This is a genomic window from Micromonospora sp. NPDC049366 (genome assembly GCF_044466625.1).
In the GTDB taxonomy this organism is placed as follows: domain Bacteria; phylum Actinomycetota; class Actinomycetes; order Mycobacteriales; family Micromonosporaceae; genus Micromonospora.
The window spans coordinates 161,561-217,319 of sequence record NZ_JBITMV010000015.1; the positions used below are offsets into that span (position 1 = coordinate 161,561).

Genomic DNA, 55,759 nt, shown 5'->3' on the forward strand with positions numbered 1-55,759 from the left:
GGGGGCGCGCGGGGGGGGGGGGCGGGGGGCGGGGGGGGGGGGGGCGGCCGGGGGGGGGGGGGGGCCCCCCCCCCGGCCCCGCCGGCCCCCGCACCGGCCGATCGGCTACCGTGCCGGGCATGGACCGCGCCGCCGACCGGCTGGAGCTGGTCGCCGACCCGGTACGGCGCACCGGACGCATGCTGCTCGCCGACGGCGTCGAACAGTCGTACGTCGACGTCGCCGATCCGTGTCACCTGCACTTCGACTACGTACGCCGGATGGCGTCGGTGGCGGACGCCGCGGCGCCGACGGGCGCGGCGCTGTCCGTGCTGCACCTCGGCGGTGGCGCGCTGACCCTGCCCCGCTACCTGGCCGCGACCCGGCCCGGCTCGGCGCAGCTGGTCGTGGAGCGCGACGAGGCGGTGGTGGAGCTGGTCACCGGTGGGTTGCCGCCGCTCGCCCCGGAGATCCACGTCGAGATCGCCGACGCGCGCGACGCGGTCGTCGCCGCCCCACCGGACTCGTACGACCTGGTGCTCGCCGACATCTACCGGGCGGCCCGGATGCCCCGGCACGTCCGCACGGTGGAGTTCGTGGCGGCGGCGGCCCGTACGCTGCGCCCGGACGGCATCTACCTGGTGAATCTGACCGACCTGCCGCCCCTGGTGTCCACCCGGGTGCAGGTCGCCACCCTGCGTGCCGTCTTCGCCGACGTCTGCCTGGTCGCCGACCGCCGGATGCTGCGCGGCCGGCGGTACGGCAACGTGGTGCTCGCGGCCGCGACCCGCCCCGGCCGGTTGCCGGTCGCCCGGATCACCACCGTCGCCCTGCGCGACCCGATCCCCGGCGTCGTGCTGCACGGGCCGGCCCTGGAACGGTTCATGGCCGGCGCCCGGCCCGCCACGGACGCCGACTAGGGTCGGTATCGGACATCGCCGCCTTTTCGGGTTTTTCCCGTCCGGATCGGGGTAGGCGCGGCGGATGTGTGACGCCGACGACCGGAGGACCGCCCGGCGGGCCCTGATCGTCATCGGCCTGTTGCTGGCCGCCACGATCGGCCTGGCGCTGGTGTACGCGACCCGCCGGGTCCTGATCTGGATCCTGATCGCGGCGTTCTTCGCGGTGGCCCTGAAGCCGCTGGTGGACCTGCTGCAGCGGCGGCTGGTCCGGCGCCGGGCCTTGGCCACGCTGCTCGTCTTCGTGGGCACCTTCGTGGTGCTGACCGCGCTGGCCGCGGTGATCGTCGTACCGCTGGTGGACGAGGTGATCAAGTTCGTCGACCACGCCCCGCAGCTGCTGCGGGAGACGAAGGCCGGGCGCGGTCCGATCGGCCGGCTGATGGAGCGCTTCGGGCTGCGGGAGTACCTGGTCAGCCACTCCGGCCAGCTGGCCCGGTATGGGGAGCGGCTGCGGCAGCCGGCGTTCGGGGTGCTGCGCGGCCTGGTGGAGACGGTCGCCGGGCTGGTCACGGTGATCGTGCTGGCGTACCTCATGGTGTTGGAGTCCCCGCGGATCACCGGGACGGTGCTCGCGGCGGCGGGCGAGCGCCGGGCGCGGCGGTGGCGGCGCATCGGCCACGAGATCTCCCGCACCGTCACCGGCTACCTGACCGGCAACGTGCTGATCAGCCTGATCTGCGGCCTGCTGACGTTCCTGGTGCTCCTGGTGACGGGTGTGCCGTTCGCCGCGGTGATCGCCCTGCTGGTGGCGATCGCCGACCTGATCCCGCTGGTCGGGGCCACCCTCGGCGCGGTCATCGCGGCCGTGGCCGGCTTCGTCCACTCCCCCACCGCGGGCATCGTGGTGCTGGTCTTCTTCGTGGTCTACCAGCAGTTCGAGAACCACGTGCTGCAGCCGATCGTCCTGTCCCGGGCGGTGCGGCTGAACCCGCTGACCGTGCTGGTGAGCCTGCTGCTCGCCGCGCAGCTGGCCGGCCTGGTCGGCGCGCTGCTGGCCATCCCCGCGGCGAGCATCGTGCAGATCCTGCTGCGCGAGTACGCCCCGCTGCGCCGCCCGCCCTCCCCCGGCTGACCGGCCAGCCGGCCGTCACCGGGTGCGGACGGGCATCTCCGGGGCGGTGCTCTCCAGCGGCACCGCGTTCGCCGGCACCAGGCCGAGCTGGACCGCCGGGCGGGTGAGGGCGGCGTCGAGCACCCAGTCCGCGCTCACCCGCGTCCGGTTGCCGGGCATGGCGAGCAGGTGGTAGCCGCGGGTGACCGCCTTGGCCGGCAGCCCGGCGAGGTTGACCTTGAGCGGGTTCGCGGCCGCGTCCTTGCCGCCGAGGTCGACGACCCAGCCCAGGTCGTGGTGCTTGTAGGTGCGGCGGCGCCCCTTGCCGTACGAGGCCGCGATGTTGTGGGCGACCAGCTTGCCCTGGCGCTGCGCGTGCTGGGCGGTCATCGCGCAGACCTGCCCCGGGTGGATCACGTCGGGCACCGCGGCCGCGTCGCCGCAGGCGTACACCTCGGGGAAGCCGGGGACGTTCAGGTACTCGTCGACCACCAGTCGGCCCCGCTCGGTGCGCAGGCCCAGCTCGGCGACGAACGGGTCCGGGCGCACGCCGACGCACCAGACCAGCGAGCAGGTCGGCACGTACTCGCCGTCGGTGAGCTTCACCCCGTCCGCGGTCGCCTCGGCCACCGAGGTACCCATCCGGACGTCGACGCCGCGCCGGTCCAGCACCCGGTGGGCGGTGTCGGACATCCGCTTGTCCAGCTCGGGCAGCACGCGGGGGGCCACGTCGAGCAGCATCCACTTGGGCCGCACGGTGAGCCGGGGCCGCTGGGCGTGCAGCGCGTCGGTGAACAGTTGGCCGTGCGCGGCCACCTCCGTGCCGGTGTAGCCGGCGCCGACCACGACGAAGGTGGCCCGGGCCTGCTGCTCGGCCGGATCCTCGGCCTGCTCGGCCAGCTCGATCTGCCGCACGATGTGGTCGTGCAGGTAGAGCGCCTCGGGCAGCCCACGGAAGCCGTGCGCGTACTCGGTCACGCCGGGGATGGGCAGGAGCTTGTTGACGCTGCCGACGGCCAGGACCAGCCGGTCGTACGCGATCCGGTTGCGGTCCCCCTCCGCCTGCGTGAAGCCCACCCAGCGGTTCTGCAGGTCCACCTCGTCGGCCTCACCGATCACCACGCGGACCCCGCGCAGGGTCCCGGTGAGCGGCACCGCGATGCGTTTCGGCTCGACCACCCCGGCCGCGACCTCCGGCAGCAGGGGCAGGTAGAGGAAGTAGTCGGTCGAGTTCAACACCACGATCTCGGCGCGGTTGCCGGCCAGCCGGCTCAACGTCTTCGCCGCGTGGTAACCGGCGAATCCGGCCCCCACGATCACCACACGAGGTTTCGTCATTGCGGACCCGTTCCCGTCCACACGCGGGACAAACGTGCGCCTGAGCCGGGGCGTCCTGCCGACCCGGATCACCAGCCTGCCCGGTAGGCTTCCGCCCCCCGGCAGTTGAGCGGAGCCCCCGCCCGGCGTGGCGGCGGCGGCCTCAGTTCGACGCGGTGATCGCCCATCGCTCGTGGTCGCGCCACGCCCCGTTGATGAACAGGTAGTCCGGCGAGAAGCCCTCCAGCCGGAAGCCGAGCTTGCGGGCCACCCGCCGCGACGGCTCGTTGCCCGGTTGGATGTTCGCTTCCAGCCGGTGCAGGCCGAGCACGGTGAACGCGTGCTCGATCGCCAGCCGGATGCCCTCCGAGGCGTGGCCGGTCCCGCTGTACGGCAGGAACGCGGCGTAGCCCAGGTAGCCGCCGCGCAGCGCGCCCAGCACGATCCCGCTGATGGTGGCGTAGCCGGCGATCGCGCCGCTGGCCCGGTCGCAGATGAGGTAGCCGGAGCCGTCCCGCCGACGGATCTTGCTCAGGTACGCGGCGAAGGCCTCGGGGGTGTCCGGGGCGGCGAGCCACGGGTGGTGCAGGTCGCGGCTGCGCGCGGCGGCGGCGAGGAACTCCGTCTCGTCGGTCGGGCGGGGTCGACGGATCGCGGCCAGTTCGCCGCTACGCAGGTATCGCACGGCGGACCACTCTCACCGGTGGCACGCGCGTTGTCAACGCGGTTGTCGGGCCGTCAGCCCTGGCCGAGCCACCGGCCGAGCCGGCGCAGGTTCCCGGTCGGGCCGCCGTCCGCCTCGGCGGCCGCGGTGCGGGCCGGCGCGTCGGCGTCCGCGTCGGGCAGGTCGGTGCTGGGCACCGCGAGCACGACGCCCCGCTCGCGGAGCTCCCGGATGGCGTCGCGGCACGCGAACAGGTCTCGGCGTCCGGGCGGCGGTGTCCGCACCACGACGCCGTGGAAGATGTCCTGCCCCTCGTCGGCGACCACCCGCGCGACCGCGCCGACCTGCGTGCCGTCGTCGAGGTAGACCGGCACCCGGTCGGCGAGCGCCAGGTACGAGATCTTCGCCCCGAGTCCGTCCACGACGTCAACGCTAGTCAGGAACCGTCGGCGTCGGGGCGGATCCGCCGATCCGCCCGGGCGGGCCACGATCGTCGGCCGGCCCGTCGCGTCCGCCGTGTCGGCCGCCCGGCTCAGAGCGGGCCGGGGTGCGGCTGGTCGAGCGGCATCGGCACCTGGAGGTACGTCGTGCCGCGCAGGTCCAGCCGGGCCCAGCCGGGCGAGCGGACGAGCCGCAGCATGACCGCCTCGCAGTTCGGGCAGCGCCCGATCAGCCCCGGGGCGTGCGAGTAGACGTGCAGCGCCGCCATCGGGCCGTCCGCGCCGCAGTGCTCGCACCGGCCGGTGGCCGCGCTGAGGTCGACGGCGAACAGCTCCCGCAGCGGGCCGTCGAGCATGTTGCCGTCCAGGTAGGACATGTCAGTCATGGTGTCTCCTCGGCGGTCAGCCGGTCGGACCGAACCGTTCGGTCTTCACCCGCCGAGGCTGGTGGCCCAGCCCGACGAGCAGGTCGGCCACGGTTTCGACGAACCCGGTGGGGCCGCAGACGTAGTTGAGCGGCTCCAGGTCGGCCGGCCAGCCGTGGGTGTTGACGTCGGCCAGCCCGATGCGGTGCGGCTCTCCCCGCCAACCCTCCGGGGCCTGCCGGGTGTAGAGGTAGGCCACGTCCAGGCCCGGGTCGTCGCGGCCGCGCCGGCGCAGCTCCTCGGCGTAGATCACGTCGTCGGGGGTGCGGACGGAGTAGAGCAGCCGGAACGGGGTCATGCTGCCGGCTGCCCGGCGGGCCCGCACGATCGCCATCAGCGGCACGATGCCCGAGCCCCCGCCGACCAGCAGCACGGGGGCGGTCTCCTGCGGACGCCAGACGAACCAGCCGCCGATCGGGCCACGGATCTCCACGGGGTCACCGACGGCGTACGTGTCGATGAGGTAAGGCGACACCTCGCCGTCGGCCACCCGCTGGACGGTCACCTCGACGCGCGGCCCACCGGGGCCGTCCACCACGGGCCCGGCGAGCGAGTACGAGCGGGCGGCCTGGTAGCCGTCGGGCGCGGTGAGCCGGATGTCCACGTGCTGGCCGGGCAGGTGCCCGGGCCAGTCCGACACCTCCAGCACCAGGGTCTGCGCCGTCGGGGTCTCCACCCGGCGCTCGATCAGCCGGGCGACGCGCCACGTCAGCGGCGCCCGGGCGGGTGCCGTCGCCACGCGCTCAGTCACCCTGGTACCGCTGCTCACGCCACGGGTCGCCGTAGTCGTGGTAGCCCGCGGTCTCCCAGAAGCCCTGCCGGTCGCTGGTCATCAGCCGCAGGCCGCGCACCCACTTGGCCGACTTCCAGAAGTAGAGGTGGGGCACCAGCAGCCGGGCCGGGCCGCCGTGTTCGGGCGGCAGGTCGCCGCCCTCGAAGGTGTGCGCCACCCAGGCCCGCCCGCCGCGCAGGTCGTCCAGCGGGAGGTTGGTGGTGTAGCCGCCGTACGAGTGGGCGAGCACGTAGCCGGCGTCGGTCTCGATGCCCTCCAGCAGGGTGTCCAGCGAGACGCCCTGCCAGTTGGTGCCCAGCTTCGACCAGCGCGTCACACAGTGGATGTCGACGTGCGGCGTCTCCTGCGGCAGGGCCATCAGCTCCGACCACGACCACCGGTACTCCGCGCCGGTCTCGGTGGTGATGACGAACTCCCAGGTGTCCAGCGGGACCCGGGGCGTCGGGCCGGCGGAGAGCACCGGGAAGTCCTGGGTCAGGTACTGCCCCGGCGGCAGCGACGGCTCGGACGACCGGGGCCGACCCTGGAAGCCTGGCGACACGATTCCCACCCGTCAGTCGTACCACCTCGAGACGTGAGACGGGATCATTCCCACGTACGTGGTGGTGGCCGGGCGTGGCGCCGTCGCGTGCCGGCGGGGCCGGCACGCGACACGGTGGCGGTCACCGCCGCTCGGTGACGACCTCGCGCTCCTCGGGGACGGCGTTGCGGGTGGCGCGCAGGCTGGTGAGCGTGACGACCACGAGGATGCCGATGATGACGCCGAGCGACGCCAGGGTCGGGATCTCCGGGACGCCTTTCCAGATGCCGTGCGCCCAGTGCAGGCCGAGCTTGACGCCGATGAAGGCGAGGATGATCGCCAGGCCGTAGCTGAGGTGGACCAGCCGGCTGAGCGCGGCGTGCAGGACGAAGTAGAGGGCGCGCAGGCCGAGCAGGGCGAACGCGTTCGTGGCGAAGACCAGGTACGGGTCCTCGGTGATGCCGTAGACGGCCGGCACCGAGTCGACCGCGAAGACCACGTCGGTGGCGAGGACGGCCACGACCACGAGCGCGAACGGGGTGAGCGTGCGGCGGCCGGCCTCCCGGATCGTCATCCGCGTGCCGTGGTAGTCGTCGGTGACCGGCATGAACCGGCGCAGCAGCCGCACTGAGCGCATCGTGTTGATGTCGACCTCCTGCTGGTGACCCGAGAGGGCGTCACGCAGCAGCTTCACGGCGGTGGCGATGAGGATGACGGCGAAGAGCAGGAACGCGAAGTCGAGCGTCTCCAGGGCCGCCGCGCCGAGCGCGATGAACACGGCCCGCAGCACGAGCGCGCCGGCGATGCCGTAGAGCAGGACCCGCTGGGCGTACGCCGCCGGCACCGCGAACGCGGCCAGCAGCAGCATGAAGACGAAGAGGTTGTCGACGGAGAGCGACTTCTCGACCAGGTAACCGGTCAGGTACTGCACGCCGAGCTCGGACCCGTAGCGGTTCCACACCCAGGCCCCGAAGGCCAGCGGCAGGGCGATGTAGAACGCGGACCAGCCGAGCGCCTCGCGCAGCGACACCTCGTGCGGGCGTCGGGTGACGAGGAAATCCAGCACCAGCAGCGCGATCACGCCGGCGATCGTCACGCCCCACAGGGTGGGGGTGCCGACCGTCGTCAGCTCCGCCGCCGACAGGTACGACAACTCGGTCATGGGACCTCCTCGAACACCGTGTCATGTTCGAGGTCTCCTTCACCCACTTTCGTGGGCAACCACCCGAGGCGTGCCCGGCACGCCGTACTGACCGGAATGGTTCGTGGGAAGTACTCCCCTCGCAGCGACAAGGTTAGGTCAGGCTCGATCGGCGCGCCAGGCGGGGGCGGCCGGCGCGTCGATGGTTGCCCAGGTCAACAACGGTGCGGATGGCGCGACGGGCGGCCGGGACCGCGCCCGCACGGGCCACGGACGTCGGTCAGCCGCGGCGCAGCGTCGCCCCCGGGGCCATCGCCGGTTCCACCATCTCCCGGTAGTCCCGGGGCAGTTGGGTCACGACGTCGTCGAACTCGCCGCCGCTGACGGCCTCGCGCAACGTGGTGAAGACCGCGCGGGCCGCGTCCCGGGCGGCTGGTTCCGTCACCCCGGCGCGCTGGGCGACCCGGGCGACGAACTCGGCGGCCCCGAACCGCTGCGCCGATTCGTCACCGGGGGCCGGTTTCACCACGACCTGCAGCGGCCTGGGCAGCTGAGCGGCCAGGTCCAGCATCTCGCCACCGGTCAGCCGCTCGGCCAGCGTCTGCAGAACAGCCCGGGTCAGCGCGACCCCCTGCTCCGGGGACGTCCGCGTCCGTTGGGTCACCTGGTCGACGAAGGTGTCGTAGTTCATCCCGTGCTCCTCCGGCTGCGTCGGAGCCTGCGCGTACCCGGGGCGTCCCGGTGGAAACGGGCGGCGGCCGGTCCACGTGGCGCGGCATTTCCTTCGCCGTGGCGGGCGTGACCGGCCGGTAGTGGGGTAACCGCCGCCGGTCGTGACCGGATTCGATGCCGCGAGGAGCCGACACCATGGCGAGCTACGCCGACGTCCTGCAGTACCTGTCGAGCCTGGACTACCCGGCCGGCAAGGACGACGTGATCCGGGAGGCCGAACGGGAGGGCGCCCCGCCGGACGTGCTGCGCGCGTTGCGGAAGCTGCCGCCGGTGGACTACGCGAACGGCACCGAGGTGGCCCGCTCCGCGGGCATCGACGCCGCACCTGAGCTCAGCCCGTCACAGCGCGCCGCGCAGGCCCGTGAGCGGCGCCCCCGGGTGTCACAGCACCTACGCGGCATCTGAGCGGTGACGCCCGGGCCCGAGGGCGGGGCCGACGGCGCGGAACCCGACGAGCACGCGCAGCGGCGGGCGGCGGCCCGGGAGGCGGCGAGCCGCCCACCGGACGGGCACACGCCGGCGGTCGTCCAGATCGCGGTCGTCGCGGTGGTGGGCGTCGTCGTCGCGACCGTCTTCGGGTTCCTCGTCTCGCCGCCGCACGCCCCGCTCGTCGGGTGGGACGTCGCGGCGGTGACCTGGCTGGCCATCGTGTGGCGCAAGATCTGGCCGCTCGACGCGATCCGGACCGCCCGGTTGGCCGTGTACGAGGACCCCAACCGCGCGATCCGCGACGTGGTGCTGATCGTCGCCTGCCTGGCCAGCCTGGTCGCCGTTCTCCTGGTGATCGGCAGCGCCGACAACGTGCCGAGAGGCCCGATGCGGGACCTGTACGGCGGGTGGGGCGTGCTCAACGTGCTGCTGTCGTGGGTGGTGGTGCACACCGTGTTCGCGGCCCGCTACGCCCGCGTCTACTACACCGGACCGGACGGCGGGGTGGACTTCCACCAGCCGGACCCACCGTGCTACGTGGACTTCGCGTACCTGGCGTTCACCGTCGGGGCCACCTTCCAGGTGGCGGACACCGACCTCACCAGCGGGGAGATGCGCCGGACGGTGCTGTCACACGCGATGGTGTCGTACCTGTTCGGCGCGTTCGTCATCGCGGCGACGGTGAACCTGGTGGCCGGGCTGACCTGAGTCGGTGGCCGGGCGGGCGCCCCGGGACGCGAACCGCGACCGGGGCGCCGCACCGACACCGACCTGGTGGTCGGCACGGCCCGAACCGGGCCTCGACCACCAGGCGGTTGTACGCCCGAACCGGGCGGGCATCACTGCCGCGATCATCGTACATCGCGACATCATCCGAACGGTCAGGAAGCACGAGACTGTAAGCCAGTACACGTCCGACCGATCGGATTCTCACCGCAGCGTGTTCACCTCATCACCTCGGCGTAACGTTTCTCCAGATCCACCCGCGCGAGCGCGCCGACCAGCCAGGCGAGCCGCTCCGACTCGCCGCTGCCGGCCAGCCCGGCCAGGTCACCGGCGGACCGTCCGAGCCCGAGCCGCCGCGCGGCGGTCAGCGCCCGCCGGTCCGCGACCGGCGCCACCTCCCGCCACAGAGCCTGCGCCTCCCGCAGGAACAACTCGACCGCCTGCCCGTCCACGCCGGGCAGTTCGTTGAGCAGTTGCCGCTCCTGGGACGGGTCGTAGTGCGCCTTCGCGCGCAACCGGCGCAGGTCGCCCCGGTACTGGTCGACGACGGTCCGGGCGAGGTCGCCCAGCGTGCTGGCCAGCGCGTCCACGTCGCCGCGCTGACCCGACTCGCGCAACACGCGTGCCCGCGTCTCGTGCAGCGAGCGGGCCAGCCGCGCGGCGCTGTCCCAGCCCTGCTCCCGCAGCGCCCGGGCGCTGTCCACGGCGCGCCGGAAGTCGCCCCGGCGGGCCAGCAGAACCGACAGGTAGAGCACCTGGAACAGGCTCGACGGGTTGTTGGTGACCGGGAAGCCGTACTGTTCGGCGAAGCCTCGCCCGCTGCCGGCGAGCCGGCGTACCAGGCGCTTCTTGTCCTCGATGCTGGAGATCGCAGTAGTCGGCATGCCCGCGACTACCCGTGCCACCAGCGGTCACACCGCCGACCGGCGGGCGGCGCGGCGTGGCCCGGGCCCGGCCGCGCTATCCGCGCAGCCCGCCCGTCCGGTCACGGGCCTTCAGCCGGGTGGTGGGCAGCGCCGGGGCGGGCAGCGGCGGCGCGGCATCGTCGGCGACGACGCCGAACCGACGACCGGCCATCCAGTCCTCCCGGGCGGCGGCCACCTCGTCGTGCGAGCGGCCCACGAAGTTCCACCACATGACCAGCGGCTCCTCGAACGGCGCGCCGCCGAGCAGCAGCAGCCGGCTTCCCGGACCGCCGCTGAGGGTGAGCCGGCCGCGTCCGGTGCCGAGGTAGAGCAACGCGCCGGGCTCGACCGTCACCCCGTCGACGGCGGCGGAACCGGACATGGCCAGCAGCCCGTACTCGAAGTCGGGACGCAACGGCAGGTCGACCGGCTCCGGGCCGCCCAGTTCCAGCTGCGCGCCGACCAGCGGCGTGTGTACCACCGCCGGCGACCGCTCGCCGCCGATCTCGCCGACCAGCAGCGTGACGTCCAGCTGGCCGTCGCGCCAGCGGGGCAGGTCGGCGTGGTGGGCGAAGTCGGCGGCGCCGGCGCGCGCCGGGTCCGGCAGCGCCACCCAGAGCTGAACGCCGTGCATCAGCGGCGGGTGCGGCTGCGGAGACCGCTCCGAGTGGGCGATGCCGTGCCCGGAGGTCATCACGTTGAGCTGGCCGGGTCGGATCGGCTGAACGTTGCCCAGGCTGTCCCGGTGCAGGATCTCCCCGTCCAGCAGCCAGGTCACCGTCTGCAGGCCGGTGTGCGGGTGGGGCGGCACCTCCATGCCGGGACGCTCGGCCACGTCGTCGGGCCCGAAGTGGTCCACGAAGCACCAGGCGCCGACCATCCGGCGGGTGCGCTGCGGCAGCAGCCGCCGCACCGTCGTGTACCGCCCCAGCGGCACGTCGTGACCGGGCAACAGCACGCTGCCGGATTCCTCGGCGGCCATCCCGGCCGGCAGGGTCTGCGCCGGCATCGACTCGGTACGCTCCACGGCCCGACTGTACGTTCCCACCCTCCCCCGGGCGGAGCGTTCCGCACGTGGTTGTGCCCCGCGACACCGGTCACCGGGCGCGGGTGACCGAGGGATCCCGCCGGACACGGACGGGTCGGCGCCCGCCGGAGTGCAGCTCCGACGGGCGCCGACCGTCAAACATCCGGGCCGGGCCCGGGATGGTGCCGTGTCAGTGCGACGAGCCCATTCCCAGCCGCTGGCGACGACGCCAGGCCAGGGTCAGCAGCAGCAGCACCGCACCCGCGCCGACCAGGCCGCCACCGAGCTTCATCGGGGTGCCGATGCTGTCACCGGTGACGGGCAGCGGCGGCTGGGGCCGGTCCAGGACCCGCAGCTGGGTCTCCGCCGTCCGGTCCGACTCGCGGCCGGTCGCGACGAAGGTCAGCAGCCCGGTGACGGACGGCTTGTAGCTGCGGCTGAACTCACCGGCGCCGTTGGTACGCGCCGTGAAGCGCAGCGGCGCCGCCGCCTGGAACGCCACCGGTGCCATGGCGACGGTGCTGCCGTCGCTGCGGCGGGCGGTGCCCGCCGCCGGCGCGGCCAGCGGCTGGACCGAGACGACGATGTCGACCGTCTCGTTGGGACCGAAGCCCCGGCCGCGCAGGGTGACCGTCTCGCCGAGCGTGATGCTCGGCCGGCTCACGGTCAGGGACGGGAGTACGGGCGTGTACGGCGGTGGCTGGGGCGTGTCCGTGACGCTCGGCGACGGCTGCGGCTGTGCCGCCCCCGCTGCGGTCGGCACGGCCACCACGGCCAGGCCGACCGTGAGCGCCATGATGATGCGGGATAGCCGCATGATTGGTTCCCTCCTACTGGTCACAGCTTGGTGCGGTTTCAACTTGGGTGGTCCACGGGGTGGCCGTGGGGGTTAGCCAAAGCTCGGCCTGTCCGGTCCCGGTCTTCTTTCCGGTGAGGACGGTGACCTCCAACGTCCGGCTCGCGCCGGGCCCGATCTCGACGTTCGCCGTGGCGACCTGTCGATTGCGTTCGGTGCCACTGCCCAGCGCCGTCTCCGCCCCGTCGAGCCGGGCGTCGACCACCGTCCCGCCGGTCGGGCTGAACACCGACACCAAGGTGCGGGCGGTGTACGGGTCTCCCGCCTGGGCGAGGCCGACGACCGACTTGCTGAGCCCGGACGTCGGCGCCGTCGAGTGCAGGGTCACCCGCAACCGGAGCTCGCGGCGGCCGTCGGGCCGGCACTCGCCGACCGTCAGCGTCGCCGCCGGCCGCAGGTAGTAGCCGAGCTTCGCGCCGCTGCCGTCGTTGAGGAAGACGCCGACCGTCGGCACGGTGTCCTGTTCCGGAAGCGCACCGGCCATTCGGCTGTCGCCGAGCGTCCGCTGTTCCTCCGGTCGGGCACTCCAGAACAATATCCGTCGTTCCTCCACAGCACGGGCGAATACGGACAACAACACCCTTGAGTCGACATTCTTCTTAAACAGGGTGTCGAAGACCGACGCCGCCGACGCCGCGAAGAACGCGTCCTGCTCACGGGTGTCGAGACGTTGGTAGGTCTCGTTGAGCAGCGTCCGCACCGCCGTGTCGCTGGCGAGCCGCACGCCACCGGGCACCTGCACCGGGCCGGTGGCCTTGAGCAGGTAGGACAGCACCACCGGATCGACCGCCAGCACGCCGTCGACCTTGGTGCCGGTCTTGCGGCGGAACATCTCGCGGTACAACGACGCGGCGGTCGGGAAGTGCGGGGTCAGGTTCACGTCGGCGGGGTAGATCCCCGGCAGGTCGGTCCAGAGCGCCCGGACCTCCTTCGGCAGCGACAGGGGCGGGGTGAACCTCCCGAGCGAGGAACTGCTGCCCTGCTTCCCCATCCGCACCTGGCCCTTGTCGGCCTCGATCAGCGCGTACGCGCCGATCATGCCGCCGGTGGCGCGCAGCTCCGCGGGGTTCTGCGACACCAGCAGGTAGGTGCGCTTGCCGTCGGCACCGAGCAGCGGCGGCAGCAGCCGGGCACCCTGGTCGACCGCCGCGGTCAGGTCGGCGAGCTGGTCGAGTTCGCCACGCAGGCTGGTGACGGCCTGCCGGACCTGGCTGACCAGGTCGTCGGCGCGGACGGCGGCGAGGTCGCGACGGGCCCGTTGGACGACGTCGTCGACCGCGGCGAGGTCGGCGGACACGGTCCGCAGCCGGCCCACGTCCAGGCGGCCGCCGGTCGGCACCAGGCTGGCCAGGTCGGCGCGGAGCAGCGTCGGGAAGGCCTGCCGGGCGAGGTCGTCGACGGCGACCGCGATCTGGCGTACGGCGCCGAGGTTCTCCCCGGCGAACGGGGTCCGACGACCGACCGACCAACCGGGGTCGGCGGTCGCGGACCGGGCCGCGGCGGACTGCTCCTGGAGCGCGGCGAGTGTGCGCTGGGCCCGCTCGTGGTCACCACCGACCACCTGTGTGCTGAGTTCCCGGGCCAGGCCGGCGGCGTTGAGCAGGTGGGCGCGGGCCTGCCAGCCCCGGAACCCGACCCAGCCGCCGGCGACCAGCAGCAGGGACGTGACAACCAGCCCGCCGAGCAGCGCGCGCCGCAGACGGGCCCGCCGACGCCGACGGGAGCGGCTGCGCCGCCTACTCGGTCGTACGCTCTCCGTCACGCCACACCCCGTTCCAAGAATCGGACAGAAGGCCCCATACCTTCGCTGTTCTAACACCCGAAACAGGAAATCGTGACGTTATGGCGAATCTGGGTTGATAATCGAAGGTTCTTCACGCGCATCGCGCGTGCGTGAGCGGGACTGCTCAGCGGGCGACGGCCGGACGTGCGGCGTCGTGCAGCAACCGCTCGATCCGGTCCACCCCGGCGGCCTGCGACATCTCCCGCAGGTACGCCTCCCGACCCCGCCGGCCCATCTCGCCGCGCGCCGACGACGGGATGGTGGCCGCCAGCCAGAACCGGTCGGCGAGGCTGGCCCAGTCCTCGGGCGGGCAGGAGAGCCCCGCCCGCGCCCGCTCCACCAGCTCGGCGGTGTCACCACCGGCCGAGGCGACCACCGGGGCGGCACAGGACAGCGCCGCCTGCAGCTTGCCGGGCACGGTCCCGCGCAGCTCGGGTAGGTCGCGCAGCATCACGAGCTGGTAGTCGGCGGCGGCGTACAGGTCGGGCATGTCCACCGGCGAGCGCCGCTCGACGAACCGGACGTTGTCGGCCCGCAGCTCGGCGGCGAGCCCCCGCACCCGCCGCTCGTCCGCGCCCGAGCCGACCAGGACCAGGTCCATGGTGCGATCCAGGGCCGCCGCCGCGCGTACGGCGGTCTCCAGTCCGTGCCGGGCGCCCATGGTGCCCGCGTGCATCACGACGCAGCGGTCGTCCCGGCGGACCAGCCGGCGGGCGGCCGGGCTCGGCCGCACCGGCTGGAAGATCCGCTCGTCGGTCCAGTTCAGCACCACCGACACCGCCGCCGGATCCGCGCCCGCCGCGACCGCCAGGTCCCGCATCGACGGGGCGACCACCGCGATCCGGTCGGCGGCCCGGAAGACCCGGCTCGTCGCCGAGCCGAGCCGCGCCGCCCACCGGGCGTCACCGCCGGTCGCCTCCTGCGGCCACAGGTCCTGCACGTGCAGCACGGTCGGCACCCGGCCGAGCAACCGCAGCACCCCGGCGGCCGCGAAGCTGGTGGCCGGCAACTGGAACACGTAGAGGGCGTCGACACCGGCGAAGAACCGCCGCGCGACGAGCGACGCGCTGCCGGCGAACGACAGGTAGCTGGTCATCCGGGCCCGGCCGGAGCCGTCGCCGCCCGAGTAGCGGGGCACCCGGCGCACGGTCAGCCGCTCGCTGCGCGTCTCGTACCGCCACCGCTGCCGCCAGCCCGGGTAGACCTGCCCGCCCGGATAGTCCGGGAAGCCGGTGAGCACCCGGACCTCGTGTCCCCGGGCGGCCAACTCCTCGGCGAGGCTGCCGGGGATGAACGCCGGTTCCGGCGGAAAGTGGTACGACAGGATTCCGATCTTCATCCCGCGTCCACCGCCGTCCGGCCCGTCCGCACCGGCGCGGCAGGGCGGCTCCCGCCCGCCCGGTCCGCGTACGATGCGGTCAACCCCTCCGCGTCCGGCCGCGACCGCCGGCGCTCCGCCGTCGCGGCGAGCCCACCCGCGACCGCACCGACGAGAGGGATCCAGATGACCGACCGGGTGCTGTTCGTCTGCCACGCCAACCTGTGCCGGTCGCCGATGGCCGAGTACCTCGCGCGCCGGCTGCTCGCCGACCGACCGGTCACCGTGGCCAGCGCCGGGACCGACGCGATGGAAGGGCTGCCCATGCACCCGTACGCGGCGGACGTCGCCGCGGAGACCGGCGCCGACCCGACGGACTTCCGCAGCCGGCGGCTGCGCCCGGAGCATCTGGTCGGTGCCACGCTGGTGCTGACCGCGACCCGACGGCAGCGGTCGGTGTGCACCGCGCTCGCTCCGGCCGTGCTGCACCGCACCTTCACCCTGCGGCAGTTCGGGCGCCTCGCCGACGCGGCGGAGCCACTGGAGGACCCGGCCGCTGACCCGCTGCGGGCAGCCGTCGAGGCCGCCGCCCGCGCCCGGGGGCGGTTGCAACCCGCCACCCCCGGCGCGGACGACCTGCGGGACCCGATCGGCGGCACCGCCGCCGACTTCCGACGCTGCGCCGAGGAGATCGAACGGTCCATGCGATCCCTCGCCGCGCTCATCGGGGCAGCCGGGTGAGTTCCTGCGTACGGTCGCTGACACCGTTCAGCTGGCCGCCTGCGGCGTGCCGGGGCGTGGCGGTGCCGTCGCTGTGCGCGGCCGAGCTCTCCGCCGCGGCGACCACCCGGTAGGCCTCGTACTGGTACGCCTCCGCCTTCGGCATCTTGGCCATGTTCAGGACGCAGCCGAGCAGTCGGACCGACACCGCGTGCAACGCGCGGGCGGCCGCGGCCACCTGCGCCCGCGAGGTGCGACCCTGCTGGCTGACGAGCAGCGCGCCGTCGGCCTGCACCGCGACCACCACACCGTCGGTCACCGCGAGCAGCGGCGCGGTGTCGATGATGACGATGTCCGCCGACTCCCGCAGGGCCAGCAGCAGATCCGCCATCGCCTTCGAGCCGAGCAGCTCGCTCGGGTTGGGCGGCGCCGACCCGCTGGGCAGCACGAGCAGCGACTTGTCGCCCCAGCGCTGCACCACGTCGCCCACCTGGACGTCACCGACCAGCACGTCGGTCAGGCCGACACCGGCGTCGATGCCCAGGTAGTCGTCGACCTTCGGCCGCCGCAGGTCGGCGTCGACCAGCAGCACCCGCCAGCCCGCCTCGGCAAGCGCGATCGCCAGGTTGCAGGAGAGGGTGGTCTTCCCCTCGCCCTGCAGCGCGCTGGTGACCGCGATGACGCGGGCCGGCTCGTGCACGTCGACGAAGCGCAGGTTCGTCCGCAGCTTCCGGACCGCCTCCGCGCGGGACGAGGTGGCGGCTTCACCGACGATGAGCGGCGCGGACCGGGCCCCGCTCTCGTACGGGATCTCGCCGAGCAGCGGACTGCCGGTGGCCCGTTGCAGGCCGGCGGCGTCGCGGAGCCGGATGTCGGCCACTCCGCGCAGGATGGCCAGCCCGACGCCGAGCACCAGGCCGAGCAGCCCGCCGAGCACGAGGTTGCGCACCGGCTGCGGGGAGACCGGCTGGGAGCTGACCCGCGGCCCGCTCACCACCTCGATCTTGAGGGGGGCCTTCCCGTCCGGTGGGGTTTCGATCTTCTGCACGAGTTCGACGAACTTGGCCGCGAGGGTCTCGGTCACCCTGAGCGCCCGGGTCTGGTCGGTGTCGGTCACCTTCGCCTCGAGCAGCACCGTGCCCGTCTCGACGGAGGTGCTGACCCGCCGCTGCACCTCGTCGGCGGTCAGGCCGACGTTGTTCTCGGCGACCACCGTCTGCGCGAGGCGGTCGCTGGTCAGCAGGTCGGCGTACGACTTGACGCGCTGCTGGAGGAAGAGGCCGCCCTGGTAGGCGTCCGTCACCCCCTGGTTGGGCGTGGTGACGAAGAAGGTCACCGAGGCGACATAGCGGGGTTGTGCCCGGACGGTGAGGAACGCGCTGACACCCAGGGCCACCATGACAGTGACCAGCACGACCCACCAGTGCCGGCGTACGTGGCGGAGTTGGCGGAGCAGGTCCATCAGGCGGGCCTCCGCGCCAGGACGGTAACGCCAAAGAACTTCACAAAAACCCCCAAGGTCGTCTTCAAACTCGTGAAACCATTAAAGCCGCTCATGGGACTTATGTCCGGAGTTATGTGTTTTCGACGGTGAACGGCGGCACCCGAATTACCAACCAGGCGAACCGGCATTCGGCAGCGGTGTCACGGCGGAAAAGTGCGAGCGTCCGGGCCGGCCGAGCGTTCCGGCTGACCACACCACCCGGTGGGGGCGTGGCGGCACCATCCCGGATGTTGTTCCCTCGGCCCACGCCGGAAACGACACCGTCACCGACGTCGCGCGGATGACGACCGCGACGCGGACCTCGGTGCGGGGTGGGCCGGCCGCGCGCCGGGGGCGTCGCAACGCGTCCGCCCCCGGCGCGTCGGGTGGCCGGTGTCAGCGGCGGTTCTCCTCCGCGTGCCCGTCGTCGGTCTCCTCGTAGATCGCCTCGCTGACCGATTCGGTGATGTCGTCGCCCGGGACCGCCACCTCCTCGGCGCGGTCCTGTTCGTCGGCCTGACCCTTGGGTGGGGGCTCCGGCAGGGTCGGGTCGCCGGCGAAGCCGTACTCGTTCGGTTCGTCGTGCTTCCTCATCTGGGCGTCCTTCCGTTTTCTCCCGATTCGCCTGCTACCGCCAACCGTATGTGGTCTTCCCCGCAGGACGGCGGCGATTGTCGGCGCGACCCCGGCCATCCCGAGGCCAGCGAGACCCAGAGCAGCTGGCGCAGGGCGATCACCGCCGCGGCGGTCAGCAGATCCGCCCAGCTCCGGTGCGTGGCGAGCCGCAGCAGTCCGACGGCGATCAGCAGGTCCAGCAGCACGCGTACGGCCGTGCGTCCCCGCCCGGTGGTGACGAGCACGGCCGCGGCGGCGAGCAGGGACAGGGCGGTGGCCACCGTCACCAGCACGGTGGTCACCCCTCCCCCTCCCCGGCGCTCACCTGCCGCTTCTCCTGGCGGATCTCCCGGCCGAGGAAGTAGTTCAACGCCGTCCGGATCGTGGCGATCGCGGCCAACTGGCCGATCTGGTCGAACGTCGGCGACACCGCCGTGCGCAGGATGTCCGCCGCGAGCTGGAACTCCAGGCCGAGGGTGAGGAAGCGGCCCAGCGAGAGCCGGATCGGGGTGAAGACGGCGGCAGTGCGGTGACGCACTCCCTCGATCACGAACCGCGTCGCCGCCCAGACCGCACCGGCGAAGATGATCAGAGCGCCGGCCACCTCCACCACGGCGACCAGCACCTGGTCGCCGTGGCGCAGGACTTCCTCGACGCCCACCCGCCGCCGTTACCCGGCAACGGCGGGGGTAGTCGGCGATCAGGTCAGCTCGACCACGGACTCCAGGATCAGCCACAGGCCGGAGACAGCGAACAGCACGGCCGCGCCGTACTTGATGGCCTTCTCGGGAAGTCGGCGGCCGAGCAGCCGACCGACCAGGATGGCGAGCGCGTCCGCGGCGACCATGCCGATCGTCGAGCCGAGCCAGGTGCCGAACCAGCCGTGCTGCGTGGCCAGCGTGATGGTGGCGAGCATCGTCTTGTCGCCCAGTTCGGCGAGGAAGAACGCGATCCCGACGGTGAGGATCGCCGACGTGCTGGCCTTCTCCGCCTTGCGGCGCTCCTCCTCGGTGAGGGAGTCACCGCGCAGCGTCCAGGCGGCGAAACCGAGGAAGGCGAGGCCCGCGACCAGCGAGATCCACTCGGTCGGCAGCACCGCGCCGAGCCCGACGCCGATGGCCACCGACGCGAGGTGCACCACGGCGGTGGCGATGGTGATGCCGATGAGCACCGGCACCGGCTTGAACCTCGTGGCGAAGGCCAACGCCATCAATTGGCTCTTGTCGCCCAGCTCGGCGACGAAGATGACGCCGAAGCTGATCACCAGCGCGGCGAGGAATCCCTCCATGACAACCTTCCGGATCAGGCCGGGAAGAGGGAAAGAGGCGCCCTCGACCCGGCTGTGACAGCCTGAGTCGAAGGTCTCGCCCGCCCCGCGGAGCGGGGCCGTGTGGCCGGGTGCGAGAGAGCACCAGTATGTCGACCACGACGTTGGGGGCTACTCCCCTTCGCGTTCACGAGCCTATCCGATCACCACGGCACCGGCGTCCGAGGGTGCGCGGCGGCACCCGGCAGACGGGCCGGCGGGGTCAGGTGGCGCGGGCCAGCGTGACGCCGAACAGCCGCTCGGGGTCGGTCCAGAACATCTCGACCGTGAACCCGGCGGCGCCCAGCTCGGCGGCGGCGCCCTCCGGCCGGAACTTGGCCGAGATCTCGGTGCGCAGCTCCTCGCCGGCGGCGAAGGAGACGTCCAGCCCGAGATCGGGCACCTGGACCGACATCGTCCGGTCGGCCCGCAGCCGCATCTCGATCCACTCGTGTGCCGCGTCCCAGCGGGCGACGTGGGTGAAGGCCTCCGGGTCGAAGTCGGCACCCAACTCCCGGTTGACCACCCGCAGCACGTTGCGGTTGAACTCCGCGGTCACCCCCGCCGCGTCGTCGTACGCGGGCACGACGACGGACGGGTCCTTGACCAGGTCGGTGCCGACCAGGAGCCAGTCACCGGACTCCAGGGCGGCGCGCATCGAGGTGAGGAAGGCTGCCCGCTCGGCGGGGAGCAGGTTGCCGATCGTGCCGCCCAGGAACAGCACCAGCCGGCGTCCCCCGGTGGGAAGCCGGTCGAGATGCCGGGTGAAGTCCCCGACGATGCCGCGTACACGCAGCCCGGGGTAGTCGGTGGCGATCTGGGCCGTGGAGGCGCGCAACGCGCTGGCCGAGACGTCCAGCGGGACGAAGGTGCCCAGCCCGCCCCGGCGGCTGAACGCGTCCAGCAGCAGGCGGGTCTTCTCCGACGAGCCGGAGCCCAGCTCGATGAGGGTCTTCGCGCGGGTCAGGTCGGCGATCGCCGGTGCCTCGGCGGCGAGCACGGTGCGTTCGGCCCGGGTCGGGTAGTACTCGGGCAGCCGGGTGATCTCCTCGAAGAGCTCACTGCCCCGGGCGTCGTAGAACCACTTGGGCGGCAGCCACTTCGGGTCCGCGGTCAGCCCGACCCGGACGTCGTCGCGCAACCCTCGGGCCAGGTCCTGCTCCTCGAGGTGGATCTCCAATGGCTCGGCGCTCATCAGGTACTTCCCTTCGTCGGATGGTCCCTGTTCCCACCGTCGGCTGCTTGTCACCCCCGCCCGCTCGGGTGCTGTCACCCCCGTTCGAGCGGGCGCAGCCGCACCCGGTCGGCGGTCGCGGTGACGAGGTGGGCGTCCGGCGTCGCGCGCCAGTCGGGGTCGTCGTCGTGCGGCTCGGACGCCACCAGCACCGCGTCGGGCCCCTGCCGGACCGACAACGCGTGCCCGAGCACGGTGGCGATCACCGTGTGGCCGTCGGTGAGCAGCACGTTGAGCCGGGAGCCCGGGGCGGCGGCGGCCACCGCGCGGACCGTGTCGGCCACCGCGTCGGCCGGGTCCTCCCCGGCCCGCAGCCGGTGCCGTACCAGCGCCCAGAGCAACGCGGAATCCGTGGCGGCGTCCATCGTGAGCAGGTCCCGCACGGGCAGGTCGGCGGCGAGCGGCACGATCGAGTCGGGCCAGCCCCGGATGACGCCGTTGTGGCTGAACAGCCAGCGCCCCTCGGCGAAGGGCGCGGCGGCCTCGTCGAGCACGGCCATGCCCACGGTGGCGGAGCGGACGGCGGCGAGCACCGCACCCGTCGAGGTGACGGTGGCGAGTTGGGCGATGGTGGGGTCGGTCCAGATCGGTTGGGCCCGCCGGTAGCGGACCGGCGGCCCGTCCCCCGGGTACCACCCGATGCCGAACCCGTCGGCGTTGATGGTGCCCCCGCCGCGCATGTCACGAGGTGCCCAGGACTGCCGAACCAACGAGTAGGGCGGCTCGAACAGCAGCTCCGCCAGGGTGACCGGTGGCCCCAGGTAGGCCAGGTGGCGGCACATCAGGCGGCGCCTGCGGTGGCCGGAGCACCGCAGGCCGGCCCGGCCGGGGTCACGGCCGCGCCCGGGACGCCGGTGGAGGCGAGCGTCACGGCCGCGACTCCTCGGGCCGGGCGTCGCGGGCGCAGCGGAAACCACTGAAGATCTGCCGGCGGATCGGGTAGTCCCAGTTGCGGAACGTGCCCCGGCAGGCCGCCCGGTCGGTGCCGAACGACCCCCCGCGCAGCACCCGGTGGTCGTCGCCGAAGAAGACCTCGGAGTATTCCCGGTAGGGGAACGCGGTGAAGCCCGGGTGGCCCCGGAACGCGGTCGACGTCCACTCCCAGACGTCACCGATCATCTGGTGCACGCCCAGCGGTGAGGCTCCGGCCGGATAGGCGCCGACCGGGGCGGGCCACAGGTGCCGCTGCCCGAGATTGGCGTGGTCGGCGGTGGGGTCGTCGTCACCCCACGGGTAGCGGCGGGACCGACCGGTCACCGGGTCCCACCGGGCGGCCTTCTCCCACTCCGCCTCGGTGGGCAGCCGCTTGCCCGCCCACGCCGCATAGGCCTGCGCCTCGTGCCAGGAGACGTGCACGACCGGCTCGTCGTCGCGGACCGGCGCCCACCGGCCGAATCGGCGGTAGGCCCAGCCGTCGCCGTCGCGCCGCCAGTGCATCGGCGCGGTCAGGTCGGCCTCGACCCGGTGCGCCCAGCCCGCCGCGCTCCACCACCGCGGATCGTCGTAGCCGCCCTCCGCGATGAACCGCCGATAGTCGCCGTTGGTGACCGGGGCCGCGTCGATGACGTACGCGGGCAGGTCGACCCGGTGCGCCGGACGCTCGTTGTCCAGCGCCCACGGATCCGTGTCGGTGCCCATCGTGAACGGTCCCGCCGGGATCAGCACCTCGGCACCGACCGTGGCCCGCGGCTCGGGCGGCGGCGGCGCGTGCAGCACGGCCGGCCCGGACCGCAGCTGGTGGGTGGCGAGCATCGTCTCGTCATGCTGCTGCTCGTGCTGCACGATCATTCCGAAGGCGAAGCCGTCGGCGACCAGTGGCCGCTCGCCGAACCGGACGGTGTCGAGCAGGTCGTAGACCTTGTCGCGGACGCTCCCCACGTAGGCGCGCGCCTCGCCCGGCGCCAGCAGCGGCAACGCGGGCCGGTCCTTGCGGGGCTGCTTGAACGCGTCGTAGAGGTCGTCGATGTCCTGCCGGACCGGGTCGCGGCCGCCGACGTCGCGGACCAGCCAGAGCTCCTCCTGGTTGCCGACGTGGGCGAGATCCCACACCAGCGGGGACATCAGAGGTGAGTGCTGACGCATCAGGTCGGCGTCGTCGACCGCGTCGGTGAGCAGGGCCGTGCGGGCGCGGGTGCGGTCCAGCTCCGCCGCGATGAGGTCGCGCAGCTGCTCCGCGCCGCGCGCGTGGGACGTGTCGGTCACCGGTCTCCCCTCTCCGCGACGGCACGCCGCCGCCGTAGGCCTCGATGGATCTCGTCGTGCAGGTCGGTTGGCAGGTCGAGCCGCGGCAGCGCCGCGAGCGCCAGGTCCAGGAGCTGGGCCGCCGCGGCGGCGAGCGCCGGATCGGCGAGACCACGGCGGGCCGCCGCGTGCCAGCGGTGCGCCACGGGCGCGCTGACGACGTACGCGGCGTGCAGGGTCGCCGGGTCGGCGAACAGGGCGGCCAGCACCGCCAGCGGGATCGTCCAGCCCCGGCCGGGCTGCGCGTCCAGGTAGCGGAGTTCGAGGTAGCCGCGCGGCCGCACCGGCGGGAACAGGGTGCTGACGTGGTAGTCGAGGTCGTCGGTGGTGGGCGGCTGGGGCAGGGCGCCGGCCAGCCAGTCGCCGAAGGTGACGCCGGGCGGCGGCGTCCAGTCCGCCCCCGGGCGGCGCAGGCAGAGCAGGGGCGCGGCGAGGACGTAGCGGACCCAGGCCGCCGTCGGGTCCTCGTCGGGCCGTCGCGGGGACCAGACGGGGCCCGTCCGGGAGGGGTCGATGGCGAGCCAGGCGGCCATCCGGGCGGAGGCCCAGCCGGTGGGCCGGCCGGCGTGCCGGTCGGCGGTGGCGAACGCCGCGAGCAGCGGGGGCCCGACCGCGTGTGCGACGGCCCAGCGCAGCGCCACCTGGTCCGGCTCGCCCGCGTCGAGGCAGACCTGCAGACCGGCGGTGGCGTCCATCATCGTGCGCCCGGCCTGGCCACGCCCGTCGAAGGCCCGGCGCATGGCCCGGTAGCGCGGGGTGTGCAGGACGGGGCGCGGCTCGCGGTGCGCATCGATGCCGGAGTGGCCGAGGGTGAGGCCGGCTTGCCCGAGCAGGGCGGTCAACTCGGCGATGTCCGCGCCGGTGGCGCGGACGAGCGCGGCGACCGAGGTGCGGGGCGGGGTGGAGACCTCGACCTGCCCGCCCGGCTCCAGGGTGACGGCGCTGCCGTGGCCCAACGGATCGGCGGGGCTGGTGGGAATCAGGGTGGTGGGGCTGTGCCGCCCCAGCGCCGCACGCAACCGGCCGGCGTCGATCGGCCGGGCGGGATCGGCGGCGTCGTGCACGGTCCATTCGAGTTCGACGCCCATCCGCGTCGGGGGGCCGGTCTTGAAGCAGATGCCGGCGAGATAGCTGGCGGCGGCCGCCGACTCGCGCAGGATCGTGGCTCGCTCCAGCCCGGGTGACGTCACCATCCGATGCCCCCTCCCGTGCCCGCCTCCGGACACCGTGCCACCGTAACGCCGCCCTCCGACACTCCCGGCCGGCGTCCGACACACCATTCCCTGTCTAACAGACGAATTTCCTTCGCCCGACAAGAACGGTCAGCGCGCTTCCGACCAGTCCAGGGCGCGGTTCGCGTCTGCGGGCGCGGGCCACCACTCCGCCGCCCGGCCGGAACGGTCAGCCCGCTCCCGACCCAGTGGCGGGTCGCGCCTGCGGGCGCGGCGGCCTACTCCGCGCCGACCACCTGGTCGCTGCCAGACCCGGCGTCGTCGCCGAGTCCGCCGCCCTGACCGTTCCCCGCCCCGTTAGCCGTGCCGTCCCCGTTCCCCGCCCCGGCGGCCTTGCCGTTGCCCTGGCCGTGACCCGGACCCTCGGCCCTGCCGGTGCCCTGGCCGTGATCCGAACCCTCAGCCTTGCCGTTGCCCTGGCCGTGACCCGGACCCTCGGCCCTGCCGGTGCCCTGGCCGTGATCCGAACCCTCAGCCTTGCCGTTGCCCTGGCTCTTCCCCGGCCCGTCGGCCTTGCCGTTCCCGTCGGCCTTGCCGATCCCGGTCCCCGCCCCGTCGGCCTTGCCGATCCCGTTCCCGTTGCCCTGGCCGTTGCCCTGGCCCTTGCCGTTGCCCTGACCGGTCTCCCTCGTGGTCTCCGGCTCGGCGCCGCTGGTCGCTGCGGGCCCGGCGGCCTGCTCCGCGCAGTACGCCTCGACCTGCCCCACCCCTCCGGCGGCCTCGACCAGCGGCTGGAACCCCGGGGTGAGCAGCGCCTTCTGCCGTTGCTCCGGCTTCTTCGCCAGGTAGGCCCGGCAGAGTCCGGGCGGCGGCACGCCGGGGGCCGGGGTGGCGCTGGGGGCGTCGGCACCCGGTCGCGGTGTTCCCGTCGGGGAGCCGCCCGGTCCCCCGGTGGGCGTGCCGGCGCCCGGCGGCGAGCCCGTCGGCGGCTCGGTGTCCGGGCTGGCCGTCGCCGGCGGCGGGGGCGGATCGGCGGGTATCTCCAGGGTGACGGCGGCGAAGGCGGCGCCGGCGGTCGCGGTGGCGAGCGCGCCGGCGGTCCACGCGAGCGCGCCCGCGGTGAGCCGGTGACGGCGCCGGGCGCGTCCGGCGGGGAGCGTCGGCGCGGCCCGAGCCGCCCGGAACGCCGCGACGGCGGCCTCCTCCCGGGCGAGTTCGTCCGGCCGGGCGGGGGCGGCCGCGGCGGCGAGCAGTTGCGCGAGCGGATCGGTCGGCGTGCCCTCCGGGCCGGAGCGGGACGCGTCGAGGAGCCGATCCGCCTCGTCCCGGTTCGCGGGCCGGTCGGGACGCCCGTCACTCACCGTGAATCCATTCATGTCAACCGTCCGCCGGTTCCGGACGCGGCGCCTGCCGGCACCGGTCTCCTCGGGGACGCGGCGGCACGGCCGTCTCCGGTGCCGACGTGTCAGGTTCGGGCTCCACCTCACCGGCGCGGGGTTCCACCAGCGCGGCGAGCCGCCGCAGCCCCCGGTGGGCGGCGGTACGCACCGCGCCGGCCCGGCGACCGAGCACCCGCCCGGCGCTCTCCGCGTCCAGACCGATGACCGCCCGGAGCAGGACGGCCTCCGCCTCGCGGGGTGGCAGCGTCGCGATCAGCGCGAGCGCGGCCTCCGTGCTGATGGTCTCGCCGGCCCGTTCGGCGGTATCGGCGTCACCGGCGAGCTCGCTGAGCGCCTGCACGGGCACCGGCAGCGACGGCCGGCGGCGTTGCCGGCGCAGGTGGTCCATCGCCCGGTTGCGGGCGATGGTGACCGTCCAGGCGCGGAACTCGCCGCCGGTGAAGCTGGGCAGGTCCCGGGAGACCTGCAACCAGGTCTCGGAGGCGACGTCCTCCGCGTCGGCGCCGACCAGGGCGGTCAGGTAGCGCAGCAGACCGGGTTGCAGAGTGCGGTAAAGGTGGCGGAAGGCGTCCTCGTCGCCGGCCTTCGCCGCCGCGACCGCTTCGTCGAGGTCAGTGGGCATGGCGTTCTCCGCGCGTGCGGGGGCGGCGTACGCCGTGGTCGGCACACGCGATGCCCGCCCGGTCCGTGGACCGGACCTGTTCCCGCACTTGCCCCGCCCCCCGCTGACCTGGTCGCGCCCGCCGCCGCCGTGGCGACGCCGGACCCTCCGCCACCGCGTTCGGTTGGCCGGTGGGACGCCGTGCCGACGCCACCGGACGGCGCTGAGTCGGGCTAACGCTAGGAGCGTGCCCCGGCAGCGACAAGCCAGGAAGGCACAACGAAAGGGTGACAATTGTCGGCCGTTCGCACTGGCGTGTCGCCGTAACACCGGAGAGCCCCGGGACGCTACGTGACCTCGGAAGTGTTCGTGAGCCACGGTGGGGTCACGGTCGGACCGACCACAGCGCCGATTGTCGCGTACGGTCGCGGACCGCTCTCGTACGGTCACACCTGTCGGCTGATGAACGCGGGGGCGCACCGGTCCGGGTGGGGACGCGGCGATCGACCGCCGGTAGCGCGGCGAGTGGCACGCGCGGTCACTGGGTACGGTAATCGCGTGTTGTCATCGGGCGTCGTGCTCAGCGGGCGGTACCGCCTGGACGACCGTGTCGCCACCGGCGGCATGGGTGACGTCTGGCGGGGCACCGACCTGGTCCTCGGCCGGCAGGTCGCGGTCAAGGTCCTGCTTCCCGCGCTGGTGTCCGACCCCGACTTCATCGCGCGGTTCCGGGCCGAGGCGCGGATCATGGCCGCGCTGCGGCACCCGGGCATCGTGCAGGTCTTCGACTGCGGCGAGGACGACCTGGCCGACGGCGGCCGGGCCGACTACCTGGTCATGGAGTTCGTCGACGGGGAACCGCTGTCCCGGCGCATCGAGGACGCCGGCCGGCTCGACGTCGGCGAGACGATGTCGATCATCGGCCAGGCCGCGCAGGCGCTGAACGCGGCGCACCGCCGCGGCATCGTGCACCGCGACGTGAAGCCGAGCAACCTGCTGGTCCAGGAGGACGGCTCGGTCGTCCTGGTCGACTTCGGCGTCGCCCGATCGACCAACGTGACCAGCATCACCAGCACCAACGCCGTGCCCGGCACGGCGCTCTACATGGCTCCCGAGCAGGCGGCGGGGCGCCCGGTCTCCGGCGCCACCGACATCTACGCGCTCGGCGCGGTCGCGTACTGCTGCCTGACGGGCGGGCCGCCGTTCACCGGCGACAGCCCGCTCCAGGTCGCCGTCCGGCACCTCGACGACGAGCCACCGGAGCTGCCGCCCGACATCCCGGAGGCCGTACGGGCCCTGGTCGCGCGCGCCCTCGCCAAGGACCCCGCCGACCGGTTCAGCAGCGGCGCGGCGATGGCCGAGGCGGCCCGGACGGCGGTGACCGACGGTGCTCCGCCGACCGCGATGGTCCCGACGACCCCGCTGCGCGGCGCCGGACCGGCCACCCACACCGACCTCGCCGCCGGTGCGGCGTTCGCCGGCCCGGCCCGGCCGCAGCGCCGGCGCGGTCGCCAGGCCCTGGTGGGTGCGGGCGCCGCGGTGCTGGTCGCGTTGACCGGCCTGGCGGCCGCGCTCGCCGCCACCAAGGACGCGGACGCCCCGGCCGTGAACCTGCCCACCACCGCGCCGAGCGTGACCCGCAGCGCCGAGGTCGACCTCCCCGCCGGCAATGAGAAGGTCACCACCGAGCCGGACCGCCCGGACCGGCCGGCGTCGACGCGGCCGAGCGCGACCGCCTCGGTCAGCGCCACCCCGAGCGTCCAGCCGACCGTGACGCCGAGTGTGAAGCCGCCACCCACGACGGCATCGCCGACGCCCAGCGAGAGCAGCACGAGCACGGGCCCGACGACCCCACCGCCGACGGACCCGACTCCGACGGCCACGGAGTCGACCGGCGCGACGGCCCCCTGACCGCTCCCGCTGCCAGGCCCGGCCGACTCGGGTCCCGGTCGGGTACGAGCCGACCCGTCACCTGAGGAAGGTGACGGTCGGCGGCCTGCCGGATGCCCGACAGACCCCACCAGCCTCGATTTCACCAAAACGGACGTACGGCACCAGACGGCGCTCTAGTCTCCAACCAGGTCGTTTCCACCGTCTGCCGGGAGCCCGGGTGAGCGCTGAGAAGTTGGTCGTGATCGGCCAGGGATACGTCGGACTGCCGTTGGCCATGCGGGCCGTGGAGGCCGGCCTCGATGTGGTGGGGCTCGACGTCGACGCCGACCGGGTGAAGCGCCTCTGCTCGGGTGAGTCGTTCGTCGAGGACATCCCGACCGACCGGCTCGGCCGCGCATTGAGCAGCGGCCGATACCTGCCGACCACGGAGTACACCGACGCCGAGGGCTTCGACATCTGTGTGATCACGGTGCCGACCCCCCTGCGCGACGGCACCCCGGACCTGAGCTTCGTCGAGCAGGCGGGGATCGGCATCGGCCCGTACGTGCGGCCCGGCTGCGCGGTCATCCTCGAGTCCACCACCTATCCCGGCACGACTGAGGAGCTGCTGCGCCCGTTGCTGGAGTCGGCGAGCGGGCTGCGCAGCCCCGGCGACTTCCACCTGGGCTACAGCCCGGAACGGATCGACCCGGGCAACCCGACGTGGCGGCTGGAGAACACCCCGAAGGTGGTCTCCGGTGTGGACGCGGAGTCGCTGGCCCGGGTGGACGGTTTCTACCGCCGGATCGTGGAGCGGACGGTGCCGGTCGACTCGACCCGGGTGGCCGAGCTCACCAAACTCATCGAGAACACGTTCCGCCAGGTCAACATCGCCCTGATCAACGAGCTGACGATGCTCTCGCACCACTTGGACATCGACGTGTGGCAGGCGATCGACGCGGCGGAGACCAAGCCGTTCGGGTTCCTGCCGTTCCGGCCCGGTCCGGGCGTCGGCGGGCACTGCCTGCCGATCGACCCGTGCTACCTGTCCTGGCAGGTCAAGCGGCGGCTGGGTCGGCAGTTCCGGTTCATCGAGCTGGCCAACGACGTCAACCACGAGATGCCGGAGCACGTGGCCCAGCGGGTGATGGCCGGTCTGAACCGGACCGGCAGGGCGGTCACCGGTTCCCGGCTGCTGCTGCTCGGGCTCGCGTACAAGCGCAACACCGGTGACATGCGCGACTCCCCCGCGGTCGACGTCGCCCAGCGCCTGCAGGCGCTCGGCGCGGACGTCCGCGCCGTGGAGCCGTACGCGGAGCCCCACCACATCCCCGCCGGGGTGACCGTGGTGGACCTCACCGAGCGGGAGGTCCGGGAGGCCGACGGGGTGATCGTGGTGACCGATCACGACGTCTTCGACTACGACCTCGTCACCCGGCACGCCCGCTACGTCTTCGACGCGCGCAACCGCTGCTCGGGCCCGACCGTCGAGCGGCTCTGACCGGGACGGCGCGCGCCCCCGCCCGGTCGGGCGGGGGCGCCGCGCGTTGGTCAGGGTCAGCGGGCGAGGAGTTCGTGCATCCGGCCGATCTCCACGGTCTGCTCGGTGGCGACCGAGTTGGCGAACTCGTTGAGCGTCTGGTCGGCGCCGACGGTGAGCAGGTCCGTGGCCAGCTCGATCGCGCCCTGGTGGTGCGCGGTCATCATCTGGACGAAGAGCCGGTCGAAGTCGGCCCCGTGGGTCGCCGCGAGCCGCGCCAGCGCCTCCGGTGTCTGCATGCCGCGCATGGTGCCGTGGTCGTGCCCTTCGACCTCGGCCGGCAGGTTGCGGGTCTGCAGCCAGCCACGCATGAAGCCCATCTCGGGGCCCTGGCTGGCGCGGATGCGGGCGGCGATGGCGCGGATGTCGGGGTCGGCCGCCCGGTCGGGCGCCAGCTCGGCCATCTGCAACGCCTGGGCGTGGTGCGGGATCATCATCCGCACGAACCAGACGTCCATGGAGTTGTGCGGCACCGCGCCGGTGTCGGTGATCTCCCCGGCGGCGCGGGTGGTGGCCGACTCGCCCGGCCGGCCGGGCATGATGACCGTGGCGTCGGTCGGCGCGGGGCTGGCCGTGGCGGAGGGGGTGGTGGGCGCGGCGACCGGGCGGGCCGTCCCGCCTCCGTCGTCGCCGGCGCGGACCACCGCCACGATCCCGAGCGGCAGGACGACCGCCAGTGTGACGATCGCCAGGGTCCGGACGCGCCGGCTGGTCATGGGCCACTCCCTGAGGTCGAGGTCACCGCGATGCTATCGATTCAGGAACACGCATCGATGTGAGCCCGATCACAACAATGACGATGATCGAACGGTAAGGTGTCGAGAGTCGTCACTCCCTTGCGAAGGGCCTCGCCGATGATCAGACCCTCCATGCCACGGTTACGGCGGCTCCGCGTCGTGAGCCTCGCCGCGGCCGGCCTCCTCGTCGCCAGCATCGTGGCGGCGCCACCCAGCAGCGCGCAGACCGCGCCGCAGGCGGCGCCGTCGACCACGAGCGCGACGAACACCATCCCCGGCGTTGACGAGATCGTCAGCAGCCCCAACCTGCGCCAGATCGCGAACGTGCCGAAGGTGGCGCCGCTGGACGCGACGAACAGCGACATCGCCTTCCAGGGCAAGTACGCGTTCGCCGGCAACTACAACGGCTTCGTCATCTACGACATCTCGCGGCCCAGCGCGCCCAAGGTCGTGTCCCGGGTCTTCTGCCCGGGGTCGCAGAACGACATCTCCGTCGAGGGCAACCTGCTCTTCCTCTCCACCGACTCGTCCCGCAGCGACGACTCCTGCAACAGCACCGCGCAGGGGGCGAACGTCAAGGAGTCGTGGGAGGGCATGAAGATCTTCGACATCTCCAACAAGGCCAACCCGCGCTACATCAAGTCGGTGGAGACCGCCTGCGGCTCGCACACCCACACGCTGGTGCCCGGCAAGGACCGCAAGAACGTCTACCTGTACGTCTCGTCGTACAGCCCGCGGGCCGAGTTCCCGGACTGCCAGCCGCCGCACGACTCCATCTCCATCATCAAGGTCCCGCTGAAGAAGCCGACCGACGCGGCCGTGGTGGCCACGCCGAACCTCTTCCCGGACGGTGGTTTCCCGGGCAGCGAGACCGGCTCGGCGACGACGGGGTGCCACGACATCACCGTCTACCCGAGCAAGGACCTGGCCGCCGGCGCCTGCATGGGTGACGGCATCCTGATGGACATCCGCAACCGTGAGGCGCCGCGGGTGATCAACCGGGTCCGGGACACGGTGAACTTCGCGTTCTGGCACTCGGCCACGTTCAACAACGCCGGCACCAAGGTGATCTTCACCGACGAGCTGGGCGGCGGCGGCGCGGCCACCTGCAACGAGACCATCGGGCCGGACCGGGGCGCGGACGCCATCTACGACATCACCGGTCGCGGTGACCGCCGGACGATGGTGTTCAAGAGCTACTACAAGATCCCGCGCACCAACGCCGACACCGAGAACTGCGTAGCCCACAACGGCTCGCTGATTCCGGTGCTCGGGCGCGACATCATGGTCCAGGCGTGGTACCAGGGCGGCATCTCGGTCTGGGACTTCACCGACTCGGCCAACCCGAAGGAGATCGCCTTCTGGGAGCGCGGTCCGCTCTCGGCCGACCAGTTCGTCGGCGGTGGCACGTGGTCGGCGTACTACTACAACGGCCACATCTACTCGAACGACATGGTCAAGGGCCTGGACGTCCTGAAGCTGACGGACTGGCGCACCTTGTCGGCGGAGCTGGTCCGGTTCAAGGACCTGAACGTGCAGACCCAGGGCCACTACCCGGGCCGCTAGGCACGAGCAACGGCACCACGGGCCCGGTCCCCGACGGGGGCCGGGCCCGCTCGTGTCCAAGCGACCCCGGCCGCTCGTGTCGCGGGTCAGCTCATCGGCAGGCGGTAGCGCCGCTCGCCCCCGCCCGTCGCGGTCACCAGGGTCACCTCGCCGCTGCGCAGCCCGTACGTCACCGACCAGCGGGTGTGCGCCTGCCGGACCGTGGTGAGGACCCGGTGCGCGGTGGCGGCGTCGGCCACCCCGCCCGACTCGGTGAGGGCGCGGGCGAGCAGGCCGTAGCGGCGGTCCTCGCGACGCCGCTCCTCCGGGATCCCCGCCACCGGCACGTTGGTCAGCGCCTGCCAGGCGCCGCGCCCCCGCTCGACCCGCAGCTCGCCGTCGACGAACTCGACCACGGCGGACGCGCCGGTCGCGTCGGCCACCAGGTAGTGCAGCGGCGGCCCGCCGTCGAAGTCCAGGTTGTGCGCGGTGAAGACGGCCACCGCCTGGTCCACCGTCGCCGCCCGGTCGAGCACCAACCGCAGAATCCGCACCGAACCGACGGTGGGCTTGCCGGGGTCGCGGTCGGCGCGGGCCCCGTCGTCGGCGGCGAGGCCCACCGCCAGGCCGCGCTCGTTCATCCCGTCGAAGGGCAGCAGCGGGGCGTTGAGCAGCCGACGGTCGCCCGCCGGGTCGGCGCCGACCCCGAGGTACGACAGGTCGACCAGCGAGATCGACGCGTACCCGTCGGGCGGGTCGGTGCGCAGCACCATCGCCGGGTTGGCGTCCCAGTCGAAGTTGCGGGCGAACAGCGGCCGGCTCCGGTCGCCGGCGGCGACGAACAGCGAACACCCGAACGGTGTCGCCGGGCTGGCGTCCGTGCCCGTGGTGGCGTCGTAGCGGCCCACGTACGTCATCTCGTAGAGCGGCAGGTCGTCGACCCGGCGCAGGCTGCCCAGGGTCTCGTCGACCTGCGCCGCGTCCTGCCGGGAGGCGGTCGGGGTGCCGGTGGGGCCGCCCGGCGCCGCGGCCGGCGGCGGGCGCGAGGGCGTGCAGGCGGTCAGGGTGAGCAACAGGGCCACGGTGGCGGCCGGCAAGGTCCTCCGCATATCCATGGGACGCTATGCGCCCGCCGGCGGGCTTGTCCACCCGCCGCGATCGACCGACTCCGTCCGGCTACCGAAACCGTCCGGTTGGCCGGGTCACAGTCGGCGGCCGTTGCGGACGATCCGGCCCGAGAACGTGCGAGGATCCTCCGCCGTGACCCTCGCCGCCCCGGCACCCCCCACCCCGACCGAACGTCGGCGCCGCCCACATCCGCTGGACGTGGTGGCGGTCGTCCTCGCCCTGGTCGGGGTCGGCTGCGTACTGGGCGGGCTGCTCCCCCGCGCCGACGCCGGCGCGACCCTGCACCGGATCCTGCCGCTGCTGCTCTTCCTCGGCACCGTGGTGGTGCTGGCCGAGCTGACCGCGGTCGCCGGGGTCTTCGACCTGCTCGGCGCCCGCCTGGCCAGCGCCGCCCGAGGCAGCTGGCTGCGGCTGTTCCTGCTCTGCGTGGGCTTCGCGGCGGTGACCACCGTCACGCTGAACCTGGACACCACGGCGGTGCTGCTCACCCCGGTCCTGCTGGCCCTGGCCGGCAACCTCGGCGTCGCCCCGGCCCCGCTGGCCGTGACGACCGTCTGGCTGGCCAACACGGCCAGCCTGCTGCTGCCGGTGTCCAACCTGACGAACCTGCTGGCCGCCGACCGCCTCGGGCTCGACCCGCTGGCGTTCGCCGCCCGGATGTGGCTGCCACAGCTCGCCGCGCTCGTGGTCACCGGCCTGGTGCTCTGGTTCGGATGGTGGCGCCGCTACCGGCCGCCGGGCGGGCGCTTCTCGCCGCCGCCCCGGCAGCGGCCCGCCGACCCCGTCCTGCACCGGACCGCCGTCGCCGCGTGCCTGATCTTCGTCGGCGGGGTGCTGGCCGAGGTGGAGATCGGAATCGTGTCGAGCGTCGCCGCCGCCCTGCTGCTGGCCGGTTTCGCCGTCCGCTCGCCCCGCACCCTGGGCCTGCACCTGGTGCCCTGGCGGCTGCTGGTCTTCGTCACCGGCCTCTTCCTCGTGGTGCAGACCCTCGGCCGGTGGGGTCTGGACCACCTGGTCGCCGCGCTGCTGGGCGACGGCGACGGTACGGCCGGGCTGCTGCGGGCGGGCGGCACCGGTGCGCTGCTCGCCAACGCGGTGAACAACCTGCCCGCGTACCTGGCGGGCGAGTCGGTCCTGTCGGCCGACGCCGCGCCGCGCCTGCTGGCGCTGTTGATCGGCACGAACGCCGGCCCGCTGGCCGTGCCGTGGGCGTCGCTGGCCACCCTGCTGTGGTTCGAGCGGTGCCGCAGCGCCGGGGTGGCCGTGCCGGTACGCCGGTTCCTGCTGACCGGCGGCCTGCTCGCGGTCACCGCGACTGCCGCCGCGGTCGGCACGCTGGCCCTCACCGCCTGAGCCGGCCGGGCACGAGCCGGTCGGCGCCGTACCAGGGGTGGTACGGCGCCGACCGGTTGCGGCACGGCCGCCGGGAGGGTTCCGCCGGAGGCGGCCGGTCAGCCCCGGTGCACGGCGAGCTGCAGCTCGGTGATCCCCTTCTCCGGTTCCTCGGGGCAGTAGTCGAGGTAGACCTCGCGGGCGAAACCGTCGGTGCGGTAGCCGTTCTCCTCGATCCACCTGGCGAGCACCTGCATGCTCTCCTCCACGTCGTCCATCGGGCCGTGATGGATGATCGTGGCGGCGGTGCGGACCGCCGGCAGGTCCACGACGGCGAAGTCCCGCGCGGTGGACGGGTCGACCGCCACGGTCACTCCGGCATGCACCACCACCGCCTCGTCAGCGGCGCCGGTGGCCGGCTCGTACCAGGCGATGCCCGGCCCGGTGGGCGGCACACCGGCGGCCGCCAGCCGCCGGAACAGCTCCGGGTAGAGCGGCTGGATCACCGGCCCGATGTCCGGGGTCTCGTAGCTGGCCGCGACGGCCGTCAGCTCCGCGACGCGCACCGGCGGGAGCTCTTTGAGTACGACATCCTGTGTGGTCATCCGACCCTCCGACTCGATCATCCGGAGCCTCGCCTCGACGGCCCGCAGCCGGGCGGTGTCCGCGGCCAGCGTCGCCGCCAGCTGGGAGCGGCGCAGCCGCAGCATGCCGCGCAGCTCGGCGACGTCGACGGCCTCGTCGACGATCGCCTGCACCTGCCCGAGGGTGAGGCCCAACTCCTTGAGGGCGATCACCCGGTTGAGCCGACGCAGTTGGTCCGCCCGGTAGTAGCGGTAGCCGCTGCGCGGGTCGACGGCGGCGGGGCGGAGCAGGCCGATGCTGTCGTAGTGACGCAGCATCCGCACCGACACCCGACCCAGCCTGGCGAAGTCTCCGATGGTGAACATGGTCTCCCCACGGTCGGCTCTGACACGGTGTCAGAGTCAAGCCGCGGCGCGCCAGCGTCACAGCCGGGCGCGGGGATCAGCCGGGCAGTGGGGCCTCGTCGCCTCGGGTGCGGCGCGGGCCGACCAGCCGGCGGACCATCGGCGCGGCGTTCCACCGGGCCGCGCCCACCAGGTCCCGGGCGTGCTCCAGCACGGTGTAGTCCGGCCGGGCCTGGCCCTGGGCGATCGCCCGGTCCAGGTCGTTGCCGCACCGGGTCAGCACCGTGTCGAAGTCCCGGCGGACGGGGTCGAGCAGGTGGTAGCCGAACGAGCGGTGCAGGCGGGCGAAGAACGGCTTGTAGAGCCGGGCCCGCTCGTGCAGGCCGGACGAGTAGGACATCGGGTTCTTCGGCCGGCGGAGGACGTAGTCGGGCAGCACGTCGGCGAAGGCCCGGCGGAGGATCCACTTGTCCCGCCCGTCGCGCTTCTTCAGCGACAGCGGCAGGCGCATGGCCAGCTCGACCACGCTCAGGTCGAGGAACGGCACGCGGGTCTCCACGCCGTGGCCCATGCTGGTGCGGTCGACGCGTTGCAGCTCGGTCCGGCCCAGGTTGGTGATTCGGTGCAGGAACAGGCGTTGCGCGCTCGCCGGCCCGACCTCGTGGTACATGCGGTAGCCGCCGAACAGCTCGTCCGACCCGTCGCCGGTGAGCGCCACCTTCACGCCCAGCTCCCGCAGCCGACGGAACAGCGGCACGGAGACCACCGCGTTGATGATGTCGCCGTACTCGGTCAGCTCCGACATCCGGATGGCCTCCCGGATGTCGGCGAGCCGGATGTCGCGCGGCCGCAGCTCGACCACCTCGTGCGGCACGCCGAGGTCGGCCGCGAGCCGCCGGGCGTACGCGACGTCCGGGCTGTCCGGCACGCCGACGGTCACCGCCACACAGTCCGGGTGCGTCTCCCGGACGTGCCGCAGCACGATCGAGCTGTCCAGCCCGCCGGAGAGCACCACTCCCACGGTGAGGTCGGTGTCGACCCGGGCCCGGATGCTGTCGTGCACCGACGCGCGGACGAGCAGGGCGGCCTCGTCCGGGTCGTCGATCGGGGGCGGCCCGTCGCCCAGGGCGAGCAGGTCCACGTGCGGACGCAGCCGAAGGTGACCGTCCGCATCCGCCCAGCCGTGGTGTCCGGGCGGCACCTCGCCGATCGGCACGCCGTACCCGACCAGCGCCTTCACCTCGGAGGCGAGGTGCAGACAGCCCGGCTTGCGGGTCCAGTAGAGCGGCTTCACCCCGAGCGGGTCGCGGGCCAGGTAGGCGCGGCCGGTGGCCCGCTCGACCACCACGAACGCGTACTCGCCGCGGAGCCGGGCGACCGCGTCCTCACCCCAGCGTTCGAACGCGGCCAGCACCACCTCGGTGTCCCCGTCGGTGCGGAAGACGTGGCCGTGCCGCATCAGCTCGGCGCGCAGCTCACGGTGGTTGAAGACCTCCCCGTTGTAGCAGAGGAGCCACCGCTCGTCGGCCGACGTCCAGGGCTGCACGGCCCGGTCCCGGTCCACCACCCGCAGCCGGCGGGTGCCGACGAGCAGGCCGGTCTCGTAACGGACCTCGGTGACCTCCCCGCGCGGGGCCTGGACGGCGAGCATCCGGCGGAAGACGGCGGGGTCCGCCTCGGGGCCGACACTGACGGCGATGCCGCACATGCCGTCACACCCCCATCTCGGCCTCGTACGCCCGACGCAGCCGGCGGCGGGCACTCGGGGCGACGCACAGGTGCCAGGCCTGCCCCTCGTCGACGACGTTTACCTCACCCGACTCCTGCCGGGCGAGCAGCAGCTCGGCGAGGGCGTCGCGGGCGCCGAAACGCTCGAACCAGGCCATCTCCACGTCGGCGGCGTAGCCGAGGCAGTGCCCGCTGGGCAGCATCGCCGAGTAGCCGAGCCGCCGCAGCCGGTACTGGTGTTCGGCGCTGCGGGTCAGGCTGGTCACCCAGAGCGGCGGGGTGCCGGGCGGCGCGGTCGCGGCGAACTCGCGGCCGAGGTCGTTGAGCAGCGCCACCACCTCGCGGCGGGCACGGCGGGCGAACAGCCCGGCGGTACGCGGGCTGGCGTCGGGGCGCAGCCGCCGACGGGCCGCCTGCAGTCCCCTACCGAGGAGGCTGCCCGGCTGCTGCCGGTAGCGGAACCGCAGCAGGTCGCGGCGGCGCAGCCACTCCAGGTCGACCAGGTCGGCGCTCCCCTCGACCTGCGCGTCGGTGAGGAACGGCGACGCGTCCCGCCACCACATCACGTCGATGCGGGAGAGCAGGTAGATCCGGACGAGCGCGGTCAGGTCGCGGGCGGCGCTGCGCGCGTTGGGTTGGTAGCGGGCCATCTCCAGCAGCAGGGTCTCGCGGGCGCCGAGGAAGCCTTGCGGGGTGGCGTCGAGCACGGCGGCGAGGGCCGGCTCGCGCAGCCGCTCGTCGATGAGCACCTGCCGGGCGGCGGTGCTCGGCGCGTCGGCCAGGGCACCCACCTCGACCAGCAGGTCGGCGACGGCGGCGCGGTAGGCGGCGAGGTCCGGCCCGGCCGCCCGGGCCCGACCGGCCGGCGTGGTGGGCAGGCGGCGGGCCGGCGCGGTCGGTGTGACGGGGGAACCGGGCCGACGTCCGGGGCTTCGGCTGGGCACTCGCATGATCGGTCCCCTCTCCCGTCACGACGCGCAGTCATCACGCCCTGAACACACCGTAATCGCCCGGTTCGGGAGGGGGCCGAACAATCCGCCTAACCGCCCCCGAACGGCGACGTCCGGGCGAGCGCCACCGGGAACCGGCAGGTACATCCGGCCGGGGAGGAACCGGTCAGCGGCGGTCGCTGAGCCGCTGCACCTCCGCGTACGACGGCGGCTCGCCCCCGCCGCCCGCGGCCGTACCGTTTCCGGTCGTGGACGCCGCACCCCCTGCGACGCGCAGGTCGTCCATCGTGGCCAGCGCGGCGCCGAGCGCGGCGCGGAACAGCAGGGATCCGGTGCTGATCCGGGCGACCCCGAGGCGGGCCAGCTCGGCGACGGTGGGGCCGCCGGGCCGGTGGAGCACGTTCAGCGGCGCGCCCACCTCCCGGACGAGCAGGCCGATGGTGTCGGTGTCGGGGACGCCGGGCGCGAAGAACCCGTCCGCCCCGGCGGCCCGGTAGGCCGCGGCCCGCTCCAGCGCCTGCGGCAGCGGGTCGGCCACGCCCAGCCACCAGGCGTCGGTGCGGGCGTTGACGAACAGCCGGGGCACGGCGTCCTTCACCGCCGCCACCTTGGCCGCCGCCGAGACGGTCGGGGCGAGGCTCCCGTCGGCGCGCCCGTCCTCCAGGTTGATCCCGACGACGCCGAGCCCGGCCAGCTCGGTGGCGAGGGCGGCCACCTCGGCCGGACCGTCGCTGAAGCCCGCCTCGACGTCCACGGTCAGCAGCATCGGCAGCCCGCGCAGCCGCCGGGCCAGCGCCAGCGTCTCCGAGCGGGTGGCCGCGCCGCCGTCGGGCAGGCCCGCCGCGGCGGCCACACCGAGGCTGGTGGTGCCGATCGCGGGATAGCCGCGGGCGGCGAGCGCGGCCGCTGAGGCGTGGTCCCAGGCGTTGGGCAGCAGCAGCGGCCGGTCGCCGTGGTGCAGGAGGCGGAACGCGGCGTACGGGTCGGTCATCGCGGCGTCACCTCGAGCCGGGTCGGCACCCGCAGCAGCGGGTGCGGTTCGTACCGTACCGGCCCCGGGACGCGCCGGCACCGGTCGCGCAGCACGTCCAGCACTCCCGCCGCCAGCCTCAGGGCGTGCGGCTGGCCGGGACAGCCGCGCGGCCCGGCGCCGAAGGTCAGCGCCGGCACGGTCCGGCCGGGCCGGAACACGTCCGGCTCCGCGAAGACCACCGGATCGCGGTTGGCCGCGTCGAACCGCAGCAGCAGCGGCGTACCGGCCGGCAGGTCGACGCCACCGAGCCGGACGGCGGCCGTGGTGATCCGCCGGGTGCCGCGCACCGGCGGATCCAGCCGGAGCACCTCGGCGAGCAGCTCCACCAGGTCCCCACCGGTCGCGGGCCGCTCGGCCGTGGCCAGCAGGTGCCGGGCACCGGCGCAGATCAGCCCGGCCGTCGCGTCGCACGCCTGGACCAGCAGCCCGATGCGGTTGGCCAGCGCCTCGAACGGCTCCGGCGGGGCCAGCGCCGTCAGGGCGGCGACCGCCCCGTCCGCCCGCCGCACCACCGCCGGTTCGGCCCCCGGTTGGTACGCGGCGGCGACGGCGGCCACCGCCGGCACGACGGCGTCCGGGTCCGCGAAGCCGAGTCGCACGGCCAGCAACCGCACCGGTACGCGCCGGGCGAGCGCGCTCACCACGTCAACGCGATCGTGAGCGGCGTCGAGGGCGGCGGCGGTGAGCAGCGCCGCGTGCCCGCGCAGCGCCTCCGGGTCGAGCGGGGCCAGCGCCGCGACGCCCACCGCCCGCCGGGACGGGTGGTCCGCCGGGGCGCTGAACCGGCTGACCGCGCCGCGCAGCCCGGCCAGGGTGCCCGGCAGCCCGGGCTCGGCGACGGGAACCCGGCAGGACGGGTCGACGAGCGCGGCGTGCACGTCGGCGTACCGGGTGAGGATGTGGCCGGTGCCCGGGTGCGGGTGGGATGGGCCGGCCGGTGGGGTGTCGGGGGCGGGGGCGAGGACGGGCCAGGTCGGGGTCACGCGCCGACGCTAGGCGCCGATCACTACGGTCCCCGCCGAACTGTCGCCCGGCGACCCGTCCCCGCCCGGACGGGCCGCTTGATCGACTCGACCTCCGTGATGTCGGGGTATCAGCCCGACGCGGACACCCCGACTTCCGGGAAAAGCGAGTCGTCAAGGCAGGGCCGCGCGAACACCCGCCGGGCCGGGCCCCGCGGACGGCAGGCGAACGGGGCCGCGCGAACACCCGCCGGGCCGGGCCCCGCGGACGGCAGGCGAACGGGGCCGCGCGAACACCCGCCGGGCCGGGCCGCGTGGGCGGCGGGCCGGTGGACGGGTCAGGCCCGGCCGCCGCCGGCGTTCCCGGTCACGGGCGGCGCCAGGGTCGCCGTGGGCACGCCGAGCGCGGCGGCCAGCTCGGGTGCGCCGGCCGGGGTGAGCCGGACGATCCGGCCGTCGCCCCGGGCCAGCCAGCCGAGGTCGAGCAGGCGCCCGCAGAGAGCGGCGGCGAGCGCGCCGGAGAGGTGCGGTCGGCGCTCCGTCCAGTCGAGACAGTCGCGCAGCAGCGGCCGGCGGGTGGGAGGCAGCGTCGCCACCGGCAGGCCGAGGTCGGCGCACCAGTCCAGCCCCGCCGGGGTGAGGGTGAGCCCGCCGGCCCGGTCCAGCAGGCCCCGGTCGAGCAGGGTGTCGTGGACCAGCACGCCGAGCCGGCCGGCGAGGTGGTCGTAGCAGGTCCGGGCGTACGCCAGGGCGGCGGTGGCCCGCGCGACGCGCAACGACCGGGCCGGTGCGGGCTCGGGGACCACCCGGCCGGCCAGGTCCTCGATCAGCTGGGCCACGGACGGGTCGGCCAGCCGCAGGTAGCGGTGGCGCCCCTGCCGTTCCTGCGCCAACAGACCGCCGTCGACCAGCCGGCTGAGGTGGTCGCTCGCGGTGGACGCCGCGACGCCGGCCGCGCGGGCCAGCTCCCCAGCGGTCCAGGCCCGCCCGTCGAGCAGGGCGAGGCAGATCCGGGCCCGGGTGGTGTCGGCCAGCAGGGCGGCGAGCTGGGCGAGGGCCGGCGCGTCGGCGGTCGTCGGGTGCATCCGCCCATGCTGGCACGGCGACGGTTCGGCCCCCGCCGATGCGGGGTCGGTGCGGCTCGCCCGCCCCGCCGCACTCTTTACAACGTTGTATTCAACCTTGTAGAAGTGGACGGGAAACGCCACACCACCCACGGCATCCCCACCCGAGGCAGGTCTCATGGGACATCTCCGCCGCGGCGGCGCGCTCGCCGCCGCACTCGGTCTGCTGTTGACGGCCGCGCTCCCCGCCGCAGCCCACGCCAGCCCGACCGGTGCCGGCCCCGCAGACGCCGACGCCGCCACCGCCGCGCCCGGCAGGGCCACCCGCTACGCCAACCCGATCTCCGTCGGCGTCGGCGACACCTTCGCCGACCCGGTGATCGTGCGCGGTGACGACGGCTACTGGTACGCGTACGGCACCACCGACCCGCTGCGCGAGGGTGAGAAGCAGTTCCACCGGGTGCCCACCGCCCGCTCGGCCGACCTGGTCGACTGGACGTACGTCGGGGACGCCTTCGGCCCCGACCAGCGCCCGGCGTACGCGGCGCCCGGCGCGGCCTTCTGGGCCCCGGACGTGCGCCGGGTCGGCGACCGGTACGTCATGTACGTGACCGTCACCGACACCACCGTCTCGCCCGAGGGCAGCGACTACGCCATCGGCGCGGCGACCGCGCCCACCCCGACCGGCCCGTGGACGTTCGTCGACCAGCCGGTCGTCGCGCCGCGCCCCGGCGGGGGCGGCGGCTTCCTGTGGACGATCGACCCGAGCCACTTCACCGACGTCGACGGGACCGGCTACCTCTACTACGGCAGCTACTACGGCGGCGTCTCCGTCACCGCGCTCTCCCCCGACGGCCTGCGGGCGGTCGGCGACCCGACGCTGGTGGCGATCGACAACAAGTTCGAGGGCAGCTACGTGCTGCGCCACGACGGCTACTACTACCTCTTCGCCTCGACCGCGAACTGCTGCGCCGGCCCGGCCACCGGCTACTCCGTCCAGGTGGGCCGGGCGACCAGCCCGCGCGGGCCGTTCCTGGACCGCGACGGGATCGCGTTGACCGCGTCCCGGGCCGGTGGCACGCCGGTGCTCACGCAGAACGGCAACCGCTGGATCGGCACCGGACACAACGGCTTCCTCACCGACCTGTCCGGGCAGGACTGGATCGTCTACCACGCCATCGACCGGGCCGACCCCTACCTGGACGAGCCGTTCGGCATCAACGAGCGCCCGATGCTGCTGGACCGTCTGGACTGGATCGGCGGCTGGCCCACCGTCAACGCCGGCACGGGCCCGTCGGAAGGCACCCGAGCGGCGCCGGTCACCACCGGCGCCCTGGACGAGCGCTTCGACGCCGGCGTCGCCGGCTGGCGACGGGTCACCGGCGACTGGCGGACCACCGGCGGCCGGCTCACCGGCACCGGCGCGCTCACCAGTCGTACGACCGTCGGCGGCGACGTGCGGGCGGAGGCCGACCTGCGGCTCACCGGCGCGACCAGCGCCGGCCTCACCCTCGCCGACCGGGTCGAGGTCCGCGTCGACGCGGCGGCCGGGCGGCTGGTCGCCCGCGACGGCGGCCGCACGGCCAACGCCCCGCTGCCCGCCGACTTCACCGCCGCCGACCGGCACAACCTGGCCGTCGAGGTACGCGGGCGGCACCTCGTCGCCGAGCTGAGCCCGGCGCGGCTGGGCGACCAACTGGCCGTGGTGACGCTGCGGCTGGACCGGCCGGTGACCGGCCGGCTCACGCTGGACGCGACCGGCGGGCCCGCCGAGTTCGACAACGTCAGCGCGGTCCGGCTGTACCAGCCGGCGCGCAACACCGCCCCCGAGCCGCGCGTCGGCGCGCCGCTGCCGGCCTGGTCCGACGAGTTCACCGGCGGGCTCGACCCGGCCTGGAGCTGGGTACGCCCCGACCCGGCGGCGACGGTGACGGGTGGCGCGCTGCGCTGGCCGGTGCAGGACACCGACCTCACCGGCACCGGCAACACCGCCGGGGTGCTGCTGCGCGACGCCCCGGCCGGGGACTACGTGGTCGAGACGAAGGTGACCCTGGACCTCGGCGAGGAGACGGTCCGCAACTACCAGCAGGCGGGCCTGGTCGCCTACGTCGACGACGACCGCTTCGCCCGGCTGGCCCAGGTGGCGATCTGGAACACCCGGCAGGTGGAGTACGGCTACGAGCTGCCCTTCGCCGGCCAGCCGGTGTACGGCGGCACCATCGTGGGCACCCCGGCCCGCACGACGTGGCTGCGCCTGGCGCACCACGTGGACCGGGCGACCGGCGAGCACGAGTTCCGGGCCGGGTCCAGCCGCGACGGGGTGACCTGGACGTGGGGCGGCGTCTGGACGTTCCCGGCCGGCACGACGCCGCGGATCGGTCTGGTCGCGCACGGCGGCGCCCAGCCGGCGGTCACCGCCGAGTTCGACTACCTGCGCTTCTACCGCTGAGCGCCGGTCGGGCTCCCGGTCAGCGGACCGGGGGCCCGATCGGCGCCACCGACCGTTCGACGCTGTCGTAGCTGCGGGCGGCGACGAACTCCCCCGCCGGCCGCCCGGCCCCGACGATCGCCCGGGCCAGCCCCGGGTCCGCGCTGCGGAAGCGCAGCGCCAGGCTCAGGTGCGGATTCCACCGCTGCGGCGCGTGCCACGGGTTGCGCCCGTCCGCGTCACCGAGGATCCGCCACACCGCGCGGTGCAGCGCCACCAGCGCCGGGTCCGGGTCGACCAGCCACACCAGCGGCGCGCTGCCGTCGAGGACGGCCACCTCGCCGAGCCGCGCCGGCAGCGGCAGCGCGTCGGCGACCAGCGCGCCGAGCCGGGCCACCGCGCCCGGCGGGAACTCGTCCACCGCGGCGAGGGTCAGGTGTGGCCGGTTGCTGGGGTGGGTGTTGCGGGCCAGGCTGGGCAGGCCCGCCCCGGCCAGCCGGTCCCAGGCGGCCCGGACCGTGGCGTCCAGCTCCGCCGAGCAGACCAGTTCGACCGTACGCACCGACCCACGCTAGTCGCACGGTTCGCCGGTGACGGTCAGAGCCAGCCGTTCTCCCGCGCGGTACGCACCGCGTGCGCCCGGTCGGCCGCGCCGAGCTTCTGCACGGCGGCGGCGAGGTGGTTACGGACGGTGCCGGCGGCGAGATGGACCCGCCGGGCGATCACCGCGACCGGCACGCCCAGCTCCGCGAGCCGCAGCGTCTCCAGTTCCCGGGGGGTCAGCGGGCACGCGGGCAGGGTGAGCGCGTCGGCGGCCAGCGACGGGTCGACGTACCGGCCGCCGGCGTGGACCCGGCGGATCACGTCGGCGAGCGCCCCACCCGGCGCGCCCTTCGGTAGGAAGCCCGCTGCGCCGGCCGTCAGCGCCTGCCGCAGGTGGGCCGGGCGACCATGCCCGGTCAGCAGCACCACCGCGCAGTCGGGTCGGACCCGGGCCAGCTCGGCGGCCACCTCGATCCCGGTCAGCCCGGGCATCTCCAGGTCGACCACCGCCACGTCCGGCCGGTGCGCCAGCGCCGCGGTGACCGCCGCCGGCCCGTCGGCCGCCTGCGCCACCACCTCCAGGTCGGGTTCGAGCCCCAGCAGGGCGGCCAGGGCCACCCGGACGAGGTCCTCGTCGTCGGCGAGCAGGACCCGGATCACGGGGCCACCGGCACGATCGCCTCAAGGGTGAACAGGTTCTCCTCCCGTCGCACGTGCAGCCGCCCGCCCGCCGCGCCGAGCCGGTCGGCCAGGCCGCGCAGGCCGCTGCTGCGGGCGTCCGGGCCCCCGTCGTCGGCGCCGTCGTTGGTCACGGTCATCCTGGCCATCCCGTCCTCCCGGACGAACTCGATCCGGCACCAGCCGGCCCGGCTGTGCCGCAGCACGTTCGTGCCGGCCTCGCGCAGCACCGCGGCCAGGTCGCTCGCCGCCGCGGCGGGCAGGTCGTCCGCCGGTGGCAGGACCGTGCACCGCACACCGCACGAGCGCAGCACCCCGGCGACGGCGGCGAGCTGGTCACCCAGGTCGACCGCGCGGTAGCCGTGGACGGCCTCCCGCACCTCGGCCAGCGCCGCGACGGCCAGCCCCTGCACCTCGGCGGCCTCCCGCCCGGCGCGTTCGGCGTCGACCTCGGCGAGACGGGCGGCGAGCTCCGCCTTCAACGCGATGACGGTGAGGCTGTGGCCCAGCACGTCGTGCACGTCGCGGGCGAACCGCAGCCGCTCCTCCGCGGCGGCGAGCCGGGCCTGCGCCGCCTGCCCCGCCCGCGCCTCCACCAGCAGGTCCCAGAACCACACCTGGAGCCCGTTGACCAGGGCGACGCCGACGCCGACCCCGGCGGTCACCGCGACGAAGCGCCACACCTGCCCACCGGTCCACACCGCCACCCCGACCGTGGCGGCGAGCGTCACCCCGGAGACCACCAGCGCGGCCGGCAGCCGGACCAGCAGCGGGGCCATCCCGATCAGGGAGGCGCCGAGCCACGCCCAGGTGGGCCAGCCGCCCGCGGCGACCGGGCCGACCAGCGGGACGGTCAGCAGCGCCACCACCCCCAGGCACCACTGCGCGCGGTGACGCCACCGCTGCGCCAGCCACGGCGTGACCGCCGCGTACAGCACGGCGGCCTGGCTGGCGGCGAACGCGCCGATGCCCACCGCGCCCAGCGCGACGCGCGTCGGGTCGTCCTCCCGGGCGAGGCCGACCAGCGGCAGGAGCAGGCTGGCCCAGATGCCGGTGGCGAGCGAGAAGAGGGTGGCGGCCCGGGCACGGCGCAACCGCCGGTCCGCCCGGGGCTCCACCACCTGCGCCACGCCCCGATCCTAGGCGCGCCGCCGCCCGGTCCACCCCTGTGGAATGTCACGGGTGGACCGTGCGATCCGCACGCCGAACCCGTGACGGACGAGCCTGTTCCGTCCCGTCGTACGGCGGCAGGGTCGAGGGCATGACAGCCACGTCGACGCCCCACCGGGTGTCCCCCGCTCCCCCGTCGGCCCCGCACCCGGGCGGCCTCCGTCACCTGCTGCGGCACCTCGGCGAGATGACGCTGGCGATGGCCGCCGGGATGCTGCTGCTCGCCCCGCTGTGGCGGATCGCCGGCGCCCCGCTCGGGCTCACCGCCGTCCTCGCCCGGCCGGACGTGGCCGCGCTGGTGATGGCGACCAACACGACCGTCGGCATGACGGTGTGGATGCGCCACCGCCGGCACTCCCGGACGGCGTGCGCCGAGATGGCCGCCGCCATGTACGTCCCGTACCTACTGCTGCTCGTGCCCTACTGGGCGGGTCGGCTGGCCGCCGACACGCTGATGCTCGGCGGGCACCTGCTCATGGTCCCGGCGATGGTCCTGGTGGCGCTGTGGCACCGGCACGACGCCGCCGCGCCGGCACCACGGCGGCACCCGCTGGTCGCGACGCTGCGGCACGGCTGGCCGGCTGGGACGCCGTCCACCACCCGTGCGACGAGGTGGTGCCGCGCGGGTACGCGCAGTGGTGCGCGGTCCTCGACGCGGTGCTCGGCGTCACCGTCGTCCTGGCCCTCCTCACCGCCTGACCGACGGGCCGGGTCCGCCGCCGGCACGGGGGTGGCGGGCGACCCGGCCGGGGCCGGAACCGGCCGGTCGAGACGCTCGCGGCGACCGGCGGGCCGGCGGGTTGCCGGTCGCCTCGGCGGGCCGGCGGCGGTGATGAAAGGCTTGCGACATGAGTTCGGCACCTGACAACACCCACCCCACCGACGACGGCACCGACGAGGCGACCGGCTTCGCGGAGCTCGGGCTGCGCGACGAGCTGCTCGGCGCGCTGTCCGCCCTGGGCTACGAGGAGCCCACGCCCATCCAGCGGGAGGCGATCCCTCCCCTGCTGGCCGGGCAGGACCTGCTGGGGCAGGCGGCCACCGGCACCGGCAAGACGGCGGCGTTCGCGCTGCCGCTGTTGCAGCGGATGCCGGCGCGCGGCGAGACCACCGACCCGGTGGCGCTGGTGCTGGTGCCGACCCGGGAGCTGGCGGTGCAGGTGTCGGAGGCGTTCCACCGTTACGGCCGGGAGCTGGGCGCCCGGGTGCTGCCGATCTACGGCGGGCAGCCGATCGGCCGCCAGCTGCGGGCGCTCGACGCCGGGGTGGACGTGGTGGTCGCCACGCCGGGCCGGGCGCTGGACCACATCGCCCGGGGCACGCTGCGGCTGGGCGCGCTGGCCACGGTGGTGCTGGACGAGGCCGACGAGATGCTGGACATGGGCTTCGCCGAGGACATCGAGGCGATCCTGGAGCACGCCCCGGACGAGCGGCAGACGGTGCTCTTCTCGGCCACCATGCCGTCCCGGATCGACGGGATGGCCCGCCAGCACCTGACCGACCCGGTCCGCATCCAGATCGAGCGGGAGCAGCCGGTCGCCGGGGAGGCGCCCCGGGTGCGGCAGAGCGCGTACATCGTCGCGCGGGCGCACAAGCCGGCCGCCCTGGGCCGGGTGCTGGACGTGGAGTCGCCGACGGCGGCGATCGTGTTCTGCCGCAGCCGGGAGGAGGTGGACCGGCTGACCGAGACGATGAACGGCCGGGGCTACCGCGCGGAGGCGCTGCACGGCGGGATGAGCCAGGAGCAGCGGGACCGGGTGATGGGGCGGCTGCGGGCGGGCACGGCGGACCTGCTGGTCGCCACCGACGTCGCCGCCCGGGGCCTCGACGTCGAGCAGCTCACCCACGTGGTCAACTACGACGTGCCGTCGGCGCCCGAGTCGTACGTGCACCGGATCGGCCGGGTGGGCCGCGCCGGCCGCGAGGGGGTGGCGATCACCCTCGCCGAGCCGCGCGAGCACCGGATGCTCAAGACGATCGAGCGGGTGACCGGGCAGCGGATCGCGATCGACAAGATCCCGACCGTGGCGGACCTGCGCACCCGGCGGCTGGAGCTGACCCAGGCGGCGCTGCGGGAGAGCCTGCTGGAGGACGATCTGGAGTCGTTCCGGGTGATCGTGGAGTCGCTCACCGACGAGTTCGACCTGATGGAGGTGGCTCTCGCGGCGGTGAAGCTGGCCCACGAGACGACCTCGCCGGGCGCGGACGACGACGAGGAGGAGATCCCGCAGATCCCGCTGCGCGGCCCCCGCGAGGGGCGGCCGGAGGGCCGGGGCGAGCGGCGGCCGGGTGGCCGGCCCCGCGCCGGTGGCACCACCCAGGTGTTCGTGGGGTTGGGTCGGCGGGCCGGGGTGCGCCCGCAGGACCTGGTGGGCGCGATCACCGGCGAGACCCGGGTCAGTGGCCGGGACATCGGCTCGATCGAGATCGCGGACCGGTTCTCGCTGATCGAGGTCCCCTACGCCGTCGCCGACGAGGTGATCGCCGGGCTGCGGGGCAGCACCATCAAGGGCCGCAAGGCGACCGTACGACGTGACCGTGACGGCGACGACCAGGACCGGCGTACCCGCTCCTCGGACCGCCCGTACGACGGTGGCGGGCGACGGTTCGACGGTGGTGGCCGGCGCTTCGACGGCGACCGGCGGGACCGCCGCGACCGCTGACCGACGCCTGACGCTGACCGGCGCGGGCGCTGAACGACGCTGACCGGCTCGCGCGCGCCGGACGACGGAAGCCCCCGGCCACCGCCCCGAGGAGGGGGTGACCGGGGGCTTGCCGGTGGCGCGACCGTCAGGCGGCGGCGAGCGCCGGGCCGTCCAGCGACTCCGCGTCGATCTCGGCCGGGCGCAGCGCCAGGGCGAGCACGTCGGCCACGTCCGCGAGGGTGTGGATGGTCAGCGCCTCACGGACCTCGGTGGGCAGGTCGTCCAGGTCCGGCTCGTTGCGGGCCGGGATGATCACCTCGGTGAGGCCGGCCCGGTGCGCGGCGAGCAGCTTCTGCTTCACCCCGCCGATGGGCAGCACCCGCCCGGACAGCGTCACCTCACCGGTCATGCCGAACTCCGGCCGCACCGGCCGCCCGGTCACCAGGGAGGCCAGCGCGGTCACCATGGTGATGCCGGCGCTGGGTCCGTCCTTGGGCACCGCGCCCGCCGGGAAGTGGACGTGGATCCGCCGTCCGGCGAGGGCGTTCGGGTCGATGCCGAAGCGTCGCCCGTTGGACCGCAGGTACGACAGCGCGATGTGCGCGGACTCCTTCATGACGTCGCCGAGCTGACCGGTCAGGGTCAGTCCGGGCTCGCCCTCCATGCTGGTCGCCTCGATGAAGAGCACGTCCCCACCGGCGCCGGTCACCGCCAGTCCGGTCGCCACACCCGGCACGGCCGTGCGCTCCGCCGATTCGGGCGTGAACTTCGGCCGGCCCAGGTAGCGGGCCAGGTTGTCGGTGCCCACCTCGACCGGGGTCGGGTCGTCGGCCAGCGCGACCGTCACCTTGCGCAGGATCTTGGCCAGGGATCGTTCGAGCTGCCGGACGCCGGCCTCCCGGGTGTACTCCCCCGCGATGCGGGCCAGCGCCTCGTCGGAGACGGTCACCTCGTCGGCGGTGAGGCCGGCCCGCTCCCGCTGCCGGGGCAGCAGGTGGTCGCGGGCGATGGCGACCTTCTCGTCCTCGGTGTAGCCGTCCAGGGCGACCAGCTCCATCCGGTCCAGCAGCGGGCCGGGGATGGCCTCCACCACGTTCGCGGTGGCCAGGAAGAGCACGTCGGACAGGTCGAGGTCGACCTCCAGGTAGTGGTCCCGGAAGGTGTGGTTCTGCGCCGGGTCGAGCACCTCCAGCAGGGCGGCGGCCGGGTCACCGGCGTAGCCGGCGGCCAGCTTGTCGACCTCGTCGAGGAGCACGACCGGGTTCATCGAGCCGGCCTCGCGCAGCGCGCGGACGATCCGGCCGGGCAGCGCGCCGACGTACGTGCGCCGGTGACCGCGGATCTCCGCCTCGTCGCGGACACCGCCCAGGGAGACCCGGACGAAGTTGCGGCCGAGCGCCCGGGCGACGGACTCGCCGAGGCTGGTCTTGCCGACCCCGGGAGGGCCGGCGAGGGCGAGCACGGCGCCCGAGCCACGCCCGCCGACGACGCCGAGGTTGCGCTCGGCGCGGCGGTTGCGCACCGCCAGGTACTCCAGGATGCGGTCCTTCACGTCGGCCAGGCCGGCGTGGTCGGCGTCGAGCACCTCGCGGGCCGCGGCCAGGTCGGTGTTGTCCTGCGTACGCGTGCTCCACGGCATCTCGAGCACCGTGTCCAGCCAGGTGCGGATCCAGCCCGCCTCCGGGGAGGCGTCGCTGGCCCGCTCCAGCTTGCCGACCTCGCGCATCGCCGCCTCCCGGACCTTCTCCGGCAGGTCGGCGCTCTCCACGCGGGAGCGGTAGTCGGCGGAGCCGTCCGGCTCGTCCTCGCCGAGCTCCTTGCGGATCGCGGCGAGCTGCTGGCGCAGCAGGAACTCGCGCTGGGACTTCTCCAGCCCCTCCCGCACCTCGGTGTTGATCTGCTCGGTGACCTCCTGCTCGGCCAGGTGGTCCTTCACCCAGCCGACCAGCAGCTCCAGCCGGGCGGTGACGTCCGGCGCGGCGAGCAGCTCGGTCTTCTGGTCCAGGGTCAGCCAGGGGGCGTAGCCGGCCGAGTCGGCCAGCTCGGAGAGGTCGGTCATCCGCTCCACGGCGTCGATGACCTGCCAGGCGCCCCGCTGCTGCAGGACCGAGGTCACCAGCGCGCGGTACTCGCGGGCCAGTTCGCGGGCCTTGCCGGTGGGGGCGGGTTCGGACAGTTCGGTCGCCTCGACCCACAGCGCGGCGCCCGGTCCGGGCACGCCGGAGCCGATGCGGGCGCGGGCGAGGCCGCGGATCACGGCGGCGGGCTCCCCGCTGGGCAGCCGGCCGACCTTCTCGATGGTGGCGATCGCGCCGACCGGGCCGTACTCGCCGTCGATGCGGGGCACGGCCAGCAGCGTACGGTCGCCGGTCGCGCGTGCCGCGTCGACCGCGGCCTGGGTGGTCGGGTCGAGGGTCACCGGGATGACCATGCCGGGCAGCAGCACGGCGTCGGTCAGGGGAAGTACCGGAAGAGTTGCCATCGAACACCTGCTATCGCGTTGAGTTGAGCGTGTCAGGCTCAAGTAACAAAGCGTTCCCTTTCTTCCGGGGTGTGACTCAGACCACCCTCCCGGTTGGTGTTGTTGAGGCGGGGGTCGCCCGGCGGCAGGACCGGTTCGGGCGCGTGGGCGCGCGGGGCGCCGTCGTAGCGGAACCGCTCCCTACCGTCCGGGGCGGCCCCGGTCGCCCACCGCCCCTCGGTGGCACGATCCGCCGCGCCCCGCCCGCGGGCCCTCCGTCGACCTGGACGGTGAGGAGCGGCAGTTGCTGCGCGCCATCGCGGCCGGCCGCAACACCGTCGAGATCGCCGCGCGGATGCACGTCTCGGAACGGACCGCGAAACGGATGACCGCCGCCCTGTTGCGAAAACTGCGAGTGTCCAGCCGCGCGGAGGCCGCCGCGCTCGCCGGGCACGCCGGCCTGCTCGGCGAATGACGCGCCCACCAGGCCGATTCGAGGGACTGGACGCACTTTTCGTCGGCGGTAAACGCGACTCGCCGAAATGAAAACAGCCATATTCTTGCGGATTACGGGGGGTGTGGGTCAAACTTTGACCCACACCCCCCGCCGTAGACAGGGAGTAATCGGCGATGGCGAGAAAAGTAATCACGGTGCTGACCGACGACCTCGACGGTGGAAAGGCCGACCGGACGGTCGAGTTCAGCCTCGACGGCGTCGCCTACACCATCGACGTCTCGGACGAGAACGCGGGCGTCCTGCGTAAGGCGCTCGACCCGTACATCAGCGCAGGGCGGCGGATCGGGCGCGGGCCGGCGGAGGGCACCCGGCGCACGACCCGCTCCGGCGGCGCGGGAATGGACCGGGAACAGAACCGCGCGATCCGGGAATGGGCCGTCAAGAACGGCTACAAGATTTCCGAGCGGGGCCGCATCCCGGTCGAGGTCGTCGAGGCGTACAAGAACCGCTGACCCGGCCCCGGCGGGCCCGACCGGCGAAACCCTCTGCCCGGTCCTTCCGCCGCACCGGCACCATACCGGCCGGCCCCACGCAGGGGCCGGCCGCACTCTTTCCCGACCGTGAGTTTTGCTGATATCGCGGTGTCCCGGCCCGGCCGGATACCGCGTTATCGCCGAGGTGGCGGGGATACTGGGTCGGTCCGGTTTCCGCCGCACGGCGACGGCCGGGCCGGCGGGGAGCGCCCCACCGGCCCGGCCGTGGTCGTACGGTCAGTTGACCTCGATGCGCACCGCGTCGAAGGCTGGCGTCTGGTTGGCGCGCTCCATCATCGGGAGCCGGTGCGACCCGTCGCCGGCCCAGACCGCGCACTGCGCGGTGCCGGACTCCGGCAGGCCGGGGATCTGGATGGTCACCTCGTCGGGCTGCGCGCTGCCGCCGCCGTCCTCGGTGGCGACGAAGAAGGCGGGCACGTCCTGCGGCGCGGGCGGCTCGTCGAGGCTGTCCAGCATCCGGCAGGCGGTGTGGAAGTGGCCGCGGACCAGGCCCTGGTCGTTGAGCAGCGAACTCTCCACGTAGTAGCCGCCCTGGCCGGCGGCGAGGAATCGGTCGCGGATCAGGTTGCGGGTGCTCACCTGCAACGTGAAGGGCTGGTTGCGGCCGACCTGGTTGGGGAAGTCCGTGATCAACAGCGACGGATTGTTGGCCGCGGCGCCGACCTCACCGAATTCGGTGCTCACGCAGCGGTTGCCGTTCTGGAAACCGTCGTGCGGCTGGAGCCGGCTCTCGTCGCAACTGTTCGCCAGGACGCCCAGACCGGCCCCCGGTGCCCCGTTGTTTCCGCCACCGTTGTTACCCCCGCCGGTGTTACCGCCGCCATTGTTGCCACCACCGGTGTCACCCCCACCATTGTTGCCACCACCGGTGTTTCCACCGCCGGTGCTGCCGCCGTTGTCGACCGGCTGCACCTGGCATTCGGCGAGCCGGTTCAGCCCCTGCGGACGCGGACCGAACCGGTCGATCGCGGTGGTGATCCGGCCGAGGGTGGCGCGGCGCTTGTCGGCCAGCGGCCGCAGGATCGCGTTGCGGACGAACTGCTCGCCCCGGCTGCCCTCGGCCGCGAGGCGACGGTCCGCCTCGGCGATCTGCGTCTGAAGCTGGCTCAGGTTGCGGTCGACCTCGGCGCGGGCCCGATCCGGCACGTCGGGCAGCTGGCCCGCCACGTCCGGGCAGGCGATGGCGGAGCCGCCCGACCCGCTGCCGCCGCCGCTGCCCTGCTGGCATTCGGTCATCGACTGCTGGCCGTCACCCCAGTGGTTGCGTACCCAGCGGCCGTCCTGCCAGGTGCGGGTCGTGGAGCCGCCCCCACCCGGCGCGGTCGCACCCGGGCTGGGCTGCACGCAGCCGCCAGCGGTCGGCCTGGTGTTGCCGGAGCGCCGGTCCTCGGCCGACGAGATCTGGGTCACGGCGACGATCCCGCCGAAGACCACGAGCGTGCCGACGACAGCCAGCAGACGCTTGCTCAGCGCGTTACCGGATGACCGGCGCGCCCGTGTGGACCTGCGCATCGAATTGTTCTCCTTCGCGATCCGGTAGTGGATCCGTGCCCTCGGCGGACCGTCGGAAATTGAACAGCCGTGCCACGACCTCAACCGCCGTGACGCACCGTGGCATGTCGATGACCGACGATGCCCTTTCCGCACCGTCTCCCACGCCCGATGCCGCGGACGGGGAAGATCCTGTCCATTCCCGCTGGAGTACGGAACCGCCACGGCGAGGGTTCAACGCGGCGAAGAAAAATCCCGAGAGATGTTCGGCGTGCCGCACCGGCGTGTCAGCGGCACCGGGACGTCGTTCGCGTCAGTGAGGTCAGTCGGCACCGTTCGGCGCGGTCTCTCGGCGCCGTGCGACTCACCGGTCGGTCGGCGCCGTTCGGGTCGGCGCGTTCAGTCGGCGCAGAGGTGCTCGAAGGCGAAGCCGTCGACGAACTCGTCGCGGCGCTCCCGCAGGCCGAGGATCTCGGTACGCAGCGCGTCGCGGGAGATCAGTTCCCGCTCGGCGGCGTCCAGGTCACGCAGCCGCTCGCCCAACGCGACGACCGCCAGGTCCTCGGCCAGCTGCGCCGGGTCGACGCCGCAGGTGAAGCGGTGCTCCCACACCGACACCCGCTCGACCAGGCACGCGCCGGGCCGCACCTCGACCCAGCTCCACCCCTCGGCAGGGCCTCCGGTCCACCGCACGTGCAGGCCGCGCACGATCGGGTCGGCCAGGCGGCGCGACACGTACGCCTCCACCGCCGCCGCGCGCGCCAGCGCCCCCAGGTCGTTGACGTGCCCCGTACGCCCGTCGGGGAGCCGCCCGAGGATCTCGCGGAACCCGACGGCGTCGGGCTCGTCGGCCTCCCCGGTAACGGGGGTGGTGGTGACCGCCGCGTAGCGGCGCGCGTCGAGCACGTACTCCACGAGGCGACGTCCGTGGTCGGCGGCGCGCAGCGTGGGCGACTCGACCCGGAGCACCGGCAGCCCGACGGCGGCGCTGACCGTGCTCTTCATGCGCTCCGCGCGCTGTGCGGGCGAACCGGGCGCGACGGCGGGACCGATCTCCACCGCGACGACGGGTCGGCCGGTGTCCTCGTCGCAGACCACCAGGTCGAAGCCCTCGCGGCTGGCGGTGCTCCACTGGTGGCCGGTGATCCCCGGTGGGCGGCCCTGCACCAGCTCGCTCAGGCGGTGCCCGGCGAGCACACGATGACCGGCACGGGTGAGCACCGGGGCCCGACCACCGGCGGGCGGCAGCGTACGCAGCCAGGAGCCGTCGTCACTGCTCGTCATCCGCCTGCCTGATCCGTCCGCCCGGTTGTCGACCCGGCCGAGTGTAGGGGGCCGATCATGGCCGACGGCACGCCGGGCACGTCCGCCGTGGCCGCCTTCGGGATCTTGGAAGCTCGTGGCCCCTCCAGGGGCCCTGATCTTCCAAGATCCCGGCGGGGCCGCCCCTGCGAGACAGAAATGTGACGGAGGTCACATGGTGCTCGCGTTCCGGGGCGGGCGGGCGGTGTATCCAGATCCGCGTGCCGGTAGCGGGCCGGCCGGGAGGTGCCATGTCGCGACAGCAGTTCGGCTTTCTCGCCGGTTTCCTGGTGGTCGCGGTCTGGGTGAGCGCCGGAATCACGGCGGCGGGCCTGGCCGTGCTGGCCGGGCTGCTCGGCTGGCTCGTCGCCCGGGTGCTCGACGGAGACCTCGCGGCGACCGGCCTCGGGGACCGGGTCCGCCCGGCCCGACGCCGGTGACCGCCGCCGACGGCCGAGCGCCGGAAGGGCTGGGTGACCGCGCCGACCGGGGAGACACCCGCATCGCCCCGGACGTGGTGGCCCGGGTCGCCGCCCACGCCGCCCGGCAGGTGCCCGGGGTGTACGCGCTGGTGCCGGTGCCCGCCCGCCCGCACGGCGTGGCGGCCCGCCTCGACGACCGGGTGGCGAGCGTCGACGTGGAGCTGGTCGCCTGGTACGGCAGCAGTGTCCTCGCCGTCGCCGACGCGGTCCGGGACGCGGTGATCGATCAGGTGGGGGCGGCGACGGGGCTGGCCGTCCGGGAGGTGACCGTGACGGTGGAGGATCTGGTCGTACCGGGCGTGGACCCGCCGGTGCCCACGTGAGCGGGGCCGAGGTGGGGGCCTGAGTGCGTACCGCCAACCGCCTGGCCACGCTGCTGCTCGCCGCCGCCCTGGTAGCCGGCGGCGCGCTCGCCGTGGTGGAGGCGCTGCTGGCCGCGGTGGGTCATCCGCCGCTGCTGGTCGACCGGGCCGAGGTGTCGGCGGCGCTGCGGACGACCCGCTGGGACGACCCAGCGGTACGCGCCGCCGCCGTCGCGCTGATCGTGGCCGGCGTCGCGGTGCTCGTCGCCGAGCTGCGCCGGTGGTCGCCGAGCCGGGTGGACGCCGGGGAGGGCTGGCACCTGCAGCGACGCTCGGTGGAGCGTCGCCTGTCGGCGGCCGCCGGGTCGGTGCCGGGTGTGCGGCGGGCACGGGTGCGGATCCGTCGACGCGGCACGCAGTGGCGGCCACGGGTGGTGGCGACCGGGGATCCGGCGGCCCGCGACGAGGTCGAGTTCGCCGTACACCAGGAGTTGCACCGCTTGGCGGTGCCCGGGCCGGCGCGGATCGACGTACGCCTGCGGGGGTCGGCGTGAGCAACGCGGCGCACCGCGTGCTGTGGACGGTG

The 55,759-nt window shown here is 74.1% G+C and carries 56 protein-coding genes (1 of these 56 only partly in view); 18 read left to right on the forward strand and 38 right to left on the reverse strand.

Going from position 1 to position 55,759, the window contains the following annotated elements; translation table 11 throughout:
- The first annotated feature begins 119 nt into the window (after positions 1-119).
- Positions 120-899: a spermidine synthase gene (locus ACIBTV_RS21885; protein ID WP_396707513.1), complete on the forward strand. Its 780-nt coding sequence runs from the start codon at positions 120-122 to the stop codon at positions 897-899.
- A gap of 64 nt (positions 900-963) precedes the next feature.
- Complete coding sequence (locus tag ACIBTV_RS21890; protein ID WP_396707515.1) at positions 964-2,013, forward strand: AI-2E family transporter; 1,050 nt, start codon at positions 964-966, stop codon at positions 2,011-2,013.
- Between the two features lie 15 nt (positions 2,014-2,028).
- Here ACIBTV_RS21890 and ACIBTV_RS21895 read toward each other — a convergent pair whose 3' ends face one another.
- The 8 genes from ACIBTV_RS21895 to ACIBTV_RS21930 all read right to left on the reverse strand — a co-directional run bounded on the left by ACIBTV_RS21895 (position 2,029) and on the right by ACIBTV_RS21930 (position 7,983).
- Positions 2,029-3,330 carry an NAD(P)/FAD-dependent oxidoreductase gene (locus ACIBTV_RS21895; protein WP_396707517.1) on the reverse strand — a complete coding sequence of 434 codons (1,302 nt, stop codon included), beginning with the start codon at positions 3,328-3,330 and terminating at the stop codon, positions 2,029-2,031.
- Positions 3,331-3,472: 142 nt separating this feature from the next.
- Complete coding sequence (locus ACIBTV_RS21900; RefSeq protein WP_396707518.1) at positions 3,473-3,994, reverse strand: GNAT family N-acetyltransferase; 522 nt, start codon at positions 3,992-3,994, stop codon at positions 3,473-3,475.
- Between the two features lie 53 nt (positions 3,995-4,047).
- Positions 4,048-4,395 carry a hypothetical protein gene (locus ACIBTV_RS21905; protein ID WP_396707520.1) on the reverse strand — a complete coding sequence of 116 codons (348 nt, stop codon included), beginning with the start codon at positions 4,393-4,395 and terminating at the stop codon, positions 4,048-4,050.
- Positions 4,396-4,505: 110 nt separating this feature from the next.
- A complete protein-coding gene (locus ACIBTV_RS21910; protein WP_396707522.1) occupies positions 4,506-4,799 on the reverse strand; it encodes a DUF6510 family protein in 294 nt (97 codons plus the stop codon).
- A 16-nt stretch (positions 4,800-4,815) separates the two neighbouring features.
- Positions 4,816-5,577 (reverse strand): ferredoxin reductase, encoded by a 762-nt coding sequence (locus ACIBTV_RS21915; RefSeq protein WP_396707629.1) that lies wholly within the window; start codon positions 5,575-5,577, stop codon positions 4,816-4,818.
- A gap of 4 nt (positions 5,578-5,581) precedes the next feature.
- Complete coding sequence (locus ACIBTV_RS21920; protein WP_396707524.1) at positions 5,582-6,172, reverse strand: sulfite oxidase-like oxidoreductase; 591 nt, start codon at positions 6,170-6,172, stop codon at positions 5,582-5,584.
- 121 nt (positions 6,173-6,293) lie between these two features.
- The gene (locus ACIBTV_RS21925) at positions 6,294-7,313 is read right to left on the reverse strand and encodes a TerC/Alx family metal homeostasis membrane protein (protein ID WP_396707526.1); all 1,020 of its coding nucleotides are present in this window, start codon (positions 7,311-7,313) and stop codon (positions 6,294-6,296) included.
- A 259-nt stretch (positions 7,314-7,572) separates the two neighbouring features.
- The gene (locus ACIBTV_RS21930) at positions 7,573-7,983 is read right to left on the reverse strand and encodes a DUF2267 domain-containing protein (RefSeq protein ID WP_396707528.1); all 411 of its coding nucleotides are present in this window, start codon (positions 7,981-7,983) and stop codon (positions 7,573-7,575) included.
- Positions 7,984-8,159: 176 nt separating this feature from the next.
- On the opposite strand from ACIBTV_RS21930, the gene ACIBTV_RS21935 reads away from it, so the two are divergent.
- Entirely contained in the window at positions 8,160-8,429 is a 270-nt protein-coding gene (locus tag ACIBTV_RS21935) for a DUF2795 domain-containing protein (protein WP_396707530.1), read from the forward strand.
- Between the two features lie 3 nt (positions 8,430-8,432).
- Positions 8,433-9,161: a DUF1345 domain-containing protein gene (locus ACIBTV_RS21940; protein ID WP_396707532.1), complete on the forward strand. Its 729-nt coding sequence runs from the start codon at positions 8,433-8,435 to the stop codon at positions 9,159-9,161.
- Between the two features lie 236 nt (positions 9,162-9,397).
- On the opposite strand, the gene ACIBTV_RS21945 is transcribed toward ACIBTV_RS21940, so the two are convergent.
- The 5 genes from ACIBTV_RS21945 to ACIBTV_RS21965 form a co-directional block, all read right to left on the reverse strand.
- Positions 9,398-10,063 (reverse strand): hypothetical protein, encoded by a 666-nt coding sequence (locus ACIBTV_RS21945; RefSeq protein ID WP_396707534.1) that lies wholly within the window; start codon positions 10,061-10,063, stop codon positions 9,398-9,400.
- A gap of 76 nt (positions 10,064-10,139) precedes the next feature.
- A complete protein-coding gene (locus tag ACIBTV_RS21950; RefSeq protein WP_396707535.1) occupies positions 10,140-11,111 on the reverse strand; it encodes a pirin family protein in 972 nt (323 codons plus the stop codon).
- A 190-nt stretch (positions 11,112-11,301) separates the two neighbouring features.
- On the reverse strand, positions 11,302-11,928 hold the full coding sequence (locus ACIBTV_RS21955; RefSeq protein ID WP_396707537.1) for a hypothetical protein: 627 nt from the start codon (positions 11,926-11,928) through the stop codon (positions 11,302-11,304).
- 13 nt (positions 11,929-11,941) lie between these two features.
- The gene (locus ACIBTV_RS21960) at positions 11,942-13,729 is read right to left on the reverse strand and encodes a DUF4012 domain-containing protein (protein ID WP_396707539.1); all 1,788 of its coding nucleotides are present in this window, start codon (positions 13,727-13,729) and stop codon (positions 11,942-11,944) included.
- Positions 13,730-13,874: 145 nt separating this feature from the next.
- Entirely contained in the window at positions 13,875-15,089 is a 1,215-nt protein-coding gene (locus ACIBTV_RS21965) for a glycosyltransferase family 4 protein (protein WP_396707541.1), read from the reverse strand.
- A 165-nt stretch (positions 15,090-15,254) separates the two neighbouring features.
- On the opposite strand from ACIBTV_RS21965, the gene ACIBTV_RS21970 reads away from it, so the two are divergent.
- Complete coding sequence (locus tag ACIBTV_RS21970) at positions 15,255-15,809, forward strand: low molecular weight phosphatase family protein (RefSeq protein WP_396707542.1); 555 nt, start codon at positions 15,255-15,257, stop codon at positions 15,807-15,809.
- Here the strand turns inward: ACIBTV_RS21970 and ACIBTV_RS21975 are convergent.
- The 11 genes from ACIBTV_RS21975 to ACIBTV_RS22025 all read right to left on the reverse strand — a co-directional run bounded on the left by ACIBTV_RS21975 (position 15,790) and on the right by ACIBTV_RS22025 (position 25,861).
- The gene (locus ACIBTV_RS21975; RefSeq protein ID WP_396707543.1) at positions 15,790-17,250 is read right to left on the reverse strand and encodes a polysaccharide biosynthesis tyrosine autokinase; all 1,461 of its coding nucleotides are present in this window, start codon (positions 17,248-17,250) and stop codon (positions 15,790-15,792) included. The two genes, ACIBTV_RS21970 and ACIBTV_RS21975, sit on opposite strands and share 20 nt — an antisense overlap.
- Before the next feature lie 417 nt (positions 17,251-17,667).
- Complete coding sequence (locus ACIBTV_RS21980; protein WP_091589373.1) at positions 17,668-17,865, reverse strand: hypothetical protein; 198 nt, start codon at positions 17,863-17,865, stop codon at positions 17,668-17,670.
- The gene (locus ACIBTV_RS21985) at positions 17,862-18,188 is read right to left on the reverse strand and encodes a hypothetical protein (protein WP_396707546.1); all 327 of its coding nucleotides are present in this window, start codon (positions 18,186-18,188) and stop codon (positions 17,862-17,864) included. The genes ACIBTV_RS21980 and ACIBTV_RS21985 overlap by 4 nt, the downstream gene beginning before the upstream one ends.
- Complete coding sequence (locus ACIBTV_RS21990; protein ID WP_396707548.1) at positions 18,185-18,547, reverse strand: DUF1622 domain-containing protein; 363 nt, start codon at positions 18,545-18,547, stop codon at positions 18,185-18,187. The genes ACIBTV_RS21985 and ACIBTV_RS21990 overlap by 4 nt, the downstream gene beginning before the upstream one ends.
- A 39-nt stretch (positions 18,548-18,586) precedes the next feature.
- Entirely contained in the window at positions 18,587-19,174 is a 588-nt protein-coding gene (locus tag ACIBTV_RS21995) for a TMEM165/GDT1 family protein (RefSeq protein WP_396707550.1), read from the reverse strand.
- Positions 19,175-19,415: 241 nt separating this feature from the next.
- Complete coding sequence (gene egtD, locus ACIBTV_RS22000; RefSeq protein ID WP_396707552.1) at positions 19,416-20,387, reverse strand: L-histidine N(alpha)-methyltransferase; 972 nt, start codon at positions 20,385-20,387, stop codon at positions 19,416-19,418.
- A gap of 74 nt (positions 20,388-20,461) precedes the next feature.
- Positions 20,462-21,208: an ergothioneine biosynthesis protein EgtC gene (gene egtC / locus ACIBTV_RS22005; protein ID WP_396707553.1), complete on the reverse strand. Its 747-nt coding sequence runs from the start codon at positions 21,206-21,208 to the stop codon at positions 20,462-20,464.
- A gap of 85 nt (positions 21,209-21,293) precedes the next feature.
- Entirely contained in the window at positions 21,294-22,628 is a 1,335-nt protein-coding gene (gene egtB / locus ACIBTV_RS22010; RefSeq protein WP_396707555.1) for an ergothioneine biosynthesis protein EgtB, read from the reverse strand.
- Positions 22,625-23,860, reverse strand: a complete 1,236-nt coding sequence (gene egtA / locus ACIBTV_RS22015; RefSeq protein ID WP_396707557.1) for an ergothioneine biosynthesis glutamate--cysteine ligase EgtA — start codon at positions 23,858-23,860, stop codon at positions 22,625-22,627. Before egtA ends, egtB begins: the two co-directional genes overlap by 4 nt.
- Before the next feature lie 257 nt (positions 23,861-24,117).
- Entirely contained in the window at positions 24,118-25,200 is a 1,083-nt protein-coding gene (locus ACIBTV_RS22020) for a hypothetical protein (protein WP_396707559.1), read from the reverse strand.
- Between the two features lie 16 nt (positions 25,201-25,216).
- Entirely contained in the window at positions 25,217-25,861 is a 645-nt protein-coding gene (locus ACIBTV_RS22025) for an RNA polymerase sigma factor (RefSeq protein WP_396707560.1), read from the reverse strand.
- A 537-nt stretch (positions 25,862-26,398) separates the two neighbouring features.
- On the opposite strand from ACIBTV_RS22025, the gene ACIBTV_RS22030 reads away from it, so the two are divergent.
- Together ACIBTV_RS22030 and ACIBTV_RS22035 are read left to right on the forward strand one after the other, a co-directional pair.
- Positions 26,399-27,751 carry a serine/threonine-protein kinase gene (locus ACIBTV_RS22030; protein WP_396707562.1) on the forward strand — a complete coding sequence of 451 codons (1,353 nt, stop codon included), beginning with the start codon at positions 26,399-26,401 and terminating at the stop codon, positions 27,749-27,751.
- A 199-nt stretch (positions 27,752-27,950) separates the two neighbouring features.
- A complete protein-coding gene (locus tag ACIBTV_RS22035) occupies positions 27,951-29,213 on the forward strand; it encodes a nucleotide sugar dehydrogenase (protein ID WP_396707564.1) in 1,263 nt (420 codons plus the stop codon).
- A 56-nt stretch (positions 29,214-29,269) separates the two neighbouring features.
- Here ACIBTV_RS22035 and ACIBTV_RS22040 read toward each other — a convergent pair whose 3' ends face one another.
- Positions 29,270-29,968, reverse strand: coding sequence for a DUF305 domain-containing protein (locus ACIBTV_RS22040; RefSeq protein ID WP_396707566.1), 699 nt, complete (start codon positions 29,966-29,968; stop codon positions 29,270-29,272).
- Positions 29,969-30,106: 138 nt separating this feature from the next.
- Here ACIBTV_RS22040 and ACIBTV_RS22045 point away from each other — a divergent pair, with 138 nt between their 5' ends.
- Positions 30,107-31,555: an LVIVD repeat-containing protein gene (locus ACIBTV_RS22045; RefSeq protein ID WP_396707568.1), complete on the forward strand. Its 1,449-nt coding sequence runs from the start codon at positions 30,107-30,109 to the stop codon at positions 31,553-31,555.
- A gap of 86 nt (positions 31,556-31,641) precedes the next feature.
- On the opposite strand, the gene ACIBTV_RS22050 is transcribed toward ACIBTV_RS22045, so the two are convergent.
- Positions 31,642-32,643, reverse strand: a complete 1,002-nt coding sequence (locus tag ACIBTV_RS22050) for a linear amide C-N hydrolase (protein ID WP_396707569.1) — start codon at positions 32,641-32,643, stop codon at positions 31,642-31,644.
- Between the two features lie 151 nt (positions 32,644-32,794).
- Between ACIBTV_RS22050 and ACIBTV_RS22055 the strand changes: the two genes are divergently transcribed.
- A complete protein-coding gene (locus ACIBTV_RS22055) occupies positions 32,795-34,015 on the forward strand; it encodes an SLC13 family permease (protein ID WP_396707571.1) in 1,221 nt (406 codons plus the stop codon).
- 98 nt (positions 34,016-34,113) lie between these two features.
- Here ACIBTV_RS22055 and ACIBTV_RS22060 read toward each other — a convergent pair whose 3' ends face one another.
- From ACIBTV_RS22060 to ACIBTV_RS22085, 6 genes are all read right to left on the reverse strand, one after another.
- Positions 34,114-34,944, reverse strand: a complete 831-nt coding sequence (locus ACIBTV_RS22060) for a MerR family transcriptional regulator (protein ID WP_396707573.1) — start codon at positions 34,942-34,944, stop codon at positions 34,114-34,116.
- A 76-nt stretch (positions 34,945-35,020) separates the two neighbouring features.
- The gene (locus ACIBTV_RS22065; protein ID WP_396707575.1) at positions 35,021-36,631 is read right to left on the reverse strand and encodes an asparagine synthetase B family protein; all 1,611 of its coding nucleotides are present in this window, start codon (positions 36,629-36,631) and stop codon (positions 35,021-35,023) included.
- A gap of 4 nt (positions 36,632-36,635) precedes the next feature.
- Positions 36,636-37,601 (reverse strand): hypothetical protein, encoded by a 966-nt coding sequence (locus tag ACIBTV_RS22070; protein WP_396707577.1) that lies wholly within the window; start codon positions 37,599-37,601, stop codon positions 36,636-36,638.
- Positions 37,602-37,767: 166 nt separating this feature from the next.
- Positions 37,768-38,592 (reverse strand): isocitrate lyase/phosphoenolpyruvate mutase family protein, encoded by an 825-nt coding sequence (locus ACIBTV_RS22075; RefSeq protein ID WP_396707579.1) that lies wholly within the window; start codon positions 38,590-38,592, stop codon positions 37,768-37,770.
- Positions 38,589-39,617, reverse strand: coding sequence for a cytochrome P450 (locus tag ACIBTV_RS22080; RefSeq protein ID WP_396707580.1), 1,029 nt, complete (start codon positions 39,615-39,617; stop codon positions 38,589-38,591). Before ACIBTV_RS22080 ends, ACIBTV_RS22075 begins: the two co-directional genes overlap by 4 nt.
- 317 nt (positions 39,618-39,934) lie before the next feature.
- The gene (locus ACIBTV_RS22085; RefSeq protein ID WP_396707582.1) at positions 39,935-40,681 is read right to left on the reverse strand and encodes an ArsR/SmtB family transcription factor; all 747 of its coding nucleotides are present in this window, start codon (positions 40,679-40,681) and stop codon (positions 39,935-39,937) included.
- Positions 40,682-40,838: 157 nt separating this feature from the next.
- Here ACIBTV_RS22085 and ACIBTV_RS22090 point away from each other — a divergent pair, with 157 nt between their 5' ends.
- Positions 40,839-43,109 (forward strand): family 43 glycosylhydrolase, encoded by a 2,271-nt coding sequence (locus ACIBTV_RS22090; RefSeq protein WP_396707584.1) that lies wholly within the window; start codon positions 40,839-40,841, stop codon positions 43,107-43,109.
- A 19-nt stretch (positions 43,110-43,128) separates the two neighbouring features.
- Here the strand turns inward: ACIBTV_RS22090 and ACIBTV_RS22095 are convergent, their stop codons facing one another.
- Genes ACIBTV_RS22095 through ACIBTV_RS22105 form a run of 3 tightly spaced genes read right to left on the reverse strand, consistent with a single transcriptional unit; the run spans position 43,129 to position 45,439 of the window.
- Positions 43,129-43,650, reverse strand: coding sequence for a 2'-5' RNA ligase family protein (locus ACIBTV_RS22095; protein WP_396707586.1), 522 nt, complete (start codon positions 43,648-43,650; stop codon positions 43,129-43,131).
- A 35-nt stretch (positions 43,651-43,685) separates the two neighbouring features.
- A complete protein-coding gene (locus ACIBTV_RS22100; protein ID WP_396707588.1) occupies positions 43,686-44,291 on the reverse strand; it encodes a response regulator in 606 nt (201 codons plus the stop codon).
- Positions 44,288-45,439, reverse strand: a complete 1,152-nt coding sequence (locus ACIBTV_RS22105; RefSeq protein ID WP_396707590.1) for a sensor histidine kinase — start codon at positions 45,437-45,439, stop codon at positions 44,288-44,290. The genes ACIBTV_RS22100 and ACIBTV_RS22105 overlap by 4 nt, the downstream gene beginning before the upstream one ends.
- Before the next feature lie 131 nt (positions 45,440-45,570).
- Between ACIBTV_RS22105 and ACIBTV_RS22110 the strand changes: the two genes are divergently transcribed.
- Positions 45,571-46,344 (forward strand): hypothetical protein, encoded by a 774-nt coding sequence (locus tag ACIBTV_RS22110; protein ID WP_396707592.1) that lies wholly within the window; start codon positions 45,571-45,573, stop codon positions 46,342-46,344.
- Positions 46,328-48,142, forward strand: coding sequence for a DEAD/DEAH box helicase (locus tag ACIBTV_RS22115; protein ID WP_396707593.1), 1,815 nt, complete (start codon positions 46,328-46,330; stop codon positions 48,140-48,142). The genes ACIBTV_RS22110 and ACIBTV_RS22115 overlap by 17 nt, the downstream gene beginning before the upstream one ends.
- A 127-nt stretch (positions 48,143-48,269) precedes the next feature.
- Here the strand turns inward: ACIBTV_RS22115 and lon are convergent, their stop codons facing one another.
- The gene (gene lon, locus ACIBTV_RS22120; RefSeq protein WP_396707595.1) at positions 48,270-50,606 is read right to left on the reverse strand and encodes an endopeptidase La; all 2,337 of its coding nucleotides are present in this window, start codon (positions 50,604-50,606) and stop codon (positions 48,270-48,272) included.
- 283 nt (positions 50,607-50,889) lie between these two features.
- On the opposite strand from lon, the gene ACIBTV_RS22125 reads away from it, so the two are divergent.
- Complete coding sequence (locus ACIBTV_RS22125; protein WP_396707597.1) at positions 50,890-51,060, forward strand: LuxR C-terminal-related transcriptional regulator; 171 nt, start codon at positions 50,890-50,892, stop codon at positions 51,058-51,060.
- A 155-nt stretch (positions 51,061-51,215) separates the two neighbouring features.
- Positions 51,216-51,554: an Lsr2 family protein gene (locus ACIBTV_RS22130; protein WP_396707598.1), complete on the forward strand. Its 339-nt coding sequence runs from the start codon at positions 51,216-51,218 to the stop codon at positions 51,552-51,554.
- Positions 51,555-51,812: 258 nt separating this feature from the next.
- Here the strand turns inward: ACIBTV_RS22130 and ACIBTV_RS22135 are convergent, their stop codons facing one another.
- Positions 51,813-53,108: a hypothetical protein gene (locus tag ACIBTV_RS22135; RefSeq protein ID WP_396707600.1), complete on the reverse strand. Its 1,296-nt coding sequence runs from the start codon at positions 53,106-53,108 to the stop codon at positions 51,813-51,815.
- Between the two features lie 378 nt (positions 53,109-53,486).
- Positions 53,487-54,371 (reverse strand): DUF2726 domain-containing protein, encoded by an 885-nt coding sequence (locus tag ACIBTV_RS22140; RefSeq protein WP_396707602.1) that lies wholly within the window; start codon positions 54,369-54,371, stop codon positions 53,487-53,489.
- Positions 54,372-54,640: 269 nt separating this feature from the next.
- Here ACIBTV_RS22140 and ACIBTV_RS22145 point away from each other — a divergent pair, with 269 nt between their 5' ends.
- The 4 genes in view from ACIBTV_RS22145 to ACIBTV_RS22160 are tightly spaced (at most 23 nt apart) and all read left to right on the forward strand, a layout consistent with a single transcriptional unit that may run on beyond the window.
- Positions 54,641-54,829, forward strand: coding sequence for a hypothetical protein (locus tag ACIBTV_RS22145; protein ID WP_396707603.1), 189 nt, complete (start codon positions 54,641-54,643; stop codon positions 54,827-54,829).
- Positions 54,826-55,194: an Asp23/Gls24 family envelope stress response protein gene (locus ACIBTV_RS22150; protein ID WP_396707605.1), complete on the forward strand. Its 369-nt coding sequence runs from the start codon at positions 54,826-54,828 to the stop codon at positions 55,192-55,194. The genes ACIBTV_RS22145 and ACIBTV_RS22150 overlap by 4 nt, the downstream gene beginning before the upstream one ends.
- A gap of 23 nt (positions 55,195-55,217) precedes the next feature.
- A complete protein-coding gene (locus tag ACIBTV_RS22155; protein WP_396707607.1) occupies positions 55,218-55,727 on the forward strand; it encodes a DUF6286 domain-containing protein in 510 nt (169 codons plus the stop codon).
- Positions 55,724-55,759: the beginning of a hypothetical protein gene (locus ACIBTV_RS22160; protein WP_396707608.1), read on the forward strand. Its footprint extends 522 nt past the window's final position; the window shows 36 of its 558 coding nt (coding positions 1-36); its start codon is at positions 55,724-55,726; its stop codon lies off the right edge, out of view. Before ACIBTV_RS22155 ends, ACIBTV_RS22160 begins: the two co-directional genes overlap by 4 nt.

Excerpts from the sequence above, each read along its gene's own strand:
- ACIBTV_RS21935 (WP_396707530.1), top strand. The coding sequence starts at position 8,160 with ATGGCGAGCTACGCCGACGTCCTGCAGTACCTGTCGAGCCTGGACTAC.
- ACIBTV_RS22070 (WP_396707577.1), bottom strand. The coding sequence starts at position 37,601 with ATGCGAGTGCCCAGCCGAAGCCCCGGACGTCGGCCCGGTTCCCCCGTC.
- ACIBTV_RS21885 (WP_396707513.1), top strand. The coding sequence starts at position 120 with ATGGACCGCGCCGCCGACCGGCTGGAGCTGGTCGCCGACCCGGTACGG.
- ACIBTV_RS21930 (WP_396707528.1), bottom strand. The coding sequence starts at position 7,983 with ATGAACTACGACACCTTCGTCGACCAGGTGACCCAACGGACGCGGACG.
- ACIBTV_RS22060 (WP_396707573.1), bottom strand. The coding sequence starts at position 34,944 with ATGTTCACCATCGGAGACTTCGCCAGGCTGGGTCGGGTGTCGGTGCGG.
- ACIBTV_RS22075 (WP_396707579.1), bottom strand. The coding sequence starts at position 38,592 with ATGACCGACCCGTACGCCGCGTTCCGCCTCCTGCACCACGGCGACCGG.
- ACIBTV_RS21995 (WP_396707550.1), bottom strand. The coding sequence starts at position 19,174 with ATGGAGGGATTCCTCGCCGCGCTGGTGATCAGCTTCGGCGTCATCTTC.
- ACIBTV_RS22145 (WP_396707603.1), top strand. The coding sequence starts at position 54,641 with ATGTCGCGACAGCAGTTCGGCTTTCTCGCCGGTTTCCTGGTGGTCGCG.
- ACIBTV_RS22110 (WP_396707592.1), top strand. The coding sequence starts at position 45,571 with ATGACAGCCACGTCGACGCCCCACCGGGTGTCCCCCGCTCCCCCGTCG.
- egtD (WP_396707552.1), bottom strand. The coding sequence starts at position 20,387 with ATGAGCGCCGAGCCATTGGAGATCCACCTCGAGGAGCAGGACCTGGCC.
- ACIBTV_RS22135 (WP_396707600.1), bottom strand. The coding sequence starts at position 53,108 with ATGCGCAGGTCCACACGGGCGCGCCGGTCATCCGGTAACGCGCTGAGC.
- ACIBTV_RS22040 (WP_396707566.1), bottom strand. The coding sequence starts at position 29,968 with ATGACCAGCCGGCGCGTCCGGACCCTGGCGATCGTCACACTGGCGGTC.
- ACIBTV_RS22115 (WP_396707593.1), top strand. The coding sequence starts at position 46,328 with ATGAGTTCGGCACCTGACAACACCCACCCCACCGACGACGGCACCGAC.
- ACIBTV_RS21975 (WP_396707543.1), bottom strand. The coding sequence starts at position 17,250 with ATGGACCTGCTCCGCCAACTCCGCCACGTACGCCGGCACTGGTGGGTC.
- egtA (WP_396707557.1), bottom strand. The coding sequence starts at position 23,860 with ATGGTGACGTCACCCGGGCTGGAGCGAGCCACGATCCTGCGCGAGTCG.
- ACIBTV_RS21890 (WP_396707515.1), top strand. The coding sequence starts at position 964 with ATGTGTGACGCCGACGACCGGAGGACCGCCCGGCGGGCCCTGATCGTC.
- ACIBTV_RS22050 (WP_396707569.1), bottom strand. The coding sequence starts at position 32,643 with ATGCGGAGGACCTTGCCGGCCGCCACCGTGGCCCTGTTGCTCACCCTG.
- ACIBTV_RS22090 (WP_396707584.1), top strand. The coding sequence starts at position 40,839 with ATGGGACATCTCCGCCGCGGCGGCGCGCTCGCCGCCGCACTCGGTCTG.
- ACIBTV_RS22140 (WP_396707602.1), bottom strand. The coding sequence starts at position 54,371 with ATGACGAGCAGTGACGACGGCTCCTGGCTGCGTACGCTGCCGCCCGCC.
- ACIBTV_RS22130 (WP_396707598.1), top strand. The coding sequence starts at position 51,216 with ATGGCGAGAAAAGTAATCACGGTGCTGACCGACGACCTCGACGGTGGA.
- ACIBTV_RS21910 (WP_396707522.1), bottom strand. The coding sequence starts at position 4,799 with ATGACTGACATGTCCTACCTGGACGGCAACATGCTCGACGGCCCGCTG.
- ACIBTV_RS22025 (WP_396707560.1), bottom strand. The coding sequence starts at position 25,861 with ATGCCCACTGACCTCGACGAAGCGGTCGCGGCGGCGAAGGCCGGCGAC.
- ACIBTV_RS21980 (WP_091589373.1), bottom strand. The coding sequence starts at position 17,865 with ATGAGGAAGCACGACGAACCGAACGAGTACGGCTTCGCCGGCGACCCG.
- ACIBTV_RS22085 (WP_396707582.1), bottom strand. The coding sequence starts at position 40,681 with ATGCACCCGACGACCGCCGACGCGCCGGCCCTCGCCCAGCTCGCCGCC.
- ACIBTV_RS22045 (WP_396707568.1), top strand. The coding sequence starts at position 30,107 with ATGATCAGACCCTCCATGCCACGGTTACGGCGGCTCCGCGTCGTGAGC.
- lon (WP_396707595.1), bottom strand. The coding sequence starts at position 50,606 with ATGGCAACTCTTCCGGTACTTCCCCTGACCGACGCCGTGCTGCTGCCC.
- ACIBTV_RS21945 (WP_396707534.1), bottom strand. The coding sequence starts at position 10,063 with ATGCCGACTACTGCGATCTCCAGCATCGAGGACAAGAAGCGCCTGGTA.
- ACIBTV_RS21895 (WP_396707517.1), bottom strand. The coding sequence starts at position 3,330 with ATGACGAAACCTCGTGTGGTGATCGTGGGGGCCGGATTCGCCGGTTAC.
- ACIBTV_RS21970 (WP_396707542.1), top strand. The coding sequence starts at position 15,255 with ATGACCGACCGGGTGCTGTTCGTCTGCCACGCCAACCTGTGCCGGTCG.
- ACIBTV_RS22065 (WP_396707575.1), bottom strand. The coding sequence starts at position 36,631 with ATGTGCGGCATCGCCGTCAGTGTCGGCCCCGAGGCGGACCCCGCCGTC.
- ACIBTV_RS21965 (WP_396707541.1), bottom strand. The coding sequence starts at position 15,089 with ATGAAGATCGGAATCCTGTCGTACCACTTTCCGCCGGAACCGGCGTTC.
- ACIBTV_RS21955 (WP_396707537.1), bottom strand. The coding sequence starts at position 11,928 with ATGCGGCTATCCCGCATCATCATGGCGCTCACGGTCGGCCTGGCCGTG.
- egtC (WP_396707553.1), bottom strand. The coding sequence starts at position 21,208 with ATGTGCCGCCACCTGGCCTACCTGGGGCCACCGGTCACCCTGGCGGAG.
- ACIBTV_RS21925 (WP_396707526.1), bottom strand. The coding sequence starts at position 7,313 with ATGACCGAGTTGTCGTACCTGTCGGCGGCGGAGCTGACGACGGTCGGC.